56 protein-coding genes, 2 tRNA genes and 1 pseudogene are annotated in these 53441 nt (G+C 49.4%); 50 read left to right on the top strand and 9 right to left on the bottom strand.

From position 1 onward, the window contains the following. Positions 1-109: 109 nt before the first annotated feature. Positions 110-676 (bottom strand): flavin reductase family protein, encoded by a 567-nt coding sequence (locus tag DW819_RS11465; protein ID WP_118733406.1) that lies wholly within the window; start codon positions 674-676, stop codon positions 110-112. Positions 677-795: 119 nt separating this feature from the next. On the opposite strand from DW819_RS11465, the gene DW819_RS11460 reads away from it, so the two are divergent. Further along, complete coding sequence (locus DW819_RS11460) at positions 796-1134, top strand: helix-turn-helix domain-containing protein (protein WP_118733405.1); 339 nt, start codon at positions 796-798, stop codon at positions 1132-1134. Between the two features lie 101 nt (positions 1135-1235). On the opposite strand, the gene DW819_RS11455 is transcribed toward DW819_RS11460, so the two are convergent. The 3 genes from DW819_RS11455 to DW819_RS11445 all read right to left on the bottom strand — a co-directional run bounded on the left by DW819_RS11455 (position 1236) and on the right by DW819_RS11445 (position 3547). After that, on the bottom strand, positions 1236-2258 hold the full coding sequence (locus tag DW819_RS11455) for an AraC family transcriptional regulator (protein WP_118733404.1): 1023 nt from the start codon (positions 2256-2258) through the stop codon (positions 1236-1238). Then, on the bottom strand, positions 2255-2641 hold the full coding sequence (locus DW819_RS11450) for a metalloregulator ArsR/SmtB family transcription factor (RefSeq protein ID WP_118733403.1): 387 nt from the start codon (positions 2639-2641) through the stop codon (positions 2255-2257). The genes DW819_RS11455 and DW819_RS11450 overlap by 4 nt, the downstream gene beginning before the upstream one ends. Before the next feature lie 462 nt (positions 2642-3103). Further along, positions 3104-3547 (bottom strand): Rrf2 family transcriptional regulator, encoded by a 444-nt coding sequence (locus tag DW819_RS11445; protein ID WP_118733402.1) that lies wholly within the window; start codon positions 3545-3547, stop codon positions 3104-3106. A gap of 126 nt (positions 3548-3673) precedes the next feature. On the opposite strand from DW819_RS11445, the gene DW819_RS11440 reads away from it, so the two are divergent. From DW819_RS11440 to DW819_RS11420, 5 genes and pseudogenes are all read left to right on the top strand, one after another. Beyond that, complete coding sequence (locus tag DW819_RS11440) at positions 3674-4654, top strand: NAD-dependent protein deacetylase (RefSeq protein WP_182432636.1); 981 nt, start codon at positions 3674-3676, stop codon at positions 4652-4654. Then, positions 4651-5532, top strand: coding sequence for an NAD-dependent protein deacetylase, SIR2 family (locus tag DW819_RS11435; protein ID WP_118733400.1), 882 nt, complete (start codon positions 4651-4653; stop codon positions 5530-5532). The genes DW819_RS11440 and DW819_RS11435 overlap by 4 nt, the downstream gene beginning before the upstream one ends. A gap of 17 nt (positions 5533-5549) precedes the next feature. Then, a complete protein-coding gene (locus DW819_RS11430; RefSeq protein WP_118733399.1) occupies positions 5550-6386 on the top strand; it encodes an NAD-dependent protein deacetylase, SIR2 family in 837 nt (278 codons plus the stop codon). Positions 6387-6407: 21 nt separating this feature from the next. Continuing rightward, entirely contained in the window at positions 6408-6728 is a 321-nt protein-coding gene (locus DW819_RS11425) for a TIGR04076 family protein (protein ID WP_118733398.1), read from the top strand. A gap of 3 nt (positions 6729-6731) precedes the next feature. After that, positions 6732-7141, top strand: a pseudogene (locus tag DW819_RS11420) (DNA-3-methyladenine glycosylase I). A gap of 83 nt (positions 7142-7224) precedes the next feature. Here the strand turns inward: DW819_RS11420 and DW819_RS11415 are convergent. Then, positions 7225-7578 carry a helix-turn-helix domain-containing protein gene (locus DW819_RS11415; protein WP_055187091.1) on the bottom strand — a complete coding sequence of 118 codons (354 nt, stop codon included), beginning with the start codon at positions 7576-7578 and terminating at the stop codon, positions 7225-7227. A 155-nt stretch (positions 7579-7733) separates the two neighbouring features. Here DW819_RS11415 and DW819_RS11410 point away from each other — a divergent pair, with 155 nt between their 5' ends. The 11 genes from DW819_RS11410 (at position 7734) to greA (ending at position 19144) form a co-directional block, all read left to right on the top strand. Next, entirely contained in the window at positions 7734-8237 is a 504-nt protein-coding gene (locus DW819_RS11410; protein WP_118733397.1) for a flavin reductase family protein, read from the top strand. 28 nt (positions 8238-8265) lie between these two features. Beyond that, the gene (locus DW819_RS11405) at positions 8266-8955 is read left to right on the top strand and encodes a radical SAM mobile pair protein A (protein WP_118561304.1); all 690 of its coding nucleotides are present in this window, start codon (positions 8266-8268) and stop codon (positions 8953-8955) included. Continuing rightward, positions 8943-9860: a radical SAM mobile pair protein B gene (locus DW819_RS11400; protein ID WP_118733396.1), complete on the top strand. Its 918-nt coding sequence runs from the start codon at positions 8943-8945 to the stop codon at positions 9858-9860. The genes DW819_RS11405 and DW819_RS11400 overlap by 13 nt, the downstream gene beginning before the upstream one ends. Before the next feature lie 361 nt (positions 9861-10221). After that, positions 10222-10440: a cation transporter gene (locus DW819_RS11395; protein WP_118733395.1), complete on the top strand. Its 219-nt coding sequence runs from the start codon at positions 10222-10224 to the stop codon at positions 10438-10440. A gap of 98 nt (positions 10441-10538) precedes the next feature. Then, positions 10539-12539, top strand: a complete 2001-nt coding sequence (locus DW819_RS11390) for a heavy metal translocating P-type ATPase (RefSeq protein WP_118733394.1) — start codon at positions 10539-10541, stop codon at positions 12537-12539. A 272-nt stretch (positions 12540-12811) separates the two neighbouring features. Next, entirely contained in the window at positions 12812-13000 is a 189-nt protein-coding gene (locus DW819_RS11385; RefSeq protein WP_118733393.1) for a hypothetical protein, read from the top strand. Between the two features lie 160 nt (positions 13001-13160). Beyond that, entirely contained in the window at positions 13161-13901 is a 741-nt protein-coding gene (locus DW819_RS11375; protein WP_118733392.1) for a GNAT family N-acetyltransferase, read from the top strand. A 213-nt stretch (positions 13902-14114) separates the two neighbouring features. Then, positions 14115-14585: a DNA/RNA nuclease SfsA gene (locus DW819_RS11370; RefSeq protein ID WP_243025815.1), complete on the top strand. Its 471-nt coding sequence runs from the start codon at positions 14115-14117 to the stop codon at positions 14583-14585. 44 nt (positions 14586-14629) lie between these two features. After that, positions 14630-17125 (top strand): excinuclease ABC subunit UvrA, encoded by a 2496-nt coding sequence (locus tag DW819_RS11365; RefSeq protein ID WP_118733390.1) that lies wholly within the window; start codon positions 14630-14632, stop codon positions 17123-17125. Between the two features lie 160 nt (positions 17126-17285). Then, complete coding sequence (locus DW819_RS11360) at positions 17286-18614, top strand: sodium-dependent transporter (protein ID WP_118733389.1); 1329 nt, start codon at positions 17286-17288, stop codon at positions 18612-18614. Positions 18615-18643: 29 nt separating this feature from the next. Then, complete coding sequence (gene greA, locus DW819_RS11355) at positions 18644-19144, top strand: transcription elongation factor GreA (protein WP_118733388.1); 501 nt, start codon at positions 18644-18646, stop codon at positions 19142-19144. A gap of 35 nt (positions 19145-19179) precedes the next feature. Here greA and DW819_RS11350 read toward each other — a convergent pair whose 3' ends face one another. Both DW819_RS11350 and DW819_RS11345 read right to left on the bottom strand, forming a co-directional pair. Then, positions 19180-19821, bottom strand: coding sequence for a LysR substrate-binding domain-containing protein (locus DW819_RS11350; protein WP_147353173.1), 642 nt, complete (start codon positions 19819-19821; stop codon positions 19180-19182). Positions 19822-19903: 82 nt separating this feature from the next. Further along, positions 19904-20635, bottom strand: a complete 732-nt coding sequence (locus DW819_RS11345; RefSeq protein ID WP_118733386.1) for an SDR family oxidoreductase — start codon at positions 20633-20635, stop codon at positions 19904-19906. Positions 20636-20841: 206 nt separating this feature from the next. Between DW819_RS11345 and DW819_RS11340 the strand changes: the two genes are divergently transcribed. Together DW819_RS11340 and DW819_RS11335 are read left to right on the top strand one after the other, a co-directional pair. Continuing rightward, positions 20842-22158, top strand: a complete 1317-nt coding sequence (locus tag DW819_RS11340) for a C40 family peptidase (RefSeq protein ID WP_182432635.1) — start codon at positions 20842-20844, stop codon at positions 22156-22158. A gap of 13 nt (positions 22159-22171) precedes the next feature. Further along, positions 22172-23203 carry an acyltransferase gene (locus DW819_RS11335; protein ID WP_118733384.1) on the top strand — a complete coding sequence of 344 codons (1032 nt, stop codon included), beginning with the start codon at positions 22172-22174 and terminating at the stop codon, positions 23201-23203. Between the two features lie 83 nt (positions 23204-23286). On the opposite strand, the gene raiA is transcribed toward DW819_RS11335, so the two are convergent. Continuing rightward, positions 23287-23814, bottom strand: coding sequence for a ribosome-associated translation inhibitor RaiA (gene raiA, locus DW819_RS11330; protein WP_118733383.1), 528 nt, complete (start codon positions 23812-23814; stop codon positions 23287-23289). A 590-nt stretch (positions 23815-24404) separates the two neighbouring features. On the opposite strand from raiA, the gene secA reads away from it, so the two are divergent. The 4 genes from secA (at position 24405) to DW819_RS11305 (ending at position 30036) form a co-directional block, all read left to right on the top strand. Next, the gene (gene secA / locus DW819_RS11320; RefSeq protein ID WP_118733381.1) at positions 24405-26981 is read left to right on the top strand and encodes a preprotein translocase subunit SecA; all 2577 of its coding nucleotides are present in this window, start codon (positions 24405-24407) and stop codon (positions 26979-26981) included. A 35-nt stretch (positions 26982-27016) separates the two neighbouring features. Next, positions 27017-28154, top strand: a protein-coding gene (prfB, locus tag DW819_RS11315) for a peptide chain release factor 2 (protein WP_118733380.1) whose coding sequence is annotated in 2 segments (ribosomal slippage) — positions 27017-27091 and positions 27093-28154 — 1137 coding nt in all. Because the reading frame shifts where the segments join, the coding sequence is not laid out codon by codon here. Positions 28155-28286: 132 nt separating this feature from the next. Beyond that, positions 28287-28733, top strand: a complete 447-nt coding sequence (locus DW819_RS11310) for an ACT domain-containing protein (protein ID WP_118733379.1) — start codon at positions 28287-28289, stop codon at positions 28731-28733. Positions 28734-28809: 76 nt separating this feature from the next. Beyond that, positions 28810-30036 (top strand): homoserine dehydrogenase, encoded by a 1227-nt coding sequence (locus DW819_RS11305; RefSeq protein WP_118733378.1) that lies wholly within the window; start codon positions 28810-28812, stop codon positions 30034-30036. 87 nt (positions 30037-30123) lie between these two features. Here DW819_RS11305 and DW819_RS11300 read toward each other — a convergent pair whose 3' ends face one another. Next, positions 30124-30474 (bottom strand): hypothetical protein, encoded by a 351-nt coding sequence (locus DW819_RS11300; protein WP_118733377.1) that lies wholly within the window; start codon positions 30472-30474, stop codon positions 30124-30126. Between the two features lie 158 nt (positions 30475-30632). Between DW819_RS11300 and DW819_RS11295 the strand changes: the two genes are divergently transcribed. The 27 genes from DW819_RS11295 to DW819_RS11165 all read left to right on the top strand — a co-directional run bounded on the left by DW819_RS11295 (position 30633) and on the right by DW819_RS11165 (position 53377). Then, on the top strand, positions 30633-32774 hold the full coding sequence (locus DW819_RS11295) for a Tex family protein (protein WP_118733376.1): 2142 nt from the start codon (positions 30633-30635) through the stop codon (positions 32772-32774). 82 nt (positions 32775-32856) lie between these two features. Beyond that, entirely contained in the window at positions 32857-33405 is a 549-nt protein-coding gene (locus DW819_RS11290; protein ID WP_118733375.1) for a YcxB family protein, read from the top strand. Continuing rightward, the gene (gene tsaE / locus DW819_RS11285) at positions 33405-33833 is read left to right on the top strand and encodes a tRNA (adenosine(37)-N6)-threonylcarbamoyltransferase complex ATPase subunit type 1 TsaE (protein ID WP_118733374.1); all 429 of its coding nucleotides are present in this window, start codon (positions 33405-33407) and stop codon (positions 33831-33833) included. The genes DW819_RS11290 and tsaE overlap by 1 nt, the downstream gene beginning before the upstream one ends. Further along, positions 33830-34585 (top strand): tRNA (adenosine(37)-N6)-threonylcarbamoyltransferase complex dimerization subunit type 1 TsaB, encoded by a 756-nt coding sequence (tsaB, locus tag DW819_RS11280; protein ID WP_118733373.1) that lies wholly within the window; start codon positions 33830-33832, stop codon positions 34583-34585. The genes tsaE and tsaB overlap by 4 nt, the downstream gene beginning before the upstream one ends. Then, positions 34582-35034 (top strand): ribosomal protein S18-alanine N-acetyltransferase, encoded by a 453-nt coding sequence (gene rimI / locus DW819_RS11275; protein WP_347560202.1) that lies wholly within the window; start codon positions 34582-34584, stop codon positions 35032-35034. Before tsaB ends, rimI begins: the two co-directional genes overlap by 4 nt. A gap of 142 nt (positions 35035-35176) precedes the next feature. Further along, entirely contained in the window at positions 35177-35419 is a 243-nt protein-coding gene (locus DW819_RS11270; RefSeq protein ID WP_118733372.1) for a hypothetical protein, read from the top strand. 48 nt (positions 35420-35467) lie between these two features. Continuing rightward, entirely contained in the window at positions 35468-36379 is a 912-nt protein-coding gene (locus DW819_RS11265; RefSeq protein WP_118733371.1) for a ribonuclease Z, read from the top strand. An 8-nt stretch (positions 36380-36387) separates the two neighbouring features. After that, positions 36388-37443: a tRNA (adenosine(37)-N6)-threonylcarbamoyltransferase complex transferase subunit TsaD gene (gene tsaD / locus DW819_RS11260; RefSeq protein WP_118733408.1), complete on the top strand. Its 1056-nt coding sequence runs from the start codon at positions 36388-36390 to the stop codon at positions 37441-37443. A gap of 37 nt (positions 37444-37480) precedes the next feature. Beyond that, a complete protein-coding gene (ispD, locus tag DW819_RS11255; RefSeq protein ID WP_118733370.1) occupies positions 37481-38194 on the top strand; it encodes a 2-C-methyl-D-erythritol 4-phosphate cytidylyltransferase in 714 nt (237 codons plus the stop codon). A gap of 347 nt (positions 38195-38541) precedes the next feature. After that, positions 38542-40149 carry an ABC transporter substrate-binding protein gene (locus DW819_RS11250; protein WP_118733369.1) on the top strand — a complete coding sequence of 536 codons (1608 nt, stop codon included), beginning with the start codon at positions 38542-38544 and terminating at the stop codon, positions 40147-40149. A gap of 102 nt (positions 40150-40251) precedes the next feature. Beyond that, positions 40252-41187, top strand: a complete 936-nt coding sequence (locus DW819_RS11245) for an ABC transporter permease (RefSeq protein ID WP_118733368.1) — start codon at positions 40252-40254, stop codon at positions 41185-41187. Positions 41188-41191: 4 nt separating this feature from the next. Beyond that, on the top strand, positions 41192-42076 hold the full coding sequence (locus DW819_RS11240) for an ABC transporter permease (protein WP_118733367.1): 885 nt from the start codon (positions 41192-41194) through the stop codon (positions 42074-42076). Positions 42077-42106: 30 nt separating this feature from the next. Further along, positions 42107-43117, top strand: a complete 1011-nt coding sequence (locus DW819_RS11235; protein WP_118733366.1) for an ABC transporter ATP-binding protein — start codon at positions 42107-42109, stop codon at positions 43115-43117. Then, entirely contained in the window at positions 43107-44069 is a 963-nt protein-coding gene (locus tag DW819_RS11230) for an ABC transporter ATP-binding protein (protein ID WP_118733365.1), read from the top strand. Before DW819_RS11235 ends, DW819_RS11230 begins: the two co-directional genes overlap by 11 nt. Before the next feature lie 175 nt (positions 44070-44244). Continuing rightward, the gene (locus DW819_RS11225; RefSeq protein WP_118733364.1) at positions 44245-44937 is read left to right on the top strand and encodes an MgtC/SapB family protein; all 693 of its coding nucleotides are present in this window, start codon (positions 44245-44247) and stop codon (positions 44935-44937) included. A gap of 79 nt (positions 44938-45016) precedes the next feature. Continuing rightward, on the top strand, positions 45017-46453 hold the full coding sequence (locus DW819_RS11220; RefSeq protein ID WP_118733363.1) for an NAD(P)/FAD-dependent oxidoreductase: 1437 nt from the start codon (positions 45017-45019) through the stop codon (positions 46451-46453). 10 nt (positions 46454-46463) lie between these two features. Next, complete coding sequence (locus DW819_RS11215; RefSeq protein WP_118733362.1) at positions 46464-47741, top strand: FAD-dependent oxidoreductase; 1278 nt, start codon at positions 46464-46466, stop codon at positions 47739-47741. Position 47742: 1 nt separating this feature from the next. Then, positions 47743-48105, top strand: coding sequence for a DUF1667 domain-containing protein (locus tag DW819_RS11210; RefSeq protein WP_118733361.1), 363 nt, complete (start codon positions 47743-47745; stop codon positions 48103-48105). 127 nt (positions 48106-48232) lie between these two features. After that, positions 48233-48961 carry a glycerophosphodiester phosphodiesterase gene (locus DW819_RS11205; protein WP_118733360.1) on the top strand — a complete coding sequence of 243 codons (729 nt, stop codon included), beginning with the start codon at positions 48233-48235 and terminating at the stop codon, positions 48959-48961. Beyond that, a complete protein-coding gene (locus tag DW819_RS11200; RefSeq protein ID WP_118733359.1) occupies positions 48958-49521 on the top strand; it encodes a glycerol-3-phosphate responsive antiterminator in 564 nt (187 codons plus the stop codon). Before DW819_RS11205 ends, DW819_RS11200 begins: the two co-directional genes overlap by 4 nt. A 238-nt stretch (positions 49522-49759) precedes the next feature. Then, on the top strand, positions 49760-50185 hold the full coding sequence (queD, locus tag DW819_RS11195) for a 6-carboxytetrahydropterin synthase QueD (protein ID WP_118733358.1): 426 nt from the start codon (positions 49760-49762) through the stop codon (positions 50183-50185). Positions 50186-50241: 56 nt separating this feature from the next. Continuing rightward, positions 50242-50928: a putative 7-carboxy-7-deazaguanine synthase QueE gene (gene queE / locus DW819_RS11190; protein ID WP_118733357.1), complete on the top strand. Its 687-nt coding sequence runs from the start codon at positions 50242-50244 to the stop codon at positions 50926-50928. A gap of 39 nt (positions 50929-50967) precedes the next feature. Next, positions 50968-51609 (top strand): GTP cyclohydrolase I FolE, encoded by a 642-nt coding sequence (folE, locus tag DW819_RS11185; RefSeq protein ID WP_118733407.1) that lies wholly within the window; start codon positions 50968-50970, stop codon positions 51607-51609. 34 nt (positions 51610-51643) lie between these two features. Next, positions 51644-52366, top strand: coding sequence for a 7-cyano-7-deazaguanine synthase QueC (gene queC, locus DW819_RS11180; RefSeq protein ID WP_118733356.1), 723 nt, complete (start codon positions 51644-51646; stop codon positions 52364-52366). Further along, positions 52366-52863 carry a preQ(1) synthase gene (queF, locus tag DW819_RS11175; protein WP_118733355.1) on the top strand — a complete coding sequence of 166 codons (498 nt, stop codon included), beginning with the start codon at positions 52366-52368 and terminating at the stop codon, positions 52861-52863. Before queC ends, queF begins: the two co-directional genes overlap by 1 nt. Positions 52864-53137: 274 nt before the next feature. Then, positions 53138-53223, top strand: a tRNA-Ser gene (locus tag DW819_RS11170). Positions 53224-53288: 65 nt separating this feature from the next. Next, positions 53289-53377: transfer RNA gene (locus tag DW819_RS11165), tRNA-Ser, on the top strand. The last annotated feature ends 64 nt before the right edge of the window (positions 53378-53441 follow it).

Raw genomic sequence — 53441 nt, 5'->3', positions numbered from 1 at the left:
ACTGAGTAATTTTATCTTACATCAGTTTGGAGGTTTACACAAACTTTGGGATACTCCCATATTTTAAGAAGGAGCCTTCGCTTATGCGACAGCTCCTTTTCTGCACACCTTACTTTTTCAGCTTTAAGCCATCTCGGAATGCTTCGCCCACACGCTCGGTGACTTTATAATAGCCGTGGGTGTAGGGGTCAAATGCGATGGCGTTGACCTTAGACATATCAATTTTTCCATCCACTATAACGCTTTCATCGGCAGTAACATTGACAACCTTGCCGATGACGCCGCATCCGTATTCATTGTTCTGATACTCGATGAACCTGCACTCTAGGCAGATCGGGAACTCGTTGATGACAGGGGCATCTACAGTTTCTGCTTTACTGGCTGTCAGACCGCTGCGGGCAAATTTATCGGCAACTTTATTGCCGGACTCTACGCCGAAATAGTCTGCTTCCACTATGTGGGCAGCATCGGCAATGCTGACGGTGAATGCTCCCCGTGCCTTGATGTTCTGTACGGTCTTGTGTGTCTCGGTGAGGTTCAGAACAACGGAGTCTCGCTCCTGCATGGTGCCCCATGCGGCATTCATGACATTGACGCTGCCGTCCTCGTTGTAAGTTGCAACCATCAGAACAGGCATGGGGAAAATGCCTTCGGTAATTTTCAGTTTTGTTCTCATGATAACTCCTCCTTGTGATCATATTGACAGGACTGTTCATCCTGCTTATAATTATATCCACGCAAATTGTAAATTCAAGTACTGGTAATTATAACAGGTACTATCTTAGGAGAAAGTGAATGATACAGAACTATATTGAGAACGCCAATTTCGAAGATACCGGCTTTGCCTACACGTTGTCGCTGATCTCCGGCAAGCACAAGATGGTCATTCTTTACTGCCTGATGGAGTTTGAGACGGTGCGATTCAATGAGTTGAAACGGTATCTGAAAACCATTTCCGACAAAACTCTCAGCATGAATCTCAAGGAGCTGGAAGCGGATAAACTGATCGTCCGCACCGAGTATCCGCAGATCCCGCCGAAGGTGGAATATACGCTTTCGGAACGAGGAAAAACGCTGATGACTGTGCTGGATCAGCTCTGTGTCTGGGGCGAGGAGAATCGACTGACAGAGTGACAACTTCCAGATTGTATAATTTTAAAATTTGAAAAAGGAGGAATGTTAAGATAATTGTTGCTTTGAGAGCAATTCTAATTAACAAATTCCGGAATTTTTCATTACAGTGTTTTGCTAAAGGAATCCGATGGAGCTATACCCTGGATTTTTCTGTATTCTCTGGGTGACATTTTGACGATAGACTGAAAAGCGCTTGAAAACTTTCCCTGGGTTTGGTAGCCTACCTGGGAAGCAATATCCGCGATAGTGTCATTTGTTTCCCGCAATAATTTCATAGCCTGACGCGCTCGAAATTCCTTCATATAGGTGGCGATAGGCTGGCCGTAGACTGCCTTGAATATTTCCTTTAGAGTGGAGGTATTTATCAAATACTGTTTGGAAAGTTCTGCAATCGTAAATCGTTGATCCAAGTGCTCTGTCAACTGTTGATGAATTTCTTTTATCAATTCGGTTTGCTGGGAGAAGTATTGAGTCAATTCTTTATGCTCCGATTTCATGTTGCTCAAATAAATCAAAATTTCCAGCACCTTCAATTTCAAGAGGGAAATTCGAACGGACACAGGAGCAGAAAAGAGTGGGGCAAAAATGTGCTCTAAATCGGAACAGGACGGGATTGCGGATGGCTTTCCGGAGCAAAATCGATCCCGTAACTGGTCTGCCTCCACACCGGCATTCTTTAAAACTTCCGGGCAAATGGAAGAGAGCTGTTTCAAATCCACGGAAATAGAAATCCCCTCTGAATATCCTAGGGGAAGCATCATGGCGGAATCTGCGCAGCAGGCCATGCTGTGCGCAGTCACATCACCTGCACCTAAATAGACGGCAGTACCGCCTTGCATATTCCAACCCACGCGACCACTGCGACAATAGTAAATTTCTAAAACAGAATCCGAAGCATCGTGCCGAAACTTGACCTCTGAAGCAAGAAAAATATTGAAGGATACCTCTATTCCAGGAAAAGTTTCATATGTCTCCATACACCCTTTTCCAGCGGTAACCGCTCGAAACTGTTCTCCAAAGAGTGTGGTACCCGTTTCACCAGCCCGGCAATGCTTCAAGGCGAGGGTGCCGTTTGGAATCTTTTGAAGTTTTTGAGCGATAACTTTGGATTCTTCTTTTTTCATGGCGTTCCTTTTTGTTTTTCTACTTGCGACGGACAGGCGATTTTTACAAGCCACTCAATCATGTGATGAAAATTTCGGGCCTGCTCGGTATCAGCCGCCTTATAATAGACCTCTTTTCCGTCCCGGCGGCTAACGATCAGACCTGCTGATTTCAACTGCTTGAGATGGTGAGAAACTGCAGGACTGCTCATATCTACCATGGCTGAAAGATTGATAACACATTCCTCACAGTGGCAAAGCAACCAAAAAATGCGAATACGGCTGCCATCCCCCAGCTGCTTGAAAATATCAGCTACGGTTTGAAAGTTTTCTACACTGGGCATATGTTCCAGTTCCTGCTCGATAGTTTGTCCGTGGTCGTGGGGTAAGTGGTTCTGAATCATTTAGTACTCCTCCTTGAAGTCTATCTTATCATAGACCGGAGAGAAAAGAAACTTTACTTCTGAGATGTTTCTGGTTTGAAAATTTCAAAAGTAATGAAAGTATTTCAACTCTCTACGATGTGCTGTAAAATAGTTTGCAAGAAGCTACACTACAAAGCACGGGAGGAGAAGTTGTAATAACTTCCTTCGCTTTGGACAGCATATTAATCAGTGTAAGTTCTGCCTTTTCAAGCACAAATAAGTGGTATTACGAATCCGTACATTAAGAATTGTTTAAGCACCTTAGTTTAATTGTGTGGCAGTTCAGTCAATGGCTTCTCGACAATAATTGTCATGATGTCTGTATGGAATCCACGGGGTATAGGTTTCTCCGGTTCTCAGTATAGTCCCGCAAGGAGGTTCTGTATTTCCCGTTCAGAAGAATTTTTGTCCCCAATGGAAGAGTTTCTGAAAATCAATCCGTCATAAACGCTGCAAGAGCGTCCCTTCTAACTTCATGTGATATTGTTCCAGTACATCTTTCAGCGTGATTTCCTGCATTTTTTGTTCCGCTGTTTTTTGAATGTCCAAGTAAAAATCCCGCAGCACCAGTTGGATATTTACACCCACGCCACAAGCGGGGTTGGTGTGGATGTCCTGATGGAGCAGGGGCTTGTTGCCCTCTACTGCCCGATAGGCATCCAGCAGAGTGATTTTCTCCGGCTCACGTGCCAGAGCGGGTCGGGGATGTCCCTTCACGCTGACCAGCAGTCCTCCCTTCCGCAAGGCGGACATGAGCTGGCGCACATAGGCAGGATTCGTCTGAACGCTCTCTGCCAGCTTGTTACTGGTCAGGTCGCAGTCTGGGTACAGAGCGATAAAAGCCAGAATATGAACAGCATCGCTAAGGCGGGTGGGATATTTCATGGCCTGATCTCCTTTTTGTTTTGATGTTATTTTTATTATAACAGCATATTGACAGTGATGCAAGAGGATGTTAATATGATTTGAAGTAAGAATAAAAATAACACCAACTCGAAAGGAATGGTGACAATGAACTTCTATGATGATTTGGTCATGCAGACCCAGATGAATTACTCCAAGTACTATCATATCTATGCTTCCGGCAGTACGCCTTATCAGCTGACTGACAAAAAGCCGCTGCCGTATAGCGAACAGATCCATCGTTTGGTACAGGAGATAAAGGAAGCTGACTGTGTGGTAGTGGGCGGGGCCTCCGGCCTGTCCGCTGCCGGTGGCGGAGATTTTTACTACGAGGACAACGACTCCTACCGCAAATACTTCCGGCCTTTTGCCGAGAAATACCACTTCAAAGGTGCTTTTGCAGGGATGATGCACCCCTGGAAGACAAGGGAGGAGTATTGGGGGTATCTCGCCACCTTCCTTCACACCACCCAGACCGCACCTGTGCGTCATTCCTATTTGGATTTAGACGCTTTGCTGAAAGGCAAGGACTTCTTTATCCTCACCACTAACCAGGATACCCAGTTTGTCAAACTCTACCCGGAGGAGAAGGTGGCGGAGATCCAGGGGGATCACCGCTTCTTCCAGTGTGCCGCCTGTTGTACCGATGACACCTGGGATGCGGTAAAGCCAGTGGTTGATATGGTAGCCGCTATGGGGGATGGCACGAAGATTCCCACGGATCTCATTCCCCGGTGCCCTCACTGCGGCGGTGAGGCATTCCCCTGGGTGCGAGGATATGGGAATTTCCTGCAAGGAAAGAAATATGAAGAACAGTACGAAAAAATTTCTCGCTATGTTCTGGAACACAAAGACAGCAAGATTCTATTTCTGGAGCTGGGCGTTGGCCGAATGACTCCCATGTTTATCCAGGAGCCTTTCTGGAACCTGACTCTCAGATTTCCCCATGCTCGATATATTGCTGTCAACAACAAGTATAGCTTCCTGCCCAAGCAGTTGGAGGACAAGGGCATGACCATTGTGGCCGACATTGCTCAAGTGCTACGGGATGCACGGGACACCGTGAACAGCGGAGATAACGATCAATGAGGGTTGGAAACCAAGCGGTGATTCAGGAACTTGCCGAGCGTATTGATCAAGCAGATGCCGTTGTGATCGGAGGCGGCTCCGGTCTGTCAAGCGCAGCCGGATACGACCACTACCATTGGTCCCCGGCACTTTCGGAGGCATTGGCTCCCTTTCGCGAACAGTATGGCTTTACCTCTCCGCTGGCTGGATTCTACCATTGCTTTTCCAGCTATGGGGAACAGTGGGGGTATTACAGCCAATATATCCGCTTCCTGTGGGAAGCCCCTACTGGGAAGCCCTATCTGGACCTGCAGGCGCTTGTTGCGGACAAACCTGCCTTTGTTCTGACCACCAATGTGGATCAGCAGTTTTTTCGGGTATTTCCCCAGAAACAAATTTGCGCCTTTCAGGGAGACTTTAGCTACTGCCAATGCAGTCAGCCCTGCCGGGATGATATTTGGGAAAACCGCGAGCTAGTGAAGGAGCTGACTGGTTGCTTGGCAGGCGTTCGCCTGCCGGAGGAGGCTGTTCCTCGTTGCCCGGATTGCGGGCGGGTGCTGGTGCCCTGGGTACGAGATGATACCTTTCTGGAGGGAACCTTCTGGCAGGATAGCCTAGACCGCTACCATGCTTTCCTCCGGCGCTGGCTGCTGGAGCAGACGAAAAAAAATATTTTGCTATTGGAGCTGGGCGTGGGGGAGATGACACCCAGTATCATCAAACTACCCTTCTGGGAACTTACTGCTAAAAACGAAAACGTTTTTTATGCATGTCTTAATCGAGAGGCAGCTCATAGGCCAGAGCATCTGCGGGGATGCAGCCTGTATCTGCAAGGAGATTTGGCGGAAACTCTAGCTGCCCTCCGACAGGAGCGATCCATCGCAGCAACCATAAAATAGAAAAGGAGCGAACGAATATGATTGATTGGAACCCTATTGCGGAAAAATTCAGAGAAGCGGACGCTATCCTGATCGGGGCCAGTAACGGCCTGTCCATCACCGAAGGACTGCATTTGTTTGCAGACAATGCAGCCTTTGATGAATTGTTTGGAGATTTCAAACAAAAATACGGCTTACATTGTATTTTGCAGGGTATGATGGCCGGATGGTCCAGCGAGGAGGAAAAGTGGGCCTTCTGGGCTCGGCTCATCCATCATTACTGCGGGCAGTACCAGCCTACGCCGGTGATGAACGATTTGAAGGCCATTGTAGGAGAAAAAGATTACTTTGTCGTCACATCAAACGGAGAAGGTCACTTTGAACTGTGCGGCTTCGATCCGACGAAAATCTATGAGATTGAGGGTAACTGGTTTACGATGCAGTGTGCCCGTCCCTGCCACAACACCCTCTATTCAAGTTTAGAGGTGGCCGAAAAATTATCCGCTGCCGAACAGGGCGGCCATGTACCTACAGAATTGGTGCCGCATTGTCCCAAGTGCGGAGGTCCCATGGACATCCACATGGGTGCGGGTCAGAGAATGATTCCGGATACCGCTGCCCAGGCACGGTTCCAAAACTTTCTGAAAACCTACCACGGGAAGAAACTGGTGGTTCTGGAGCTGGGCATTGGCTGGCGTAATCAGCTGATCAAGGCTCCGATGATGCGCCTGGTGGCCGGCGAGCCAAATGCTACTTATGTGACCATCAATCTGGGGGAGATCTACATTGTGGACAATATCAAAGAGAAGTCCTTCGGGCTGGACGGACGGCTGGATGAGCTGCTGCCTGCTCTCCGGGAGGCGTGCGAGGCATGACGATTTCGGAGCAGGTTCAAAATGACTATACAAATGCATAAAAAGGTTAAAATCACCGTGCTGCGGACGGAATATGATCAGGAACTGGCAGAACAGTATGCGATTCCCAATTTGGGAAAGTGTCCTTTTCACCAGAAAGGTCAAGTGCTGTACAGCGATGGCATCAATCCACCGGATGGGATGTGTGGCGTTGCTTGGCAGGTGATTGCTCCCATGGCGCGTCAGTTATCCTTGGGGGAACTGGTTCAGCCGTCTGGCACTTGGCTGAATGATGATACGATTGGTGTGTTCGCCTGTCCAGACGGCATCCGGCCTGTTATTTTTCTCTTGGAGGCGGAGTAAGGAATGCAGTGGGCAGATGGAAAGATTCGATGTCATTGGGTGAACCCGGCTAATACCACTTATCTGCGATACCATGACGAGGAATGGGGCAGACCGGTTCACGATGACCATATGCTGTTTGAAATATTCGCAACCGGCTGAAAATACGAGCCGCAGTGGTCAAGGCACAAGTGTTTCAAAAGATACAGCAAGAGTGGGGCAGTTTTGACCGATACTTATGGCATTGGACAGATGAAAAGATCATCCAAGAAGTAGACAAAGTCAGCTCACCATTATCGGATGCCATCTCAAAAGATTTGAAAAAGCGGGACATGAAGTTTGTGGGGACCATAATCATCTATGCCTATTTGCAGGCGGTGGGAGTTATCAACTCTCATGAATCAGGTTGCTTCCTGAATCTTTTGCAGCAGTAGAGAATGCATAAAAAAGCCGGGAAGTTGACTCAAATTGTCAATGCCTCACGGCTATTATCATACAGATATTAATATAGTTAGAATCATGGTATATATTTCATTCCCCATTGGGAAATGGCGTAAAAGACCGGCAGCAGATCCCGTCCTTTCTCGGTGAGGGAGTACTCCACGCGCAGAGGCATTTCATTATATTGGATACGCTGAACCAATTCGTCCGCTTCCAGCTCCTTCAGGGCGTTGGTCAGAGCTGTATTGGTAATGGGTTTGAGAACTTTTTTCAGTTCCCCAAACCGCATGGGGCACTTGATGCACAGTTCATAGAGAATTTGGAGTTTCCACTTGCCTTGCAGCATTTGAACCACCGGCGTGACCGGGCAGTTTCCCTCGCCGGTTAGAATGACACTGCCAACCTTTTCTTTGAATTCTTCGTAAGTCATAATTGGATCTTTCCTCGTCTTTTTGCAGTATATTTTTTGATACCAGGTACAAATAATTTGCGTACTTGAACAAAAATTGCTATCAGATATAATAAATATATCACTGGTTGACCATGCAGTCAACGACTGAAATTTCTTAGAAAGGTCTGAATTTTATGAAAGAACTGAACATTATGGAGGCTACTGTTCTGACCTCCCCCAATCCACTGACGCTGATCTGCTCTAAAAAGGAGGATGGTTCTACGAACCTGGCTCCCATTTGCTTTGTGTCTTACCTCTCCTTCAATCCGCCTATGGTGGGCTTCGCCACTGGCAAACAGTCTCATACCGGTAAGCAGGTACGGGAGACCGGCAAAGTCATCGTCACTGTTCCCGGTGAGAGTCTGGCTGGCGCAGTAATGGCCTGCGGAGCGTCTACCGGCGCCAAGACCGACAAGGTGGCCGACAACAACATCGAGATGATGGCTGTGGAGGGCAGTGACATCCAGATTCCGGTGGATACCCGTCTGGCGATGGTGGCCACCCTGCAGCAGTCGGTGGAGGTGGGCGACCATATCCTGCACATCTGTCAGGTGGACAAGTTCCTGGGCGATGAGGACAAGAATGGGCTGTATGCCTGGAACGGCTTCGGGAAAGTTGCGCCTGCGGTAGAAGGCTAAATTTTAAAACGGAAAGGAGGCGTCAGCAGTGGCTGTTTGTATTAAAGACTGTATTCAGAACATGAATCTGGTGATCGGCTGTACGATTGGTTGCAGCTACTGCTACGCCAGAAACAATGTCCGCCGGTTTCACATGATCGACGACTTTGAAAAGCCGGAGTTTTTTCCCAATAAGCTGCGGCTGATGGAGAAAAAGCGCCCACAGAATTTTCTGCTCACCGGCATGAGCGATTTTTCCTACTGGAAGACAGAGTGGCGGGAACAGATATTTGCCAAGATGACTGAAAATCCGCAGCATCAATATCTGTTTTTGACTAAGCGACCGGAGGATATTGTGTTTTCCACTACCCTGGAGAATGCGTGGTTTGGTGTAACTGTTACCTCCAGTAAAGAGAAAAACCGTATCCAGACTTTGCGGGAGCATATCCATGGCGGACACTATCATGTGACCTTTGAACCTATGTTTGATGATGTTGGCATGGTGGACCTTACCGGAATTGAGTGGATCGTCATTGGGACTGAGACCGGACATAGGAAGGGCAAAGTCGTATCGAAACCGGAATGGGTGTGGAATCTGACACATCAGGCCCATGCGCTTGGCATCCCTGTATTTATGAAGGAAGATCTGCTTCCTATCATGGGAGAGGCACAGATGGTACAAGAATTTCCCCCGGCTTTTTACCGGGTATTGGAGGAACAGAAGACATGGCAGAAGTGAAAGAGAGCAGCATTCTGATTCAGGATATAGAAACCAAAAATATTATGACAAAATCCACCTTGCCGGTGGGCGGCTATTCCGTCAATCCTTATGTGGGCTGTACCCATGGCTGCAAATACTGCTACGCCTCGTTTATGAAGCGATTTACCGGGCACACCGAACCGTGGGGTACATTCCTGGATGTGAAACATTGGCCAGCAATCAAAAATCCCCGGAAATACGCCGGACAGCGCGTAGTCATCGGCTCGGTGACTGATGGCTATCTGCCCCAGGAGGCTCAGTTTCAGAACACCCGAAAGCTTCTTGAACAGCTCCGGGGCAGCGAGGCAGAAATTCTCATCTGTACCAAGTCAGACTTGGTAATCCGTGACATCGACCTCCTGAAAGAACTGGGAAAGGTCACGGTTTCCTGGTCGATCAATACGCTGGACGAGGATTTCAAAAACGATATGGACAATGCCGTCAGCATTAAGCGACGGCTGGATGCCATGAAGCAGATCTATGATGCGGGCATTCGCACTGTCTGTTTTATCGCTCCGGTTTTTCCCGGTATCACGGATTTCGAGGCTATCTTCCATCAGGTCAGAAATCAGTGCGACCTGATATGGTTAGAAAATCTAAACCTGCGAGGCGGATTCAAAAAAGACATCCTTGACTATATACGTAAAAAACATCCTGACTTGGTTCCGCTGTACGACGCTATCTACAACAAGAGAGACAGAAGCTACTTCCGTGGTTTGGAGGATCAAGCGGAACGGCTGGCGAAAGAAAACAGCTGTCCCTTCGTGGACAACGAGCTGCCCTACGGACGAGCAGAGCCTGGGCACCCGGTCATTGTGGATTATTTTTACCATGAGGAAGTGCGTGGCTCGGAAAACACCGGGCGACGCAACCCCCAAAAATAATTTGTGAAATAAATGGGTTCTGACATGGAGCTGTGCTTCCATGTCAGAACCTTTTTTAGCATTGTTTACCCATTCAGAAGTTCTCTTATCCCTCTTGGAAGGACTTGTACTCCGTCCATTGCCTTTCGATTTTCCCCGCTCTACAATGCAGACGGAACGATTAAATGTTGCCCTTATCAAGGCACTGGAATGTGCCGATAAAAGCTGCATTTTGCCCAAACAGAAGAACCATTTTCCCAAATAGCAGGATATGGGTTCAAACCGTTGACGGGGACGGTTTTCCTGCGTATGATGAAGATACGATTAAATAAGGATTTAATTGTTTGGCACAAAGTTAATACTCAGAGAGGAGATTTTCAAAATGAAAAAGACTTACAAAATCGATGTGGATTGCGCTAACTGCGCCAACCTGATGGAGGATGCCACCCGCAAGACCAACGGCGTACAGAGCGCTACGGTGAACTTTATGACCCTCAAGATGAACGTGGAGTTCGAGGAAGGTCAGGACCCCAAGGTCGTTATGCAGGAGGTTCGCAAAGCCTGCAAGAAGGTGGAACCCGACTGCGAGATCTTTCTGTAAGCCAGCAAAACGAAATGCCCTGTTGAGCGGCAGCTTGCAGGGCATTCTTTCTCTTAGACAAATAAACGAATAAGCAATCGTGAAAGAGGTAAAACGAAATGCAGGAGTATATCATTAACGGTCTGCTGATCGTGGTGGCTCTGCTGGCCGTGATCCTTCAGATCATCGGCACGCGGCCCTCCGCCGGTATGACCAAAAAACAAAAAGTGATGTTGTGGCGGATTTTGACTGCTGCGGTTCTACTGTTAATTTTGCAGGTCCTGGGCGCAGGCGCATTTGAAGTGTTTGGCGCGGCAGGCCGCTGGATACGTCTGGCTGTGTTCATGCTGGATTATCTGGTCATTGGCTACGACATTCTGGAAAAAGCCGGAAAAGGTATCCGCAACGGTCAGGTGTTCGATGAGCACTTTCTGATGGCGGTGGCTACGCTGGGTGCGCTTGCCCTGGCCATATATGAAAACGGCGACTATCTGGAGGCCATCGCGGTGATGCTGTTCTACCAGGTGGGCGAATGGTTCCAGTCCTACGCCGTGGGAAAGAGCCGCCGGAACATCAGTGATCTGATGGACATCCGTCCTGATTATGCCAATATCGAACGGGAGGGAAAACTGGAACAGGTGGACCCGGACGAAGTGGGGATCGGCACCATTATTGTGGTACAGCCTGGCGAAAAAGTTCCTATTGACGGTATGGTGGTTCAAGGTGAATCGACGTTGAACACTGCCGCGCTCACAGGCGAGAGCTTGCCCCGCGAGGTCAAAACCGGGGATGAGATCATCTCTGGCTGTATCAATATGACAGGCTTGCTCCATATCCAGACCACCAAGGAATTTGGCGAGTCCACTGTCTCCAAGATTCTGGATCTGGTGGAGAATGCTTCCTCCCGGAAGTCCAAGTCGGAGGACTTTATCTCTCGCTTCGCAAAAATTTACACCCCTGCGGTATGTTATGCCGCACTGGCCTTGGCAATTCTGCCTCCTTTGGTGCGAATGTTCGGTATGGGACTGGATGCAGACTGGGAGACCTGGATCTATCGGGCGCTGACCTTCCTCGTTGCCAGCTGTCCTTGTGCTCTGGTCATCTCTATTCCTCTGTCCTTCTTTGCAGGAATTGGCGGAGCCAGTAAGGCGGGCGTTCTGGTGAAGGGGTCCAACTATCTGGAGACCCTGTCGCAGGCTAAGATCGTGGTCTTTGACAAGACCGGCACACTGACTCAGGGCGTATTTGAGGTGAATGCGATCCATCACAATGAGATGGATGAGCACAAGCTGGTGGAATACGCCGCTCTGGCAGAGAGCGCTTCCAGCCATCCCATCAGCAAGAGCTTACAGAAAGCCTACGGTATGGAAATCGACCGCAGCCGGGTGACTGACATTCAGGAACTTAGCGGCAACGGTGTCATCGCTACGGTGGACGGTCATCAGGTGGCAGCTGGTAACGACAAGCTCATGAATCGTCTGGGGGTCCAGGCTATTCCGTGCCACAGCGTAGGCACCATTATTCACATGGCGATTGACGGGAAATATGCCGGACATATTGTTATTTCCGACATCGTGAAGCCTCACTCCAAGGAAGCCATCCAGGCATTAAAGTCGGCTGGGGTTCGCAAGACTGTGATGCTTACTGGTGACGCCAAGAAGGTGGCTGACAGTGTGGCCTCCGCTTTGGAGTTGGATGAGGTTTACAGTGAACTGCTTCCTGCTGACAAGGTGGAGAAAGTGGAGCAGTTGATTCAGAACAAACCAGAGAAAGAAAAACTGGCTTTTGTGGGAGATGGCATCAACGACGCCCCAGTGCTTCGCCGGGCAGATATCGGCATCGCTATGGGTGCCATGGGTTCTGACGCCGCCATTGAGGCTGCTGATGTGGTCCTAATGGATGATGACCCCTTGCAGATCTCCAAAGCAATCAAAATCTCCAGCAAGTGCCTTGGCATCGTTTATCAGAACATCGTGGTGGCCATCGGCGTAAAACTGGCCTGCCTCGTGCTGGTCGCTCTGGGCTTCGCCAATATGTGGCTGGCCGTGTTTGCTGATGTGGGCGTGATGATTATAGCCGTCCTCAACGCTATCCGGGCACTGTTTGTGAAAAATCTTTAAAGATCAGAAATAAACGAAAACAGAAAGAGGGACTCTTTCCGCATGAAGGTTTTAACTCAAATATTGTATCTTAACTCAAAAAGAGTTATAACACAGAAAAAGAGTTAAGATTGCAGGTGATGACATGGAATATCTCGATAAAGTTCTGGGAGTCAAGGTTATCTATGATGATGTAGAGTTTAAGCATTTCTTCTTTGCTGGCGACACATATTGATCGCTTTATTGCCAAGGTTGAGTCTGATTACAGAAAGAAGGGGAGAACAACATGAAAGATGGCGAAGAAGAAAAGCGCTGCGTCCTTTTTTGAAGGAGCGGAGATTGTCTATCTGGGCTGGATCATGGCAGGTTTGGTCAAGGGCTATGCAGTGGCTGCGAAGCGCTATCGGGTGTGCGCTATGCTGACGACCCGGAGGGGGTTGAATAGTTTGAAGTCACTTTTCCAGCAAAAGAAATGCTGTTAGTGGATGAGGTTGATAGCAAAGCGTTTTTTATGAAACTGTTTGAGGCAATGTACGATGAATTGCTCTTACCAAAACAAAAATGAAAGAACAACGAAGCGCGGTAGAAACCACATTCATGGGAAAAGGGAAAGTAAAACTGAGAGCATTGGAGGAATAACGGATGAAATATATTCGGATCACAAAAGAAAATATTGACAAGGAACATATCTGCTGCGCCATGTCCGGCAGGCAGAGTGTTGCAAAAAAGGAATGGCTGAGACAACGCTTTGATGATGGACTTGTTTTTTATCGCAGCGAAGAACGCGGCAAATGTTTTATCGAATACATTCCGGCTGAAAATGCCTGGGTTCCTATTGCGGCAGATGGTTATCTTTACATTAACTGCCTATGGGTATCCGGTTCTATGAAGGGACACGGATACTCGAATGATCTGCTGGAGGCGTGTATCCGTGATGCTAAGGAGCAGGGAAAGAAAGGTATTTGTATTCTGTGTGCGGAGGGCCGGAAGCGGGAATTCCTCGCTGACCCGAAATTCCTTACTTATAAGGGGTTTTGTACGGCAGACATATCCGACTGCGGGATCAATCTCATGTATCTTCCAATTGAATCGGGCACACAGCCGCCGCATTTCAAGGAATGTGCGAAACATCCGGTGATTAAGGAAGCAGGTTTTGTTCTCTATTACACCGATCAGTGTCCATATACCTATTATTGGGTGCCAAGGGTGCAGGAGGCGGCGAAGGAGCATGGTATCCCGTTCAAGGCTACCCATATTACTGACAAAGAATCTGCACAGAATGTACCTGCACCGGTCACGACCTATGCCCTGTTTCGGGACGGTCAGTTTCTAACACAGAGTGTCCAGTCAGATAAAAAATTCCTGGCGCTGGCAGGTTTGTAAAATTGAGTTTACTCCGCTATTTGTTGCGTATGGAAGGAGTATAAGTGAAATTATGAAACAAATTTATAATATTATGCCAATTATTGCGGGAATCTGTTTTGGCTCAGCCGGAATTTTTGTACGCGAATTAAGTGAGAATATGAACAGCACCTCGATTATTTCATCCCGAGTGCATACGATCTGATTTCTGTATATAAGCCAAGGCTGAAGTGGGTGAATATAGACAGCCTGGCACCGAATATGCTGATGAAACAGCAGTTAATGAGCCTGAACTACGATCTTGTGAAACCGGAATATACTTACGGAGAATCCAGAATTGATTTTTACATGGAAAGTAATGGCGAAAGATTTCTGACTGAAGTGAAGGGCTGCACGCTGGCAGATGATTTGCATCCGGGGACCGGATTGTTTCCGGACGCACCGACGGAGCGAGGCGTGAAGCACTTACAGGAACTGACAAAGGCGGCAAAGGAAGGCTACCATTGCTCAATTGCTTTTGTGATTCAGATGAATGGCATTCATTGTGTGCTGCCAAACGAGGGGGCGCAACCGGAATTTAAGGAGGCACTTGTGAAGGCTGCCAGGGCAGGTGTCCAAATTGTCTGCTACAGCTGCCATGTCGAAGTCGACAGCATAAAAATCACGGGCGTAGTGGGAGATACTTCGAGATTCGTAAATATGTAGGACCTGTTATTTTGCTATGCCTGAGAAATCTGGGAGGTGTTGACATGGGGAAAGACAAAAAACCGGACAAAATAGAAGTCAGAGGCGCAAGAGTCCATAATCTGAAAAATATCAGCGTTGATATTCCGCTGAATGAGATTGTCGGGATTGCCGGAGTATCCGGCTCCGGTAAAAGCTCTCTTGCGCTGGGGGTGCTGTATGCCGAAGGATCGAGACGTTATCTGGAATCTCTTTCTACATACACGCGCCGGCGGATGACGCAGGCATCGAGAGCGGATGTGGATGAGGTGCTGTATGTTCCGGCGGCGTTGGCATTGCATCAGAGACCGGCGGTTCCTGGCATCCGTTCGACTTTCGGGACAGCAACAGAGCTGCTCAACAGCCTGCGGCTGATGTTCTCCCGCCTTGCCAGCCATCGCTGTCCGAATGGCCACTACCTGAAGCCCAGCATCAATGTTGCCGCGATGAATGGAGAATTAGTCTGCCCGGAGTGCGGGGAGCATTTTTATGCCCCGGGGGCAGAAGAGCTTGCCTTTAATTCCACCGGGGCGTGCAAATGCTGCAGCGGCACGGGAATGGTGCGGACTGTTGACCGTGCAACACTGATTCCGGATGAAAATAAAACCATTGATGAGGGAGCCGTTGCGCCATGGAATTCTCTGATGTGGTCTTTGATGACAGATGTCTGCCGGGAGATGTGGGTGCGCACGAATGTTCCGTTCAAAGACCTGACAGAGCGGGAAAAGGAGATCGTCTATGATGGTCCGATGGAGAAGAAGCATATCTTCTATGTCCCGAAGAATAAGAATAGCGCTGCGGTCGGGGAACTGGATATGACCTATTACAGTGCCACGGCAACTGTCCTCAATGCACTGAATAAGGTAAAGGACGAAAAGGGCATGAAAAGGGTTGAGAAATTCCTGCGGGAGGATATTTGTCCGGAATGTCATGGGACAAGACTTTCAGAAGAGGCCAGGGCGCCGAGACTGATGGGGATTTCGCTGGCAGATGCCTGCAGGATGACCCTGAAAGAGTCTGTTGCCTGGGTGAAGCGTGTACCGGAAGCTCTGCCGGAGGAGATGCGGAATATGGCGGAAGCTGTTTGTGAGTCGTATCTGGAAGCAGCTGTTCGACTCATGGATTTAGGGCTTGGCTATCTGACACTGGATCAGGCATCTTCCACGCTCTCCACGGGGGAACGGCAGCGGATGCAGCTTGCAAGGGCTGTGCGCAACCGCACAACAGGCGTTCTATATGTTCTGGACGAGCCTTCCATTGGTTTGCATCCGGCAAATATTGTGGGGTTGAACGGTGTGATGCATGATCTTGTCCGGGACGGCAATTCAGTCCTGCTGGTAGATCATGATACACAGATCCTGCAGGAAGCGGACTGGCTGGTGGAAATGGGACGCGGTGCCGGAGCGGACGGAGGAACGGTGATCGCCAAAGGAACGATCGGTGACATCGGAAAAAACCCGGATTCGGTCATCGGACCGTATCTCTCCGGTGCAGAGACTGCCGGAAAAAAGACAAAGCACAAAGCTGATTTTTCCGATGGAGTCATCCACATGGAAACCGGATCGATCCATACGGTAAAGCCGCTGACAGTGGATATTCCAAAGCACCGGCTGACTGTGATCACCGGAGTATCCGGTTCTGGAAAGACAACGCTGGTTCTGGAAAGCCTGGTTCCCGCATTGGAGGCAGTCTGTTACGGAAAACGTATGCCGGAGCATATCCGGAAGATCGATGCAAATGGAATTCATCAGATCAAGCTGATCGATGCAACACCGATCGGCGTGAATGTGCGTTCAACGGTTGCCACCTATGCGAATGTGCATGATGAGCTGCGAAAGATTTACGGCAGGACAGCGGAGGCAAAACGGCTTGGATATAAAGCCGGAGATTTTTCCTACAACACGGGAAGTCTGCGGTGTCCGGTCTGTGATGGTACCGGTATGATCTCACTGGATGTCCAGTTTTTGCCCGATGTGGATATTCCATGTCCGGAGTGTCGTGGTTCACGCTATGGAAAACAGGCGAAGCGGATCCGTTATACAAACAAGGATGGAGAAGAACGGTCATTGCCGGAACTGATGAATATGGATGTCAACGCTGCCGCGCAGTACTGCCGGCACATGAATTCAGTCAGACCGAAGCTGGAAATCCTGCGTGATCTGGGACTTGGGTATCTGACCCTTGGGGAGGAAACACCGTCACTTTCCGGTGGAGAGGCACAGCGCTTAAAGCTGGCAAGCGAAATGGACCGGAAACAGACGGATTCGGTTTTTGTTTTTGATGAGCCGACCATTGGTCTGCATCCGAAAGACGTAGAAACCCTGCTTCAGGTCTTTGCAACCCTGATCGATAATGGTGCAACGGTGATTGTCATAGAGCATGATCTGGATGTGATCCGCACCGCAGACTATCTTGTGGATATGGGGCCGGACGGCGGTGAGGACGGCGGCAGGATCGTTGCCTGCGGCTCACAGGACGATATCGTAAACTGCAGGGAAAGCGTAACCGGAAGATTTATCTGACAACAGACGAGCCGGTTGCTGCAAACTTTTGTGATTGCGGATGGCCGGCATTCCGATGCCGGTTGTTTTGCAGGATTGAAATTCCCGTTACTTAATGATAGAATCAGTATACCTGTCAGCATGAACAGAGTTTAACACCAGAAAGGGATTTGTTTTTATAATGAAAGAGAGGGATGGTTTTAAAAGCCGGACCGGTTTTGTGCTTGCGTGCATCGGTTCGGCGGTTGGTATGGGAAATATCTGGCGTTTTCCATACATTGTTTCAGACTGGGGTGGCATGACATTTCTGCTTCCCTATTTGATGTTTGTGGTTTTGATCGCTTCTACCGGCGTGATCGAGGAGATGGCGCTGGGACGTGCGGCCAAGAGCGGCCCCATCAAGGCATTTGGAATGTGCACAGAGCTTCGGACCGGAAAGAAACGGGCGGGAGAGCTGATCGGCATGATCCCGGTTCTGGGCTCCATGGCGCTGGCAATCGGTTATACAGTAGTAGTCGGCTGGATTTTCAAGTATGCGTTTCTGGCGCTTAGCGGAAATCTGTATACACTGGGACAGGATATGGGGGCCATTGGTGGTCTGTTCGATGGTACTGCTTCCGGATTTGGAAATAACAGCTGGCTTGTCATCACAGTTCTGGTAACTGCAGTCATCATGGCTTTTGGTATTGCCGGTGGAATTGAAAAAGCCAATAAGGTAATGATGCCGCTGCTATTTGTGCTGTTTCTGGGACTTGGCGCATACATTTTTACCCTGCCTGGTTCTGAGAACGGCTATCATTATATTTTTACCATTGATCCGGCAGGCTTAAAGGATGTACGCCTTTGGATCTATGCGTTTGGCCAGGCATTTTTTTCTCTGTCTATTGCCGGAAATGGAACAGTTATTTACGGTTCCTACTTAAGTGATTCCGAGGATATTCCTGGTTCGGCAAGAAATGTGGCATTTTTTGACACACTGGCGGCGCTGCTGGCTGCTTTTGTGATCATTCCCGGCATGGCGGCAGGCGGGGCGGAGTTGTCCTCCGGAGGCCCGGGTCTGATGTTTATTTATCTGCTAAACGTATTTAACGGCATGCCGGGCGGCAGAATCTGCGGCATGGTATTTTATGTCTGTGTCCTGTTTGCCGGCATGAGTTCCCTGGTCAATCTGTACGAGGCTCCGGTGGAAACCCTGCAGGAGCGCTGCGGTCTGAAACGCCCGGCAGCGGTTGCAGTGATCGCGGTGCTCGGCTGCGGTGTGGCACTGTTTATTCAGGGGATCGTATCAGGCTGGATGGATGTGGTATCCATCTATATTTGTCCGTTAGGGGCTATGCTTGCGGGTATCATGTTCTTCTGGGTGGCAGGAAAAGAATTTGCCTTGGAGGCAGTCAACCGCGGCGCAAAGCGTGAGATTGGTGTCTGGTTTGTACCGCTTGGAAAGTATGTGCTGGTACCGGCGGCCTTTGTGGCACTGGTGGCCGGCGCGCTGATGGGCGGTATCGGCTGATAATAAAGGACAGGAAGGAGACTGGGATCATGAGAGAAAAACTGACAAAATCAGACGTGGAAAAGATTCAGGCAGAGATTGAGCATCGGAAACTGGAGGTGCGTCCTAAGTGCCTGGAAGCAGTCAAGGAAGCGCGTGCCCACGGAGATCTGAGTGAGAACTTTGAATATCATGCGGCAAAGAAGGATAAAAATCAGAACGAAAGCCGCATCCGTTATCTGGAGAATATGCTGAAAAACGCAATTGTGATCTCCGATGAGTCAAGATCCGATGAGGTCGGTCTGAATAAGGCGGTTACCCTCTATATGGAGGATGACGATGAAGAGGAGACCTACAAGCTGGTCACCAGCATCCGCGGCAACTCCATGCACAATATGGTCAGCATTGAGTCACCTCTTGGCAAAGCTATTCTGCGCCACAAGGTGGGGGACCGGGTAGAGATTACCACGGACAACGGTTACAGCTATTTTGCGGAGATCAGGAAAATTGAAGATATTGGAGATGAGGATGATACGATCCGAAAATTCTGATATTTCTGAGATATCAGAACTCCCGGATTGGAGGATCAGTATCTTGATCTGGTGTAAAAATTGATCACAAACTCCATAAAATGATGCACATAAGGCTTTAAGATAAAATTCTTATGGTAAACCAGATACAGGCTGCGGCTGTCTGCAACCATCGGAAGATCAAAAACAAGAAGTTTCTGATCCGATCCGGGGCTGCAGGCGGCCGCTTTTGATATGACAGAAATTCCCAGACCGTTAGCAACGAGATTTTTGATGGATTCCTGGTCGTTCAGGCGGGCGGTGACCTGCAGGGAGCTTTCTGGAATGTTCAGCTTTTCCAGCAGTTCGCAGACAAATTTGCGGCTTCCGCTGCCTTCCTCCCGCAGGATCAGGTCCTCGGTCTGCAGAATCTGCTCTATGGGAAGGCAGTTGTCCTTAAGCTTCTGGAAATAGTGGTTTTTCTGTGTGATAAGCATCATCTGGTCCTGGTAGAAGGGTTCAAAGCAGAACCGGTCATCTTCGCTGATCATGCCAACCAGACCCAGGTTAAAGCTGCCTTCCAGAATTTTGTCCAGAATGCCCTGGCTGTCACTTTGATGGATATTGAAATAGGTTTCCGGACACAGCTTTTTGTAGGCAGGAAGAAGCTCCGGCAGCAGATAGGTGGACGGAATCGTGGAGGCACCCATGTGGATCACGTTCCGGCTTTCGTAAAGCTGCCATAATCGACGACAGCGACGAATGATTGCAGTTGCTTGAATTCCATATGTCTCCTTTGTATCAGATCCAGCCGCCGTCCAGGCCGATCACCTGGCCGGTCAGATAAGAACCCTTGTAACCAAGGTGATAGACAAAGTCTGCTACCTCCTCCGCGCGCCCAAGGCGTCCTGCCGGAATTTCCTCGACAAGCTGGATCAGCTCGTCTTCCTCCATCCACTGGTTCATTTCTGTGTCAATGGCGCCGCAGGCCACTGCGTTTACCTGAATATTACTGGGAGCCAGTTCCTTGGCCAGCGCTTTTGTGAAGGCGTTGATGCCGCCCTTGGTTGCGGAATAGGCAACTTCACAGGAGGCACCTACACAGCCCCAGACAGAAGAAATATTGACGATCTTTCCGTGTCTGGCCGGAAGCATCAGCGGGATAGCCAGCTTGCAGCAGTTAAAGACGGAAGTCAGATTGGTGCGCAGGATGCGGTCCCAGTCTTCCGAAGACATGTCCTGAAGAAGGCCGATGTAATCGATCCCGGCATTGTTGACAAGTACATCCAGAGAGCCAAATTGCTTACGGATCATGGAAAACATCTGCTCACAGACGGACATATCCCCCATGTCTCCGAGAAATGCGGTACAGGTTACCTGATAGCTTTCGATTTCTTTTTTAGTCTGCATCAGCTCCTGTTCGCGGTGCGCGCAGTTGATAATAACGTTGTAGCCTTTCTTGGCGAATTTTACGGCAATGGCCTTTCCGATCCCACGGGAAGCGCCGGTCACAAGCACAACTTTCTTTGCCATAAAGATCACTCCTTTCTTTGGCTCTATTCTACCATAAAAATGAAATATTTGCCCTGTAGTTTCTGAAATGATTGAGACATTTTACAATTCAATTACAATTTTGCGAACGCTCTGTAACTTTTAAGATAGTTATGCTATACTGGAGGACAGATTACAGTGGAAACAGGACAATGGCTGTGGCTTCACAGCTGGAAAGGCAAATACGCATGAATATATGGAAGAAAGTACTGGCAGTGAGCTGTCTCTGCGCAGCGACATCCAGCCCGTTTGCCGCTTATGCGGATGCATCAAAGTCTGTTCATGAGGCAACACTTGTGGCAGCACCTGCAGATTATGAGAATATTGCGGTATCGCAGGTATCAGATTATGTAAACATTCGGGAACAGGCAACTACAAACAGTAAGATTGTCGGTAAAATCTATAATAACTGCGCGGCTACCATTCTGGAGACGGTGGAAGGAGAGGGCGGAAGCTGGTACCGCATCCAGTCCGGAACAGTTAATGGTTTTATCAAATCTCAGTATTTTATCACCGGACAGGAGGCAGAGACTCTGGCGCAGTCGATCGGGCGGGAGTTTGTCACTGTCAGTGCGGATAACTTGCGCCTGCGAGAGGAACCGAACCTCACCAGCAATGTCCTGACTATGGTTTCCAGCGGTTCCCGCTACGTGGTCCAGGGAGATGAAGGTGATTTTTATAAGGTTGAGGTCGATGCAGACCTGATCGGCTACATTGCCAAGTCATATTGTCAGGTAGAAGTGGAATTTGATCAGGCAGTATCCCTGGAGGAAGAACGCCAGAAGCTGGAAGAAGAAGCGCAGAGAAAGCGTGATGCCCAGACAGCTATCGCAAACCTGGAGCAGACCATCAAGATGGAAGAAAATAAGGATGTCATCATTGCGGCCAATCCATCCCAGAGCGATGATTCCGCAATGACAAGTGCTCCGACGGCGAATAATGCGCAGAGCAGTCAGTCCAAGAGTCCGTCAGCAGGACAGAGCAGTTCGGGCAGCCAGCCGGCGGCCTCGGCTCCGGGAAAGACAGATTCTTCGCAGAACAGTTCCTCTCAGAGCGGCTCCAGCCAGATCGGATCTTCCGGTCCGTCTGCCGGTACGGTATCTTCACCGGTTGCCGGTCCCGGAAGTCCTGCAGCAGTCGTATCTGCGACCAGAACAGCTATCGTGGCTTATGCGAAACAGTTTTTGGGCAATCCATATGTTTACGGAGGCACCAGCCTGACAAATGGCGCAGACTGCTCCGGCTTTACCCAGTCAGTTTTTGCTCACTTTGGTATTACGACAGGAAGAAGCTCAAGAGATCAGGCGGCAAAGGGAAAAGAAATTTCCATGTCAGCCATTCAGCCGGGCGATCTGCTGTTCTATGCCAGCGGTAATTATATCAACCATGTGGCTATTTACATAGGCGATGGAAAAATCATCCACTCCAGCAATCCGACTACGGGTATCACCATCACCAAATACAACTACCGTACGCCGTGCAAGGCGGTGACATTCCTGAATTAGGAGTGAGCGGGCTATGAATGAAAAAAAACAATACTGCGGCCTGGATCTGCTGAAATTTATCATGGCAGTCCTGGTGGCCGCGCGGCATATGATCCAGGTATTTTATCCGGCAGAGAGCCGCTGGCGTCTGGTGATCGGCAGCTGGCTTTCTAACCTGGCAGTTCCGGTGTTCTTCATCATTGCCGGTTTTCTGCTGTTTCGCAAGATCCCGGATACCGGCAAAAAGAGCGGATGGCCGGTGGCAGGACGTTATGCCTGGCGCATTGTGAAGCTATATCTGCTCTGGTGCGTGATCTACTGGCCCATTGATATCTTCAACTGGTATCATGGTACAGCCGGCATTGCGGAGACCGTGAAGGCATATATCCATTCCTTCTTTTTCTCGAGCACCATTGCCCAGCTGTGGTATCTTCCGGCGCTGGCAGTGGCGGTCCTTCTGGTCTGGACCGGTTACCGGGCAGGGCTGGGCGTGCGGCAGCTGCTGGTGCTGACCGGTGCGCTGTTTGTGTTTGGATGCATCTGCGACAACTGGTATTTTACCGAGCGGGCGCCTATGAAGATCCAGGAGTTCGTCTGGTGGTACGCACCAAAGTTTGTCACCATGCGAAACGGTCTGTTTTATGGCAGCTTCTACCTGACACTCGGACTCTGGTTTTCCAGAAAGACCTGGCGCATGCCGGTACTGCTTTCTCTTGGGGGCAGTGTGGTGTTTCTGATTCTCATGTACAAAGAGGTGTCCACCTGCTTCAATACCAATATGGTATTCACCGCGGCTCCGGCGGCAGTCTGCCTGACAGAGCTTTTTATGGGCTTTGCGGGAGCGTATTCCCGTTTTTTTGTGATCCTGCGGGAAATGAGTGAATGGATATACTTTTCTCATTTTTATTTCTTCTATTTCTTTTCGTGGACAGTAAAGTGGAATCCACTTCCGCTCACCAAACAGAATATTACGCTGTGTATTTTTGTGCCGATGCTGTTGTTTGCGCTTTTGGTATCACTTTTATCCCATCGGGAAAAAGGAAAGTGGCTTCGGAAATTTATTTGAATGAACGTCAAAACGCCTCCGGGAAATCATATTCCCGAAGGCGTTTTGTGTATGAAAGTACTCTGATCCTCGTATGGAATTGTTTAGAACTCCGGTTCGATCAGTCCGTAGGTCTGTCCTTTTCTCTTATAAACAACGTTGACTTCCTCAGTCTCTGCATTTAAGAATACGTAGAAGTTATGTCCTAACAGCTCCATCTGTACGCAGGCTTCTTCCGGATCCATGGGTTTCATGGCGAAACGTTTGGTCTTCACGATCTGGATCTCATCCTCATCCTCGACCTCTTCACTGATGAACAGATCGGAGAAGGCCTGTGCGGACTGTTTCTGGTCAATGAGTTTGTTTTTGTACTTACGAAGCTGGCGTTCGATAATCTCCTCTACCAGGTCAATAGATACGTACATATCACTGCTGGATTCTTCGGCACGGATAATGCTACCCTTAACCGGGATGGTAACCTCGATCTTCTGTTTGTCTTTCTGTACGCTGAGCGTTACGATGATTTCTGTATCCGGAAGGAAGTAACGTTCCAGTTTTCCGATTTTTTCCTCAATGGCGGCGCGAAGCCCCGGAGTCACATCAATATTTCTGCCTGTAATTGTATAACGCATAAGTCATCAGCTCCTTCTTTTGAGATGTCCTAAGTATAACATATAAAACCGAAAATTTCAACCAAAACGAGGAAATTGTTGAGACAATTATTGAGAATGAAATATAAAAACGCATACTTTATCCACAAAAAATAAATTGCATTTCTACCTGCATGTCAGCGGAAAAGTCAAGCGCTTTTAGTGTATTTTTTGGCGTAAAACGCGGATTTATAAGATATGAACAAAGAAAACCGCGGAGTTTCCGAAAGTGGAAGAACTGGAAAATGTGGGAAATTTATGTGGATAATGTGGATAACTTGGTGTATAACTCATTTTTGGCTGAAAAACAGGGGGAAGAAATGTGGATGCAGATTTCGTGGATAATGTGGATAACGTGGATAAGTTGTGAATCGAACATAGTTTTTGTGCAACCTGACAAGTTTACCATAATTTCACAATTATGTCATCTTTGTATCGAGGAAATTAATTTTTTGTGAACAAAGGGCCTAAAACTTGAATAAATCAGGGGATGGTGGTACAATATCAAAGATTGACTTATAATAGTAGAAATGTGACAGACGAAACAAAGAAAATTTAGGAGAAAGAACTATATGAATCTCATAGAAAAAGTATTTGGCACCCACAGTGAGCGGGAACTGAAGATGATCTATCCGATCGTGGATAAGATCGAGGCGCTGCGCCCGACCATGCAGGCAAAGACCGATGAGGAGCTGCGCGACAATACCCGCATCTTCAAGGAGCGCCTGGCCAATGGCGAGACTCTGGACGATATTCTTCCGGAGGCATTTGCCACCGTACGTGAGGCCGCAAAGCGTGTGCTGAACATGGAACATTACCCGGTACAGCTCATTGGTGGTATCGTCCTGCATCAGGGCCGTATCGCTGAGATGAGAACCGGTGAAGGTAAGACCCTGGTTTCTACTTCCCCGGCATATTTGAACGCACTGGCCGGTAAAGGCGTTCATATCGTAACGGTCAACGACTATCTGGCAAAGCGAGATGCAGAGTGGATGGGACAGGTTCACCGTTTCCTGGGTCTGACCGTCGGCGTGGTATTAAATCCGATGACCTCTGAGGAGCGTAAGGCTGCATACAACTGCGATATTACCTACGTTACCAACAATGAGCTGGGCTTTGATTACCTGCGTGATAACATGGCCATCTACAAAGATCAGATGGTTCTGCGCAATCTGGATTACGCCATCATCGATGAGGTCGATTCCGTCCTGATCGATGAAGCAAGAACTCCGCTGATCATTTCCGGACAGAGCGGTAAATCCACCAAGCTGTACGAGGTCTGCGATGTGCTGGCGCATCAGCTGGTACGCGGTGAGGCCTCCGGTGAGTTCACCAAGATGAATGCCATCATGGGTGAGGACATTGAAGAAACCGGAGATTTCATTGTAAACGAGAAGGATAAAGTCGTTAACCTGACTGAGGAAGGCGTTAAGAAGGTAGAGCAGTTCTTCCATATTGAGAACCTGGCAGATCCGGAGAATCTGGAGATCCAGCACAACATCATTCTGGCACTGCGCGCAAACTACCTGATGTTCCGTGATAAGGACTATGTGGTAAAAGATGATGAGGTACTGATCGTCGATGAATTTACCGGACGTATCATGCCGGGCCGCCGTTACTCAGATGGCCTGCATCAGGCAATTGAGGCGAAGGAGCATGTGAATGTGCGTCGTGAGAGCAAGACTCTGGCAACCATCACCTTCCAGAACTTCTTCAACAAATTCCGCAAAAAATCCGGTATGACAGGTACTGCGCTGACTGAGGAGAAAGAGTTCCGAAACACTTATGGCATGGACGCGATCGCAATCCCGACCAACCGTCCGGTAGCGCGTATCGATCATGAGGATGCCGTATACAAGACGAAAAAAGAAAAATTTGAGGCTGTTGTCAACGATGTTGTAGCTTCTCATGAGAAGGGACAGCCGGTGCTGGTTGGTACCATTACCATTGAGACTTCCGAGCTTTTAAGCAAGATGCTGAACAAACGCGGCATCCAGCATAAGGTCCTGAACGCGAAGTTCCATGAGCTGGAGGCTGAGATCGTAGCAGATGCAGGTATTCATGGAGCCGTAACTATCGCAACCAACATGGCAGGCCGTGGTACCGATATCAAGCTGGATGATGAGGCAAAGGCAGCAGGCGGTTTAAAGGTTATCGGTACCGAGCGTCACGAGTCCCGCCGAATCGATAACCAGTTGCGCGGCCGTTCCGGACGTCAGGGAGACCCGGGTGAATCCCGTTTCTATATTTCCCTGGAAGATGACCTGATGCGTCTGTTCGGTTCTGAGCGTCTCATGGCTATGTTCGAAGCTCTGGGTGTTCCGGAGGGCGAGCAGATCGAGCACAAGATGCTTTCCAGTGCCATTGAGAAGGCACAGATGAAGATCGAGAACAACAACTACGGTATCCGTGAAAACCTGTTAAAATACGACGAGGTCAACAACGAGCAGCGTGAGATCATCTACGCAGAGCGCCGCAAGGTTCTGGATGGAGATAACATGCGCGACCTCATCTTAAAGATGATCACCGATATCGTGGAGAACTCCGTAGATCTGTCCATTTCTGATGAGCAGGCATCCTCTGATTGGGATCTGAAGGAGCTGAACAGTCTTCTGCTCCCGATCATTCCGCTTGAGACGATTACGGCAGAGAATCATCCGGTGACCAAGAAAAATGAGTTAAAGCACATGCTGAAGGAAGAAGCCATCAAGCTGTATGAGGCGAAGGAGGCTGAATTCCAGGATGCAGAGCAGATCCGTGAGCTGGAGCGTGTGGTACTTCTGAAGGTGATCGACAACAAGTGGATGAGCCATATCGATGACATGGACCAGCTGCGTCAGGGTATCGGCCTGCAGGCTTACGGCCAGAGAGATCCGGTTGTTGAGTATAAGATGAATGCCTACGAGATGTTCGAGGCCATGACGGCTGCCATCACCGAGGAGACAGTCCGTATTCTGTTCCACATTCGCGTAGAGCAGAAGGTTGAACGAGAGCCGGCAGCGAAGGTAACCGGGACCAACCGTGACACCTCTGCGCCGCAGGCACCGAAGGTACGCCAGGTGCAGAAGATTTACCCGAATGATCCGTGTCCGTGCGGAAGCGGTAAAAAGTTCAAACAGTGCCATGGCCGCGATCTGATGCCAAGATAAGATTCAGAAATATAATTATGAAAGAAGGTGACACAATGGTAGAATTAGATCAGTTCAAGTACACATTATCGACCTTTGAAAAACCATTAGTGGAAGTGAGGGATTCACTTTGACCTGGATAACAAGGTCAGACGAATCGATGAGTTAGATAAATCCATGGAGGAGCCAGGCTTCTGGGACAATGCCGACCGTGCCACCAAACTGGTGCAGGAGGCAAAGAACCTGAAGGATACCGTAGATCTTTACCGTGGTCTGGAACAGCAGTACGAAGACATCCAGGTGATGATCGAGATGGGCTATGAGGAGGAAGATCCTGCCCTGATACCGGAGATCCAGGAGATGCTGGATGAGTTCGAGCGCAATCTGGAGAAACTGCGCATGGAGACGCTGCTGTCCGGAGAGTATGACAAATACAATGCTATCCTGCGTCTGAATGCAGGCGCAGGCGGTACCGAATCCTGTGACTGGTGCAGCATGCTTTACCGTATGTACTGCAGATGGGCGGACAAGATGGGCTATAAGACTGAGGTCCTGGACTACCTGGACGGCGATGAAGCAGGCATTAAGTCTGTTACCATCCAGATCAATGGTGAAAATGCATTCGGCTACTTAAAGTCCGAACGCGGTGTGCACCGCCTGGTGCGGATCTCTCCGTTCAATGCGGCAGGAAAGCGTCAGACGTCCTTTGTATCCTGTGATGTTATGCCGGATATTGAAGAAGATCTGGATGTGGAGATCAACCCGGATGACCTGCGGATCGATACCTATCGTTCCAGCGGTGCCGGTGGTCAGCATATCAACAAGACCTCCTCTGCGATCCGTATCACCCATATTCCGACCGGAATCGTGGTACAGTGCCAGAATGAGCGTTCCCAGTTCCAGAACAAGGATAAGGCCATGCAGATGTTAAAGGCAAAGCTGTATATGTTAAAGCAGCAGGAGAATGCAGAGAAGCTTTCTGACATCCGGGGCGATGTGAAAGAGATCGGCTGGGGAAACCAGATCCGCTCTTATGTCCTGCAGCCGTATACCATGGTCAAGGATCTGCGCACCGGAGAGGAAACCGGAAATGTGGCCAATGTGCTGGATGGCGGGCTTGATCCGTTTATCAGCGCTTACCTGCGCTGGCTGAGTCTGGGCTGTCCGGACCGCAAGGCATCCGCAGAAGATTAATTTGAAATTCTTTATAAAAGCAGAGTGTATGCAAGAAAAAGCTTGCACTCTGCTTTTTTTTGTGCTAATATCTCTCACATGAGCACAAATGTTCATGATAGACGAACATGAAATGTGCCGGGAGGATTGATTATGCCAGAGGAAAAAACAAAATACTTTGTGGTAAAACAGAAAGCGGTACCGGAAGTATTACTGAAGGTGGTAGAGGCGAAAAAGCTTCTGGAGTCGGAACGTGTGCTGACCGTGCAGGAGGCAACAGACCGTGTAGGTATCAGCCGCAGTTCTTTTTATAAATATAAAGAGGATATTTTCCCGTTTTACGACAATACCAAGGGCAAAACGGTTACCTTTGTGGTACAGATGGATGATGAACAGGGCCTTCTTTCGGACCTGCTCCATATTGTAGCGATTTATAAGGCAAATATTCTGACGATCCACCAGAGTATTCCGGTCAACGGCGTGGCAACCCTGACCTTGTCCGTAGAAGTAAAGGACAACACCGGCAATATTTCCAAGATGGTGGAAGAAATCGAAGAACAGGATGGTATCCATTATGTAAAGATTGTTTCCAGGGAGTAGCACCGGAGTTCGCAGATATTGGGGAGTTTATACGAATAAATGAATCGATAACAGAGAGAAAAGTGAGGAAAGAGCAATGGTACAGGTAGCAATCATGGGATATGGCACAATTGGTTCCGGAGTAGCGGAGATTTTGGCCAGGAACGCAGAGCAGATCAAAAATGGCTGTGGTCAGGATGTGGCTCTTAAGTATGTTCTGGATCTTCGGGACTTTCCGGAAAGCCCGGTGGAAGACAAGATCGTACATGATTTTTCCGTGATCGAGCAGGATCCGGAGGTCAGCGTGGTGGTAGAGACCATGGGCGGACTGAACCCGTCGTATCCGTTTGTAAAAGCAAGCCTGTTAGCCGGCAAGCATGTGGTAACCTCCAACAAGGCGCTGGTGGCAGCCTATGGAACGGAGCTTCTTGCCATTGCGAGGGAAAAGAACGTAAACTTCTTTTTTGAGGCCAGTGTGGGCGGCGGTATCCCGATCATCCGTCCGCTGTACCGCTGCTTAAAGGGAGAGAAAATCCTGGAGATTACCGGTATCTTAAACGGAACCACCAACTTCATCCTGACTAAGATGGATAAGGAGGGTGCTTCCTTTGAGACTGTATTGAAAGAGGCACAGGATTTAGGCTATGCAGAACGCAATCCGGAGGCAGATGTAGAGGGCTATGATACCTGCAGAAAGATCGCGATCCTTACAGCAATGGCAACCGGAAAAGAAGTAAACTATGAGGATATCTGTACTGAGGGCATCACGAAGATTACCGATGTGGATTTCAAGTATGCAGATAAGCTTGGAACTTCCGTGAAGCTGTTTGGAACTAGCCGCATGGACGGCAATGAGGTTCACGCATGGGTCGCACCGGTCATGATCGGAAAGGATCATCCGCTGTATGCCGTAAATGATGTATTTAACGGCATTCTGGTAAAGGGCAACATGCTGGGCACTTCCATGTTCTACGGAAGCGGAGCCGGAAAGCTCCCGACCGCAAGCGCTGTCATTGCGGATATTATGGAAGCGGTTGAGAATGCGGACCATAACGTTCCGTTCGGCTGGAGCGGTGAGCGTCTGACGATCGCAAACCAGAAAACTTCCGTACACCGCTATTTTGTGCGTGTGGAGGGAAATGGGGCAGAGCTGGAGCAGGCCGCAGCCGCTGCATTTGGAGGTGGCCGGATTGTAAAGCTTGAAAATCTGACCGATGAATTCGCGCTTCTGACCGGTGAAATGAGTGAAGCAGCATACGCAGACTGCGCTGCTGCCTTTGAGAAAACCGCAAAGATCCGCCAGAGAATCCGCGCAGAGTTATAAAATGAAATATGAGGAAAGCATAGAAAATGCCAGGCAGCATCCTTTGATGCTGTCTGGCATTTTGCCTGAAATACGGTTGCTGACAGCTTACTGCGCTGTCGTTCCCATGCGGTTTAGAATTTCCTGAGCCTGGTGATATACCTGACGGATCAGGTCGGCATTGGCTGGATCCCGGGCTACTTCGTAGACCAGCATATACTGGAAAAAGATAAAAAAGCTCAGCAGGATGCAGAAGATTCCAATAACAAATCCAGCAATTCCGGCACCGGTAAAATGGTGCTCTTTCCGGGAAAACCATGCGCTCAAAGCCGCAGAAGCTCCGAGTATGATCTGAACCGGCGGATAAAACCAGCTGAAGATAGCGAAGATGCTGAGAAAAAGGCTGGTCCGCGCGAGTCTGTTGGGGGAGGGGCGTTTGGCGCCGGTGTTTTGTTCCATGTAAATTCCTCCGTAGGTAGAGATAAAATAACATTCTTAATCATAACACGAAAACAAAAAAGCCTCAAGGGAGAATCTTGAATGGCTTGCGCCGCATCTGGTTATGGATTATAATGAAAGATACAGCTTAAAGAAAGACAAAAGGAGTTTTACACCAGATGGATATTTTTAAAATATTGCAGGAAGAACTGCAGATTGGATATAAGCAGGTGGAGGCAGCGGTCCAGCTGATCGATGAAGGAAACACCATTCCGTTCATTGCCCGTTACCGCAAAGAGGCAACCGGCTCTTTGAACGATGAGGTACTCCGAAATCTGGACGAGCGTCTGCGTTACCTGCGCAACCTGGACGAAAAGAAGGAACAGGTGCTTTCTACCATCCGGGATCAGGAAAAGCTGACACCGGAGCTGGAAAAACAGATTCAGGCGGCCATGACCATGGTAGCTCTGGAAGATCTCTATCGTCCATACCGTCCAAAGCGCCGAACCCGCGCCATGATCGCGAAGGAACGTGGCCTGGAGCCATTGGCGGATCTGATCCTTGCGCAGCAGGCGGAGGAACCGTTAGAGAAGCTTGCAGAAGGCTATGTGTCGGAAGCCAGGGAGGTGCCGACGGCGGCTGATGCCATTGCCGGAGCAAAGGATATCATTGCGGAGCGCATTTCCGACCAGGCAGATTACCGCACTTATATCCGAAAGGTTACCACAGAGCAGGGCATGCTCCGTTCCCAGGCCAGAGATGAAAAGGCAGAGTCTGTTTATGAGATGTATTACCAGTACGAGGAACCGGTGAAAAAATGCGCCGGTCACCGTGTCCTGGCTTTAAACCGCGGTGAAAAAGAAAAGGTGCTGACCGTGAAGGTAGAGGCTCCGGAGGAGAATATCCTGCGCTATCTGGAAAAACAGATCGTCACTCAGGACAACCCATATACCGCACCGGTTTTAAGAGAGGTAGCTGCAGACAGCTACCGCCGTCTGATTGCGCCGGCGATTGAGCGTGAGATCCGCAGTGCTCTGACTGAGACTGCAGAGGCCGGAGCAATTAAGGTATTCGGCAAGAATTTAAAGCAGCTTCTGATGCAGCCGCCGGTTGCAGGCCGTGTTGTGCTGGGCTGGGATCCGGCATTCCGTACCGGCTGTAAGCTGGCTGTTGTGGATGTAACAGGTAAGGTGCTTGATACCACCGTTATTTACCCGACTGCACCGCAGAATAAGGTAGAGGAATCCAAGAAAATCGTAAAAGATCTGATCAAAAAATATGATATTTCGCTGATCTCAATCGGAAATGGCACAGCCTCGCGTGAGTCTGAGATGATCATCGTGGAGCTGCTCAAAGAGATCCCGCAGCAGGTTCAGTACGTGATTGTCAACGAGGCAGGAGCCTCTGTGTATTCTGCCAGCAAGCTGGCTACCGAGGAGTTCCCAAACTTTGATGTAGGGCAGCGAAGCGCAGCTTCTATCGCAAGAAGACTGCAGGATCCGCTGGCAGAGCTTGTCAAGATTGATCCGAAATCCATCGGCGTGGGGCAGTATCAGCATGATATGAACCAGAAAAACTTAAGTGAAACCCTGCAGGGCGTCGTGGAGGATTGCGTAAACCGTGTGGGCGTGGATTTAAACACCGCTTCCGCCTCCCTGCTTGAGTACATTTCCGGTGTCTCCAAGGCCATTGCGAAGAACATTGTGGCATATCGCGAGGAGAACGGCGTATTTACAAACCGCAGACAGCTTTTAAAGGTAGCAAAGCTTGGCCCGAAGGCATTCGAGCAGTGTGCCGGCTTCATGCGCATCAAAGGCGGGGACAATCCGCTGGATATGACTTCCGTGCATCCGGAAAGCTATGAGGCAGTACAGAAGCTTCTGGAAAAGGTAAGCTGCAGGCCGCAAGATATTGCCGCAGGCGGCTTAAAGGAACTTGGCAGAAAGGTACGCAGCTGCAAAGGTCTTGCAGAGGAGCTTGGCATCGGTGAGATCACGTTAAAGGACATTGTAAAGGAGTTGGAAAAACCGGCCAGAGATCCCCGTGAGGAGATGCAAAAACCGATCCTGCGTACCGATGTCCTTGAGATGAAGGACCTGACACCGGGCATGGTACTGAAGGGAACCGTGCGCAATGTCATCGACTTTGGTGCCTTTGTGGATATCGGTGTGCATCAGGATGGCCTGGTCCATATTTCACAGATGACAGACCGCTATATCAAGCATCCGCTTGAGGCAGTCAGCGTTGGTGATATCGTAGAGGTGAAGGTATTAAGCGTAGATCTGAACAAGAAGCGCATTGGCCTGACTATGAAGCTGTAAGATTGAAAATGAAACAAAGGATTCTGCGAGGATGCCTTAGACGGCGGTCTGAAGCAGTGTTTGGAAAGGAACGGTGAATGCGATGGCAAACGAGAAACATGCGGCAAGTGAAGTCAATGAGACTGCCTGCACCGGCAAAACGGTAGATGTGACTTTGCATATTACGGCGAAGGATCTGTGGGCATTTTCCATGTATCATGCGAATGCCGGATTTATGGGAATTTTTAATGGGCTCTTTTCCCTGGCAGCGCTGTATCTTCTGATCTTCCGCTGGAATACCACTACGGTTCCATATAGGTGCCTGCTTGTGGTCTGTGCATTGATCTTTACCGTCTGGCAGCCATGTCTGCTCTGGCTCAAGGCAAGCAAACAGGCAAAGCGTCCGGCTGTAAAAAATCCAATGCGGCTGATGTTCGATCAGGAGAAGCTGACGGTTAGTCAGGAGGACAATTCCGCAGATTTTACCTGGGAACAGATGGGACGGCTGGATGCGAAGCCATCCATGTACATTCTTTATATGGACCGGGTTCATGCCTATCTGATTCCGAAAACGGCTTTGGGCGATCAGGAAGAAGCGTTCCGGGAATTGGTGACGGCACATCTCCCGAAAGAAAAACGGAGGAAAATCTGATGGAATATACAAGCAACAGCCCACAGGAAACCTTTGCCCTGGGGAAACGCCTGGGGGAACAGGCAAAGCCGGGAGAGGTGTATTGCCTGGACGGCGATCTGGGAGTGGGCAAGACTATTTTTACCCAGGGCTTTGCAGCCGGACTCGGAATTGATGAGCCGGTGAACAGTCCGACCTTTACGATTGTACAGCAGTACGACAGCGGACGGATTCCCCTGTACCATTTTGATGTGTATCGCATCGGCGATATCAGCGAGATGGACGAGATCGGCTATGAGGACTGCTTTTACGGAGAGGGCGTCTGTCTGATCGAGTGGTCCCAGCTCATTTTGGAGATCCTGCCGGATAAGGTTGTCCACATTTGCATTGAAAAAGACCTGGAGCAGGGATTTGATTACCGCAAGATAACGGTGGAGGGATTATCATGAAGATACTTGGAATAGAAAGTGCGTCACTGGTGGCTTCTGTGGCCGTGGTGAGCGATGGCCTGGTGACAGCAGAATATACCGTGGATTTTAAAAAGACCCATTCCCAGACGCTGCTTCCCATGATTGATGAGGTGACCCGCATGCTGGAGCTGGATCTTCATGAGGTCGATGCGATCGCGGTGTCAGGCGGTCCGGGCTCCTACACGGGCCTGCGCATCGGATCTGCTACGGCAAAGGGTCTTGGACTTGCGCTGGAGAAGCCGCTGGTCCATGTTCCGACCATGGATGCCATGGCTTATAATTTATATGGAACATCTGCACTCATCTGCCCGGTCATGGATGCAAGAAGAGGTCAGGTCTATACCGGACTCTACCATTATGAAGAGGCTTTTGAGGTTGTAAAGCCGCAGTGCGGCATGGATATCCACGAACTGATCAGGGAGCTGAATGCGCGCGGAGAGCGCGTGATCTTTCTGGGAGATGGTGTGCCGGTCAATGAGAAGATCATCCGTGAGGAGATGACGGTATCGTTTTCCTTTGCTCCAGCCCAGGTAAACCGCCAGCGCGGCGCCAGTGTGGCTGCCCTTGGAAGCGTATATTTTGCGGAAGGCAGGACTGTGTCAGCCATGGATCACGCGCCGGATTATCTGCGCAAAGCCCAGGCGGAGCGCGAACTGGAAGAAGCAAAACGCCAGGGGAAGACGGACGAGCTGGCAGCAGGACACAGTGTCGGTACAGGAGACTCACAGTGATCCGCCGCATGGAAGAACGGGATATTCCGGAGGTGGCAGAGCTGGAGCGCATCTGCTTTTCGGAATGCTGGTCTGCCCGCATACTGGAATCCGGGATCCACAGTCCGTATGATGTCTATTATGTGTTTGAACAGGATGAAAGGATCCTTGGCTACTGCAACCTGCGGGTCCTTGCCGGAGAAGGTGAGGTTCAGCGGATTGCCGTGCGTCCTGACAGTCGTCGCTATGGTGTCGGCAGAAAAATGATGGATGCTATGGTAGAATATGCTGTCCGGGAAGGCGCCTGTGCCATGAGTCTGGAGGTGCGCGAAGGAAACACGGCAGCCAGAAATCTGTATGAATCCTACGGTTTTATACAGGAGGCAGTGCGGAAATCCTATTATCATAACCCGACAGAGGATGCACTCATCATGTGGAAGCGAGATCTGCCGGAAAGAATTACCACTTAAAATCGTGAATATTTCTGTTTATAATGTAGGAGATAAGGCAGCAGTGCCGTATCTCCTGTTTTGTTTCACGCCTATGCTTTGAAGTGTGAATCATGGCGCCGGAACAGGAAGAATAAGTGAAAAGAAAAGGTGAGGGACCAACATGAGAAAATATCAGGAAAGCGGAAAACTGGAAACTGTGATCTGCAATGGATGTGGAAAGAAACTGGTGGTAGAGCGGGGGATTCTGCGGGAGGGCGGATTTTCCGTGAATTATCCCTGGGATTATTTTTCGGAAAAAGATGGGGAGGTTCACCACTGGGATCTGTGCGAGGCGTGCTATGACCGGCTGATCCGGCAGTTTCGGATCGCACCGGAAATCGAGGAAGCGGTTGAATTCATTTAAACGCTATGCTATGATATCAGCATCAAATGAAATGAGGTTAATCGATTTATGTTAGATATCTGTTTACTGGGAACCGGCGGTATGATGCCGCTTCCGTATCGCTGGCTGACTGCAATGATGGCGCGCTGTGACGGCAGTAGCCTTCTGATTGACTGCGGAGAAGGAACGCAGGTAGCGTTGAAAGAAAAAGGATGGAGCCCGAAGCCCATTGATGTGATCTGTTTTACCCATTATCATGCAGATCACATCAGCGGACTTCCAGGGCTTCTTCTCACGATGGGCAACGCAGAGCGGACGGAACCGGTGACATTGATCGGACCGAAGGGACTCGAGCGTGTGGTGAACGCGCTGCGCACCATTGCGCCGGAGCTCCCTTTCCAGTTAAAATTCATCGAATTGGAAGAAAACAGACATCAGTTTCATATCGGACCTTATGTGATCGATGCCTACCGGGTGAACCACAATGTGGTCTGCTACGGCTATTCCATCTCCATCCCGCGGGCAGGCCGCTTTGATGTGGAGCGTGCCAGGGCTCAAAATGTGCCGATGAAGGCCTGGAGCCGTCTTCAGAAGGGCGAGACGCTGGAGCTTGACGGTGTGACCTATACACCGGATATGGTGCTGGGACCGGACCGTAAGGGACTGAAGGTCACCTACTGTACCGATACCAGGCCGGTTCCGGTCATTGCGGAGTATGCTGAACATGCGGATCTCTTTATCTGCGAGGGCATGTATGGTGAGGACGGCAAGGAGGCCAAGGCCAGGGAGTACAAACACATGACCATGTACGAGGCTGCAAATCTGGCAAAAAAAGCGCAGCCGGCAGAGATGTGGCTGACGCATTACAGCCCGTCCTTAAACCGGCCGGATGAGTTTATTGACAAAGTACGGGAAATCTTTCCGGGAGCGAAGACGGCGCGGGACGGCTGGACCCGTGAGCTGACCTTCGATGAGGAGTAAGAGAAATGATGGATACAGAAAAGAAGACAACAGAAATAAATGAGAAGAAAGATACACTGATCCTGGCTATTGAGAGCTCCTGTGATGAAACAGCTGCTTCTGTGGTAAAGAATGGCCGTGAGGTCCTTTCCAACGTGATCTCGTCCCAGATCGCGCTGCATACCCAGTTTGGCGGTGTGGTTCCGGAGATCGCCTCAAGAAAACATATTGAGAAGATCAACCAGGTTGTAACCCAGGCCCTAGAGGATGCCGGGGTAACTCTGACAGATGTGGATGCCATTGGCGTGACCTACGGCCCGGGGCTTGTGGGGGCTCTTCTGGTTGGTGTGGCTGAGGCAAAAGCCATTGCTTTTGCGGCGAAAAAGCCACTGGTGGGTGTCCATCACATTGAGGGACATGTGTCTGCAAACTACATTGAGAACCCGGATCTGGAACCGCCGTTTGTGTGCCTGATCGTGTCTGGCGGACATACCCATCTGGTTATTGTAAAGGATTACGGAGAGTTTGAAATCATTGGCCGCACTCGAGATGACGCAGCAGGCGAGGCATTTGATAAGGTGGCCCGTGCCGTTGGACTCGGCTATCCGGGAGGTCCGAAGGTAGATAAGACTGCAAAAGAGGGAAATCCGCATGCCATTGAGTTCCCACGGGCAAAGGTGGAAGGCTCACCATATGATTTTAGCTTCAGCGGCCTGAAGTCTGCTGTGCTGAATTACATTAATAAAGCCCATATGACCGGCGAAGAGATCCGGGTGCCGGATCTGGTGGCATCGTTCCAGAATGCAGTGGTGGAGGCTCTGGTAAGCCGTGCAGTTCTCGCTGCAAAAGAATATGGCTATGACAAGCTGGCTATTGCCGGCGGCGTGGCATCCAATTCCGCGCTCCGGGCAGCCATGCAGGAGGCCTGTGATAAGGCACACATCCGGTTCTATCATCCGTCTCCGATCTTCTGCACAGACAATGCAGCCATGATCGGCTGTGCTGCCTACTATGAATATAAAAAGGGCACACGTCATGGCTGGGATCTGAATGCGATTCCGAATCTGAAGCTTGGTGAACGGTAACATAAAATAGAAACAGGATTGAGAAAGAAGAAATATTATGATTGATACATTTCGGATCGGTGCGGTCATCCTGGCAGGCGGCCGGGGCAGCAGGATGCACAGTGCCATTCAAAAACAGTACATGCTTTTAAATGGCAGGCCGCTGATTTCGTACGCACTGGAAGCCTTTGAGCAAAGCTGCGCGGATGAGCTGGTGCTGGTGACCGGTGCCGGAGAAGAATCCTATGTGAGAGAGGAAATCCTGCCTGCCCTGGGCCTTACCAAGCTGCGCGCTGTTGTGACCGGAGGAAAAGAACGATATCATTCGGTATATGAAGGACTGAAAGCACTGCAGCATTGTGATTATGTGCTGATCCATGACGGTGCAAGGCCTCTTGTGACGGATGGGATCATTTCCCGTGCGGCACAGGCTGCTGTTTCGGATGAAGCCTGTGTAGTGGGGATGCCGGTGAAAGATACCATCAAGGTAGCAGATGCAGGTGGCTTTGCGGAATCCACGCCGGACCGTTCCCGGCTGTGGCAGGTACAGACTCCGCAGGCATTTTCCTATCCCCTGGTGCGCGGTGCCTATGACCGCCTGATGGCAGATGAGACACAGCAGAAGGGCATCACGGATGATGCCATGGTGGTAGAGCATTTAAGCGGCACAAAGGTGCGCCTGGTGGAGGGAAGCTACGAAAATTTAAAGGTGACCACACCGGAGGATCTGGTACTGGCAGAGGCTTTATTAAAAAAACGCATGAATCCGTAAATGGCGGGGAAAACTTTATTTTCCAAACTAGGATTATGGAAAATGCTGAAAAATGCGGAAAACAGCTAAAGAAAGTTAACAAAATAACGAAGAATTATCGCGGAAAATGCTTGTATATTTTGAAAAATGATGCTATACTCTGTAATAGCTGATAAATAAATATACACATTGCATAGAGAGAATAGAGCAGCGCAGGTGTGTAGGACATTTCTTTTAGAGTCCATGTGGAACGTAAGGTGTCGTACGACTGCGCTATTTTTGCGCTTAAAAGCAGTGTATATTTCTTATCTATGAAAACGTCCGGTTAACACAGGCTGGACGATTATAAGAAAACGGAGGAAATGTGTATGAAGAAAAAAATCGCATTGCTGCTCAGCGTTGCCATGCTGACAGCATCCCTGGCAGGCTGCGGCGGAAAGTCCGGTTCCACATCGGCCCCGTCCGGTGACTCTGGTTCCGCAACAACAGAGGCAGGAGGCACTGCGGCAGGCGGTCACAAAGACACCCTGGTTATCGGTACCGATGCTGACATCAACAATTTGGATCTGCAGCAGCAGCAGGATCAGATCAACAACATTATTTTAAAGAATACGCATCAGACCCTGGTATTTTTCAACAATGGTTCCCAGGGAGATGAGCGTTTCGGTCCTTGTCTGGCTACCTCCTGGGAGTTTAAGGATGACACCCACATTGAGATGAAGCTGCGTGATGACGTTCACTTCAACGACGATGACAAGACGCCGATGACCGCAGAGGATGTAAAATTCACTCTGGATATGGCAACCGGCAACATGGTAGCCTCCATTCTGGCTGGCTATGTTGGCTGTACCGTAGTTGATGATTACACCATCGAGATTGAAATTGAAAAATACAACAATGAGTTCATCCAGTCTCTGGCATCCGTTCCGTTATCCATTCAGTCCAAGAAGGCTTATGATGACGGCGTAGAGGATCCGTACTACATTGGTACCGGCCCGTACAAATTTGATGAGTGGGTAGAAGGTGAGTACTGCCGCCTGGTTAAGGTTGATGATTACTGGGGCAACGATCTCCCTGCAGACGACAACCTGGCTCCTGGCGTAGCTGAGACCATCGAGTTCCGTCCGTACATCGAGGCATCCTCCCGTGTTATGGCATTGCAGGCCGGCGAGATTGATGTTTGTGTAAATCCGCCGATCAATGAGCTGCAGTACTTAGAGGATGATGACAATATCACCGTTTACGAGCAGACCGGTACCCGTCTTTTCTACTTTGCATTTAATGTAGAGAAGGAGCCGTGGAACAATCAGACCTTAAGACAGGCTGTTGCATGCGCGATCGACCGTGACGCGGTTCTTGAGGCAGCTGTATATGGCAAGGGCACACTGCAGACCACCATCTTAAACCGCGGTCTGTGGGGCTTCTATGATGACATGGAAGGCTTTGACTACGATGTGGACAGAGCAAAATCCTTAATGGCAGAGGCCGGCTATCCGGATGGCGGTATCAGCACAACCTTAACCTATGCATCCGGTGCTCCGTATGAGCAGATCGCAACCATCGTTCAGGCAAATCTGGCAGACATCGGCATCGACGTAACTCTGGAGCCGATGGAGACTGCAACCTTAAAATCTACCTGTGTAGACGGCAAGCAGGAGCTCTTCTTGTGGAGATGGAATGAGGACTCCAAGGTTGACTTTGTATACCGTGACCTGTTCTACACCGGTTCCGGTTCCAACTATCATCACTACTCGGATTCTAAGGCAGATGAGATGATTGATATCGTAGCAACTGAGAAAGATCAGGATAAACGTCTTGAGACAGCAAAAGAGCTGCAGACCTATCTGGTAGATGCATGCCCGCAGGTTCCGTTATACATTGCAAATCTGGTTGTTGCATACAACAAGAACCTTCAGGGACAGTACTTCTACGGCGGCGGCAACCACGACTGGCGTCATGCATACATCGCAGAGTAAAGAGAAACAAAGACATAATGGCTGAAAAGACTTGCGGGTGCTTCAAAAGCCCCGCAAGTTTCCATATGAGTCACTGAACATAAAAAAAGGAGCGACAGGCAAATGCTGAAATACATTGGGAAAAGACTTATCATGCTGATCCCGGTTATTCTGGTAACCTCATTTCTGATCTTCTGGGCCATGAGCCTGACCGGCGGCGACCCAGCGTTAATGCTTGCGGGTGATAACGCAAAGCCGGAACAGATTGAGCAGATCCGTGAAGACCTTGGACTGAATGATCCGTTTATTGTACGTTATGGAAACTATATGAAAGGCATGTTGACTGGTGATATGGGTAAGTCCTATGTGACCAAGCGGGATGTATTTAAGACCTTCATGGAGCGTCTTCCGAATACCCTGCTGCTGGGCGGAGCCGCCGTGCTCATCGCTGTAGTGGTATCCCTGCCGCTCGGTATTTACACTGCGATACATCAAAATACATGGAAGGATACAGCGGGTATGATATTTGCCCTATTCGGCACGTCCATGCCAAACTTCTGGCTGGGACTTATGCTGATCATCATATTTTCGCTGAAGCTGGGCCTGTTTCCAACGGGCGGTAAAGGCGGGCTGGACAGCCTGGTGCTGCCGGCAGTAACAGTAGGCTTCGGACTGGCTGCACTCATTACCAGAACGACACGCTCATCCATGCTGGATGTACTCCGTCAGGATTACATGACCACCGCGCGGGCAAAGGGCTGTTCAGAGAAGCAGGTCATCACCGTACACGGTTTAAAGAACGCGCTGATCCCGATCATCACTGCGATCGGTCTGCAGATGTCTCTGGTTATTACCGGCTCCGTTCTGGCAGAGACGGTATTCTCCTGGCCGGGAATCGGACGTCTGGTATATGACTCCATCTCCAAGCGTGATACCCCGATGGTTACAGGAGCGATCATTATGTGCTCCATCCTTATGTGTATCATTAACCTGGTGGTAGACCTGATCTACGCATTCTTTGATCCGAGAATCAAAGCTCAGTACAGTAAGAAGGGGTGATAACATGGCACAGGCAAGCGAAATCAAAAAACAGTATAAAAAAAGGACGCTGTTTCAGGAAACCTGGCGGCGCCTGACCAAGAACCGCGGTGCCATGCTGGGACTGGCCTTTCTGGTCCTTCTGGTACTGGCAGCGGCGCTCAGCCCGGTTATTTTCAATTACGAGAAAGACGTGATCGGCCAGAATATGAAAGACCGTCTGATGGGACCGTGCGCGGCTCATTGGTTTGGTACGGATGAGTATGGCCGTGACTTATTTGCACGTATCGTCTACGGTGCCCGTTATTCCCTGATCATCGGTGTCGGCTCCGTTTTGCTGGGACTTCTCGTCGGAACCATCCTGGGTTCCCAGGCAGGCTTCAAGGGCGGAATTACCGATTCCATCATCATGCGCGGCATTGATATTTTCTATTCCATTCCGAACATCATGACAGCGGTAGTTATTGTATCTCTGTTAGGACCGAGCACGGTGAACCTGATGATCGCGCTGGCCTTCTCCTGCGCCAGCAGTTTTGCGCGTATCGTGCGCGCTTCCGTTATGACCATTCGTGATCAGGAGTATGTGGAATCCTCCTACGCCATGGGACTGCCGACCTGGAAGATCATCGTAAAGCACATTCTTCCAAACTGCCTTTCCCCGATCATCGTGCAGATCACGCTGCTGATCGGTACTACCATCATCTCGGCTTCTTCCTTAAGCTTCCTTGGAATCGGTGTTCCGGCACCGGCACCGGAATGGGGTGCACTGCTTTCAGCAGGCCGCAGCCACATCCGTGACGCAAGCTATATGTGTATCATTCCGGGTCTTGCCATTATGTTCACGGTTCTTGCATTGAACCTTCTGGGTGATGGCTTGCGAGATGCGCTGGATCCGAAGCTGAAAAAGTAGGTAATACATAAGATTTAGGAGGAATAGGGTATGGCTGACGAGTTAGTACTTGATATAAAAAACCTGGTAGTCCATTATGAGACCGAAGATGCCGATGTCCATGCAGTCAATGGCATTGACCTCTCCATCGCCAAGAAACGGACTCTGGGTCTGGTGGGCGAGACCGGCGCGGGCAAGACTACCACGGCACTTTCGATTTTGAATCTGGTTCCGAATCCGCCGGGGGTTATCAAAGACGGCGAGATTAAACTGGATGGAAAAGATGTATTGAAAATGACACCGGAGGAACTGGAAAAGATGCGCGGCAATGAGGTTGCCATGATCTTCCAGGATCCCATGACTGCGCTGAATCCGGTTATGACGGTTGGTGACCAGATCGGTGAGAGTATTGCGATCCACCAGAATATTTCCAAGAAGGAAGCCTTCGAGAAAGCAAAAGAAATGTTAAAGATGGTAGGTATCGCGGAATCCCGCGCTTACGATTACCCACATCAGTTTTCCGGCGGAATGAAGCAGCGTGTTGTCATTGCGATTGCGCTGGCCTGCAGTCCGCAGCTTCTGATCGCGGATGAGCCGACCACTGCGCTGGATGTAACCATCCAGGCACAGGTTCTGGAACTCATGAAACAGCTGATCCGTGACAAGGAAATGTCCATGCTCATGATCACGCATGACCTTGGAGTTGTGGCAGAGGTCTGTGAGGATGTCGCAGTCATGTATGCAGGCCGTATCGTGGAGAAAGGAACTGCAGACGATGTGTTCAATCACATGCGCCACCCATACACGGAGGGACTGTTCGATTCTCTTCCGAACTTAAAGCAGCGTGGTGAGGAACTGGTTCCGATAAAGGGCCTGATGCCGGATCCGTCTGATCTGCCGCCGGGATGCGCGTTTGCACCGAGATGTCCGTATGCGACAGAGGCATGCACGAAGGCTGTTCCGGAGCTGACATCTGTAGAGGGCAGCGCAACTCACTTTGTTGCCTGCAGTGCCTACAAGGATCCAGAATTCAGATTAGGGGAGAACAAAGATGGCAGGTAAGACAATTCTTGAGGTCCAGAACCTCACAAAATTTTTCAATACTCCGGGTGGACAGCTTCATGCGGTCGATGGCGTGAGCTTCAAGATCGAAGAGGGCAGGACACTTGGTATTGTAGGTGAATCCGGATGCGGAAAGTCCACGACCGGACGTACCATTTTAAAACTGTTAGAGCCGACGGGAGGCAAGATCCTGTTTGACGGTAAGGACATCACAAACTACAGCCGCAAGCAGATGCGTCCGCTGCGTCAGGAGATGCAGATGGTATTCCAGGATCCGTTCTCGTCCCTGGATCCGAGACAGACTGTGATGCAGCTCATCAGTGAGCCGATCATTGAACACAAGCTGTTAAAATCCAAGAGCGATATTGAAGAGAGAACCCTGGAGCTGATGCGTACGGTAGGCCTGGCGGAGCGTTATATGAACGTATACCCGCATGAACTTGACGGCGGACGCCGTCAGCGTATCGGCATTGCGCGTGCGCTGGCTGTAAGACCGAAACTGATCGTCTGTGATGAGCCGGTATCGGCTCTGGACGTATCCATTCAGGCGCAGATCTTAAATTTGTTAAAGAAGCTGCAGGCAGATCTGGGACTGACCTACATCTTTATTACCCACGACCTGTCGGTAGTTAAATATTTCTCCGATGATATTGCAGTTATGTATCTGGGCCAGATGGTCGAGAAAGCACCGGCTGATGTGCTGTTCCAGAATCCGGTCCATCCATATACCAGAGCATTGTTGTCTGCAATTCCCCTTCCGATCGTGGGAAAGGAAAAGCCGGTGCGCCAGTTGATCCGCGGCGAGATCACCTCTCCGGTCAATCTGCCGGACGAGTGCCGGTTTATGAAACGGTGCGACTGCGCGGCAGAATGCTGCAAGAATGGCAACCCGCAGCTGCGTGAGATTGAACCGGGCCATTTTGTTGCCTGCACCAGAGTAGGTGAATTTTAAAGATCACACTATGACAACTGAATCCATACACGCGAGAGAATAAGAGGAAGCGTAACCATAAGAGCACAGAACCGATCTGTGTTTCTTGGGGTACGCTTCTTTTGTTTTCTGTATGGAGGATAAAAGGATGCGCAATGCATGAACAGCAGCGAGAAAGGAAAAGGGGGTATCTGGAATGCTGAAGCTTTGGCCGGTACTGGCACAGTTTACAGCTCCGGAGCTTTGGGTTCAGGTAGAATACCTGGTGCGCATTTTTGTGGCGGCGTGTCTGGGACTCCTGATCGGAAGTGAGAGGAAAAATCGAAATAAATCGGCGGGCATTCGTACCCATGTGATCGTGGCGTTGGGAGCAGCTCTTATTATGGTAGTATCGAAATATGGGTTTATGGATGTGGAAAAGGCAGATGCCGCCCGTGTGGCAGCGCAGGTTGTCAGCGGTATCGGCTTTCTGGGTGCCGGGGTCATCTTTGTACGAAACAATCTGGTAAACGGGCTGACCACGGCAGCCGGAATCTGGGCCACCGCGGGCGTGGGTCTGGCTCTCGGGGCTGGTATGTATGTGGTAGGGATCAGCAGCGCCCTGCTGGTTCTGCTCATTCAGTTTGTTATGCACCGCGTTGCTTATTTTGCGGATGTGGCATCCGGTGGACTTATTCGTATGACTCTGGTAAAACGGGAAGGCATTGTGCAGTCCATGGAGGATTATCTCCAGAGAGAGAAGCTCAGTGTGATTTCCGTAAAAATCAACAAGACCAAGAAAGACGAAGTGAAACTGGAGTTTGATGTGGTTTTTCCGCCTGGATATAAAAAAACAAAACTGTTGGCCAGACTGGTAGAGATGGATGATGTGCTGGCAGTCAGCGAGTAAAAAGAATTTTGTTTGCGCCATACGCGGGCGAAAACAGATGAAGGTCCGGTAATGGACCGGGAATAGAGGAGACAGGAGTATGAACAGTATGAAATACGATGTAGTGGTCATTGGCGGCGGTGTGATTGGCTGCGCGGTTGCCAGAGAGCTTTCCAGATATCAGTTAAAGACCTGTGTTGTGGAAAGGGAAGAGGACGTATGTTCCGGAACCTCAAAAGCCAACAGTGCGATCGTGCATGGAGGCTTTGATGCGGAACCGGGGAGTTTAAAGGCAAAATTCAACATTCAGGGAAGCAGGATGATGGAAGAGCTCTCTGAAGAACTGGATTTTGAATACAAGCGCAATGGTTCCCTGGTGCTGTGCTTTGCGGAAGAAGACAAACCGGCGCTGCAGGCACTTTATGAAAAAGGCATGCAGAATGGCGTGGAAGGTATGTCTGTCATCAGCGGAGATGAGGCGCGTAAAATGGAACCGAATATTGAGGATACCGTGGTTGCCGCGCTGAATGTACCAAGCGGCGGCATTGTCTGCCCGTTTGGCCTGACGATTGCCCTGGCAGAGAATGCCTGCGACAACGGTGTGGAATTCTGCTTTCTGACTGAGGTAGAGCACATTGAGAAAACAGCAGAGGGATATCGGATCAAGACAAACCAGGGGAATATCGAAGCAGCCTGTGTGGTAAACGCGGCAGGCGTATATGCGGATACGATCCACAATGAAGTAAGTGAAAAGAAGCTTCACATTACTGCCAGAAAAGGCGATTACTGTCTGCTTGATAAAGAGGCGGGAAATCTGGTCAGCCATACCATTTTCCAGCTTCCGACCAGGATGGGAAAGGGTGTTCTGGTCAGCCCGACCGTACACGGTAATCTGTTGACAGGACCAACCGCAACGGATATCGATGATAAGGAGCAGACCGCAACAGCGGCAGAGGAGCTGGAATCCCTCATGAGCCGTGCTGTATTGAGCGTCAAAGGCATTCCGTTCCGTCAGGTCATAACATCCTTTGCAGGACTGCGTGCCCATGAGGATGGGGATGATTTCGTGATTGGTGAGGCAGAGGATGCTCCGGGCTTTTTTGACGCAGCAGGCATTGAGTCTCCGGGACTTTCGAGTGCCCCGGCTATTGGCCGGTGGCTGGCTGAAAAAGTGGCAGAGAAATTGCATGCGGCAAAGAAGGAAGACTGGAACGGCAGAAGAAAAGGCATCGTACGCCCGGAGCTTTTAAGTAAGGAGGAACGGGCAGAGCTGATCCGCAGGAATCCGTCCTACGGCACGATCATCTGCCGCTGTGAGAACGTCAGTGAGGGCGAGATTGTGGACGCCATCAACAGAACCCTGGGCGCAAAGTCCTTAGATGGTATCAAGCGCCGCGTGCGTCAGGGCATGGGACGCTGTCAGGCTGGCTTCTGCACACCGCGAACCATGGAAATTCTTTCAAGAGAACTTGGAATCAGCATGGAAGAGGTCTGCAAGAATGCACCGGGATCTGAAATGCTGAAGGGTCATAAATAAGGGGGGAGCAATCATGAAACATGACATTGTAATCATCGGAGGCGGACCGGCAGGCCTGGCAGCGGCAGTGGCAGCAAGAAAAGCCGGTATTCAGGATATTCTTATTCTTGAGCGTGACAGCAGCCTTGGCGGAATTTTAAATCAGTGCATCCATAATGGTTTTGGCCTTCACACTTTTAAGGAAGAGCTGACCGGACCGGAGTATGCAGCGCGTTATATTGCCATGGCAGAGGAGGCGAAAATCCCATACCGTTTAAATACCATGGTCATTGATATCAACGAGAAGCGAGAAGTAACGGTCATCAGCCGTGACCACGGCATGGAGACCATCGAGGCAGGTGCGGTGATCCTGGCTATGGGCTGCCGGGAGCGTCCGAGAGGCGCCTTAAACATTCCCGGATATCGTCCTGCAGGCATTTATTCCGCAGGAACCGCGCAGCGTCTGATGAATATTGAGGGCTACAGCGTCGGCAAGGAGGTTGTGATCCTTGGCTCCGGTGATATCGGCCTGATCATGGCCCGGCGTATGACCTTAGAGGGGGCTAAAGTTAAGGTTGTGGCAGAGCTGATGCCGTATTCCGGCGGTTTAAAGAGAAACATCGTCCAGTGTCTGGATGACTACGGCATTCCGTTAAAGCTGAGTCATACGGTGGTGGATATTCAGGGCAAGGAACGTGTGACCGGCATTACCCTGGCTGAAGTGGGACCGGACAGAAAACCGATTCCGGGAACGGAGGAGCATTACAGCTGTGATACACTGCTGTTGTCCGTAGGTCTGATTCCGGAGAATGAACTGACTAAAGAGGCAGGTGTGGAGATGAACCGTGTGACCTCCGGACCGAACGTCAATGACCAGTTAGAGACCAGTGTGGAGGGAGTATTTGCCTGCGGAAACGTACTGCATGTGCACGATCTGGTTGATTACGTATCTGAGGAGGCCACTCTTGCAGGAACCAATGCGGCAGCTTATGTGAGATCACAGAACGGAGAGACAGAAGCAAAGGCAGAGTCTCATACAGTGACTTTGAAGGCAGAAAACGGTGTGCGCTATACCGTTCCGCAGACCATTGACGTCAACAATATGAGAGACCAGGTCGTTGTGCGTTTCCGTGTGGCAGACGTATACCGCGACCGCAGTATCAGTGTATATCTGGATGGAGTACGCGTACAGGCAAGGAAGAAAAAGGTTCTGGCGCCGGGGGAGATGGAGCAGGTGATCTTAAAGAAAGAAGATCTGCAGAAGTATCCAGACTTAAAAGAAATCGTGATTTGTACGGAGGTGGAATAAGATGGAGAAGAGAGAACTGATCTGTATCGGATGTCCGCTGGGATGCCCTCTGACTGTGACGATGGAAGGTGAGCAGATCACGGTAGCCGGAAATACCTGTAAGCGTGGTGAAATCTATGCAAAGAAGGAAGTTACCAATCCGACCCGTGTGGTGACCTCCTCGGTTCATGTAAAGAATGGCGAGATTGCTATGGTTTCTGTAAAGACAAAGAATGACATTCCGAAAGATAAGATTTTTGCGTGCATGAAAGAAATCAGTACAGTTTCTGTTCCTGCTCCGGTCCATATCGGAGATGTTGTGATCGAAAACTGCGCGGGAACCGGAGTGCCGGTCATTGCGACTAAGAACGTAGAGAAAGCATAAGGGAAATATAAAGAACCTATAAAGAAAATACAGATATCGCAGTGTATGCGGTTGTGATGGCCCTGCCCGTATAGACATGCGGGCGGGGCTGTGTTATGATACAAGATGATGACAGGAGGACAGGAAGATGAAAGTATATGCACATAGAGGTTACAGTGGAAGATATCCGGAAAATACCATGCTGGCCTTCAAAGAGGCAGAAAAGACCGGCTGCTACGGCATTGAGCTGGATGTGCAGCTCACAAAGGACGGTGAGGTCGTGATCATCCATGATGAGCGGGTGGACCGGACAACGGACGGAACCGGCTGGGTGAGAGATTTTACCCTTGAGGAGTTAAAGAAGCTGAACGCGGCAGCAGTATGGAACGGGAAGTATGGTTTTGAACCGATCCCGACTCTGGAAGAATACTGCAGGTGGGTGAAGGATACGGACATGGTGACCAATATTGAAATCAAATCCGGTGTGTACTACTATGAAGAACTGGAAGAGAAAACCCTGGCACTGGTGAAGAAATACAGTCTGGAAAAGAGAATTGTATTCTCATCCTTCCTGCATTCCTCCATTACCCTGCTTCGCAAACTGGCACCCGAGATTCCATGCGGCGCGCTGGTGGAGTATAATGACCTGGGAAATCCCGGCTACTATTGTGAAAAGTTTGATTTTCAGTACTATCATCCGGGCGTGAAGGCTTTGACAGAGGAGATGGTAAAGAGCTGTAAGGAACATGGGATCCCGTTAAATGTCTGGACGATCAACGATATGGGCGCCCTGGAGCAGATGTATGAGTGGGGCGTAGAAGGCGTGATCAGCAATTACCCGGGTGTATGCAAAGGATGGATTGACAGTAAAAAATGATAAAAGCGATTGATTTGTTGGAAATGTCACCGGTGATCGCAGCGATTAAAGATGATGCCGGTCTGAAAAGATGCCTGGATACGGAATGCCAGGTGGTGTTTATTCTGTATGGAAATATCTGTAATATCAAGGACATTGTCGCAGAGCTGAAGGCACACGGAAAATGTGCCATGGTACATGCGGATCTGGTCCAGGGACTCGGATCCAAGGAAGTGGCAATTGACTTTATAAAGGAGCAGACCGGGGCAGACGGTATTATCAGCACCAAGCCAATGCTGGTGCGCAGGGCCCAGGAACTGAAAATGTTCGGGATTCTTCGCGCTTTTATCATTGACTCTATGGCAGTAGCCAATACCCAGAAGATGCTGGATACTTTTCGGCCGGACATGATCGAGATCATGCCGGGTGTGATACCAAAAATCATAAAGAACCTTCGTGGCATCACCGATATCCCTCTGATCGCAGGAGGACTGATCTCGGAGAAGAAAGAGGTTCTGGAGCTGTTTGCAGCAGGAGCTGACGCAATCTCTACAACCAGACAGGAACTCTGGTATATTTAAAAAGTGATTGACATTTTCCATGAAACTGCATACAATAACAAAACAGACAGTTCGTTTGTACCATCCTGTCTATAAACAAAACCAGGGCTAAAGATTGCAGGACCATTTTAAGAAACAAGGGCAGACTCTGGCATGGGTCTGCTTTTTTGTTTTATAAAGCAATTCAAGTTTATCTATAAATCTTTTTCTGGTTTTATTACCCAAATAAAAAATACAACTTCAGAAAGGAAACTCAGATATGTACCAGTTAAAAACGGTTGCAGATTTTGATTCGGCACATTTTCTTTCGGGATATCAGGGAAAATGCGCCAATATCCACGGTCACAGATGGCATGTGGAGATAGAAATTCAGGCGGAATATTTGGAAATGCAAGGCCAGATGAGAGGAATGCTCGTTGATTTTGGGAATCTTAAGCGGGATCTGAAAAAGCTGGCGGATGAGTTTGATCACACGCTGATTTATGAAAGCGGGACACTCAGGGAAAAGACGGTTGAGGCACTTCTGGAAGAAGGCTTTCGGCTGACCAAAGTAGACTTCCGGCCGACTGCGGAGAATTTTTCCAGGTATTTCTTTGACAGGATGTGCAGATCCGGATATCCGGTATCCTGTGCAACGGTTTACGAGACTCCGAATAACTGCGCCGTCTATCGCAGGGATCCGTAAAAATACAGGCTCAGACAACGTGAGGGTGAGAAAATACGGAAAAGGAAATAGCAACGATGGAAAATCAGAAGAGCGCTCCTGTTTATCAGGTTGTGGAAAAATTTGTCAGTATCAATGGAGAAGGCCGGCGTGCAGGGGAACTTGCAGTATTTATCCGAATGAAAGGGTGTAATCTTCACTGCAGCTACTGTGATACGTATTGGGCAAATGAGTCAGATTGCGAGAGCACGGAGATGACTGCAGACGAGATCATTTCTTATATTGAAGAGAGCGGGATCAGAAATATAACGCTGACCGGAGGGGAACCACTTCTGCGTGAGGGAATGGCACAGCTGATCTGTGCGATTTTGCAGGATCCGCAGCGGCGCGTGGAGATTGAGACAAACGGAAGCATTGATCTCACACCTTACTGCAATCTTGAAAGAAGGCCGTCATTTACGATGGATTACAAGATGCCGGAGAGCGGGATGGAGCATGCGATGCTTCTGGCTAATATGGAAAAATTATCGAATGAAGATACTGTAAAATTTGTGGTCAGCAGCAGGTCGGATATGGAACGGGCTGTTGAAATCATGGAGGAATATCGTCTGCGGGAGCGGACCGCAGTCTATCTCAGCCCGGTATTTGGTAAAATTGAGCCGGTGGAAATGGTAGATTTTCTGATAGAGAAAAAACTCAATGATGTGAAGCTTCAGCTGCAGCTGCACAAGATCATCTGGGACCCGCAAAAGCGCGGGGTATAGAAGGAACAGGAAACGGATAACGAGATGAAGAATGAGGAAATGAGACAGGAGCAGACTGGTTCCGTGTGCAAACTCGCGCAGAATAATCGGAGAAAGATTGATACAGAGGCGATCAAGCTACATATTCGGGGAATCCTCCAGGCACTTGGTGATGACCCGGATCGAGAGGGACTCAAAGAGACGCCGGAGCGTGTCGCAAAAATGTATGAGGAAGTTTTTGAAGGAATGTGCTATTCCAATCAGGAGATTGCCGATATGTTCCGGAAAAATTTTGTTCAGGACAGTACAGAGAATTCGCAGGATATGGTGCTTGTGAAAAATATTGAGATTTTCAGTTATTGCGAACATCATCTTGCGTTGATGTATGACATGAAAGTCAGCGTTGCTTATATTCCAAGGGGAAATGTTCTTGGCCTGAGTAAAATTGCGAGGATTGCAGATATGGTTGGAAAACGTCTCCAGCTTCAGGAACGGATTGGAAGTGATATTGCAGAGATCATGGAGCTGGTGACAGATTCTCACGATGTGGCGGTGATGATTGAGGGCTGCCACAGCTGTATGACGGCTCGCGGGATCAGGAAGACAAATGCGGTCACGACAACAACGACACTCCGCGGCCAATTCAGGACGGATCCAATGCTGCAGATGAATTTGTTTCAGCAGCTTCGGGCAGGCCGATAAAGCACAGAAAAGAAAACAAAGAAGGAATTGAACAATGGAGAAAAATAAAGAGATAAAAAAAGCCATGGTATTATCGAGTGGTGGCGTGGATTCTACAACCTGTCTTGGAATGGCAGTTGAAAAATACGGGAAAGATCAGGTGCTTGCGCTGTCAATTTCTTACGGACAGAAACACCAGAAGGAGATAGAGGCATCCAGAAAGGTGGCAGAGTACTATGGGGTTGAGCATTTGTATCTGGATCTTGCTCCTATTTTTCAGTACAGCAATTGTTCGCTCCTGAAACATTCAGACAGCGAGATCCCACATGAAAGCTATGCCAAACAGCTGGAGAAAACAAATGGAATACCGGTATCGACTTATGTTCCGTTCCGAAATGGCCTTTTTCTCTCATCAGCAGCGAGTATTGCACTCTCAAAAGGATGCAGTGTGATCTACTACGGTGCCCATGCGGATGATTCAGCAGGAAATGCATATCCGGATTGCAGCCGTGCTTTTCACGAGGCGATGAATCAGGCAATTTATGAAGGAAGTGGGAAACAGCTCCGGATCGAGGCACCGTTTGTCAGTTGGACAAAGGCACAGGTTGTCAGGAAAGGTCTCGAACTGAATGTTCCTTATGAGATGACCTGGAGCTGCTATGAAGGCGGAAGTGTGCCATGCGGAGTTTGCGGAACCTGCGTGGACCGTATGGAAGCGTTTCGGCTGAATGGAGTGGAAGATCCGGTAAATAGGATCAGATATGGAGGAAAAAGATAATGAGCAGAGAAGCAGAGCTTGAAAAAGAGGGCATCAGCCTGTTGGGAAATCAGAATGTGAAGTATCCGGATCAGTATGCTCCGGAGATTCTGGAAACATTTTTAAATAAGCATCCGGAAAATGATTATTTTGTAAAATTCAATTGTCCGGAGTTTACGAGTCTTTGTCCGATCACCGGACAGCCGGATTTTGCAACAATCACAATATCATATGTTCCGGGGGAGAGAATGGTGGAGAGTAAGTCCCTGAAACTCTATCTGTTCAGTTTCAGAAATCATGGTGATTTCCACGAGGATTGTATGAATGTTATCATGAAAGATCTGATCCGTCTGATGGATCCGAAATATATCGAGGTCTGGGGCAAATTCACTCCGCGCGGAGGCATTTCCATTGATCCGTATTGTAATTATGGAAAACCTGGAACACGTTGGGAAGCAGTTGCATGGCAGAGACTGTCACAGCACGATATATATCCGGAAAAAGTGGATAACCGCTGATCTGGATGAAAGTAAGCGGCAGCCATCGCCGGGATAACTGTGGTTTTCAAGTCTGCGGACCATTCTTAGCGATGCGCTGCCATTTGCTTGTTGTGGCAGGAATGAAAAAAAATAAAAAATGTAAAAAATAGGGTTGACATCGGAAATGAACTGTGCTAAAATTCATCAATGTCGCGTGTGACGAACGAAAAGCTTCAAAACATACGATGAAAAAACTTCAAAAAAGTTCTTGACAAAAACAAAAAGCTTTGATAAAATAGCAAAGCACGTTTGAGGAGAGATATCGAAGTGGTCATAACGAGGCGGTCTTGAAAACCGTTTGTCCGCAAGGGCGCGTGGGTTCGAATCCCACTCTCTCCGTTGGACAAGCAAAAGGCTTGCCGATGACAATATAATATTTACTGATGTTCAGGCATCGGGACTTTGCAGAAGTACCCAAGAGGCTGAAGGGACACCCCTGGAAAGGGTGCAGGTCGTTAATAGCGGCGCGAGGGTTCAAATCCCTCCTTCTGCGCTTCATCTTGAAAAAAGATGAAAAAAGTTGTTGACAAAGCGAAAACAACGTGATAAAATATCGG

This window comes from Clostridium sp. AM33-3 (assembly GCF_003480315.1).
GTDB lineage: Bacteria > Bacillota > Clostridia > Lachnospirales > Lachnospiraceae > Brotaphodocola.
This window is presented reverse-complemented; position numbering and strand designations above follow the sequence as displayed.

Coding starts and splice junctions, on each gene's coding strand:
- DW819_RS11465 (WP_118733406.1), bottom strand. CDS start 676: ATGAGAACAAAACTGAAAATTACCGAAGGCATTTTCCCCATGCCTGTT.
- DW819_RS11460 (WP_118733405.1), top strand. CDS start 796: ATGATACAGAACTATATTGAGAACGCCAATTTCGAAGATACCGGCTTT.
- DW819_RS11455 (WP_118733404.1), bottom strand. CDS start 2,258: ATGAAAAAAGAAGAATCCAAAGTTATCGCTCAAAAACTTCAAAAGATT.
- DW819_RS11450 (WP_118733403.1), bottom strand. CDS start 2,641: ATGATTCAGAACCACTTACCCCACGACCACGGACAAACTATCGAGCAG.
- DW819_RS11445 (WP_118733402.1), bottom strand. CDS start 3,547: ATGAAATATCCCACCCGCCTTAGCGATGCTGTTCATATTCTGGCTTTT.
- DW819_RS11440 (WP_182432636.1), top strand. CDS start 3,674: ATGAACTTCTATGATGATTTGGTCATGCAGACCCAGATGAATTACTCC.
- DW819_RS11435 (WP_118733400.1), top strand. CDS start 4,651: ATGAGGGTTGGAAACCAAGCGGTGATTCAGGAACTTGCCGAGCGTATT.
- DW819_RS11430 (WP_118733399.1), top strand. CDS start 5,550: ATGATTGATTGGAACCCTATTGCGGAAAAATTCAGAGAAGCGGACGCT.
- DW819_RS11425 (WP_118733398.1), top strand. CDS start 6,408: ATGACTATACAAATGCATAAAAAGGTTAAAATCACCGTGCTGCGGACG.
- DW819_RS11415 (WP_055187091.1), bottom strand. CDS start 7,578: ATGACTTACGAAGAATTCAAAGAAAAGGTTGGCAGTGTCATTCTAACC.
- DW819_RS11410 (WP_118733397.1), top strand. CDS start 7,734: ATGAAAGAACTGAACATTATGGAGGCTACTGTTCTGACCTCCCCCAAT.
- DW819_RS11400 (WP_118733396.1), top strand. CDS start 8,943: ATGGCAGAAGTGAAAGAGAGCAGCATTCTGATTCAGGATATAGAAACC.
- DW819_RS11395 (WP_118733395.1), top strand. CDS start 10,222: ATGAAAAAGACTTACAAAATCGATGTGGATTGCGCTAACTGCGCCAAC.
- DW819_RS11390 (WP_118733394.1), top strand. CDS start 10,539: ATGCAGGAGTATATCATTAACGGTCTGCTGATCGTGGTGGCTCTGCTG.
- DW819_RS11385 (WP_118733393.1), top strand. CDS start 12,812: ATGGCGAAGAAGAAAAGCGCTGCGTCCTTTTTTGAAGGAGCGGAGATT.
- DW819_RS11375 (WP_118733392.1), top strand. CDS start 13,161: ATGAAATATATTCGGATCACAAAAGAAAATATTGACAAGGAACATATC.
- DW819_RS11365 (WP_118733390.1), top strand. CDS start 14,630: ATGGGGAAAGACAAAAAACCGGACAAAATAGAAGTCAGAGGCGCAAGA.
- DW819_RS11360 (WP_118733389.1), top strand. CDS start 17,286: ATGAAAGAGAGGGATGGTTTTAAAAGCCGGACCGGTTTTGTGCTTGCG.
- greA (WP_118733388.1), top strand. CDS start 18,644: ATGAGAGAAAAACTGACAAAATCAGACGTGGAAAAGATTCAGGCAGAG.
- DW819_RS11345 (WP_118733386.1), bottom strand. CDS start 20,635: ATGGCAAAGAAAGTTGTGCTTGTGACCGGCGCTTCCCGTGGGATCGGA.
- DW819_RS11340 (WP_182432635.1), top strand. CDS start 20,842: ATGAATATATGGAAGAAAGTACTGGCAGTGAGCTGTCTCTGCGCAGCG.
- DW819_RS11335 (WP_118733384.1), top strand. CDS start 22,172: ATGAATGAAAAAAAACAATACTGCGGCCTGGATCTGCTGAAATTTATC.
- raiA (WP_118733383.1), bottom strand. CDS start 23,814: ATGCGTTATACAATTACAGGCAGAAATATTGATGTGACTCCGGGGCTT.
- secA (WP_118733381.1), top strand. CDS start 24,405: ATGAATCTCATAGAAAAAGTATTTGGCACCCACAGTGAGCGGGAACTG.
- DW819_RS11310 (WP_118733379.1), top strand. CDS start 28,287: ATGCCAGAGGAAAAAACAAAATACTTTGTGGTAAAACAGAAAGCGGTA.
- DW819_RS11305 (WP_118733378.1), top strand. CDS start 28,810: ATGGTACAGGTAGCAATCATGGGATATGGCACAATTGGTTCCGGAGTA.
- DW819_RS11300 (WP_118733377.1), bottom strand. CDS start 30,474: ATGGAACAAAACACCGGCGCCAAACGCCCCTCCCCCAACAGACTCGCG.
- DW819_RS11295 (WP_118733376.1), top strand. CDS start 30,633: ATGGATATTTTTAAAATATTGCAGGAAGAACTGCAGATTGGATATAAG.
- DW819_RS11290 (WP_118733375.1), top strand. CDS start 32,857: ATGGCAAACGAGAAACATGCGGCAAGTGAAGTCAATGAGACTGCCTGC.
- tsaE (WP_118733374.1), top strand. CDS start 33,405: ATGGAATATACAAGCAACAGCCCACAGGAAACCTTTGCCCTGGGGAAA.
- tsaB (WP_118733373.1), top strand. CDS start 33,830: ATGAAGATACTTGGAATAGAAAGTGCGTCACTGGTGGCTTCTGTGGCC.
- DW819_RS11270 (WP_118733372.1), top strand. CDS start 35,177: ATGAGAAAATATCAGGAAAGCGGAAAACTGGAAACTGTGATCTGCAAT.
- DW819_RS11265 (WP_118733371.1), top strand. CDS start 35,468: ATGTTAGATATCTGTTTACTGGGAACCGGCGGTATGATGCCGCTTCCG.
- tsaD (WP_118733408.1), top strand. CDS start 36,388: ATGGATACAGAAAAGAAGACAACAGAAATAAATGAGAAGAAAGATACA.
- ispD (WP_118733370.1), top strand. CDS start 37,481: ATGATTGATACATTTCGGATCGGTGCGGTCATCCTGGCAGGCGGCCGG.
- DW819_RS11250 (WP_118733369.1), top strand. CDS start 38,542: ATGAAGAAAAAAATCGCATTGCTGCTCAGCGTTGCCATGCTGACAGCA.
- DW819_RS11245 (WP_118733368.1), top strand. CDS start 40,252: ATGCTGAAATACATTGGGAAAAGACTTATCATGCTGATCCCGGTTATT.
- DW819_RS11240 (WP_118733367.1), top strand. CDS start 41,192: ATGGCACAGGCAAGCGAAATCAAAAAACAGTATAAAAAAAGGACGCTG.
- DW819_RS11235 (WP_118733366.1), top strand. CDS start 42,107: ATGGCTGACGAGTTAGTACTTGATATAAAAAACCTGGTAGTCCATTAT.
- DW819_RS11230 (WP_118733365.1), top strand. CDS start 43,107: ATGGCAGGTAAGACAATTCTTGAGGTCCAGAACCTCACAAAATTTTTC.
- DW819_RS11225 (WP_118733364.1), top strand. CDS start 44,245: ATGCTGAAGCTTTGGCCGGTACTGGCACAGTTTACAGCTCCGGAGCTT.
- DW819_RS11220 (WP_118733363.1), top strand. CDS start 45,017: ATGAACAGTATGAAATACGATGTAGTGGTCATTGGCGGCGGTGTGATT.
- DW819_RS11210 (WP_118733361.1), top strand. CDS start 47,743: ATGGAGAAGAGAGAACTGATCTGTATCGGATGTCCGCTGGGATGCCCT.
- DW819_RS11205 (WP_118733360.1), top strand. CDS start 48,233: ATGAAAGTATATGCACATAGAGGTTACAGTGGAAGATATCCGGAAAAT.
- DW819_RS11200 (WP_118733359.1), top strand. CDS start 48,958: ATGATAAAAGCGATTGATTTGTTGGAAATGTCACCGGTGATCGCAGCG.
- queD (WP_118733358.1), top strand. CDS start 49,760: ATGTACCAGTTAAAAACGGTTGCAGATTTTGATTCGGCACATTTTCTT.
- queE (WP_118733357.1), top strand. CDS start 50,242: ATGGAAAATCAGAAGAGCGCTCCTGTTTATCAGGTTGTGGAAAAATTT.
- folE (WP_118733407.1), top strand. CDS start 50,968: ATGAGACAGGAGCAGACTGGTTCCGTGTGCAAACTCGCGCAGAATAAT.
- queC (WP_118733356.1), top strand. CDS start 51,644: ATGGAGAAAAATAAAGAGATAAAAAAAGCCATGGTATTATCGAGTGGT.
- queF (WP_118733355.1), top strand. CDS start 52,366: ATGAGCAGAGAAGCAGAGCTTGAAAAAGAGGGCATCAGCCTGTTGGGA.